Raw genomic sequence first — 55,000 nt, 5'->3', positions numbered from 1 at the left:
TGGAGCGCTGGGTTTCCGGATCGAAGGTGCGCAGCGTCTCGATTTCGTCATCGAACAGATCGATGCGGTAGGGCAGCTCGCTGCCCATCGGGAACAGGTCGATCAGCGCGCCGCGCACGGCGAATTCGCCGTGTTCGTAGACGGTGTCCACGCAGCGGTAGCCGGCGGCCTCGAAGCGGCTGCGCATCTGCTCGACATCGAGCTTCTGGCCGACATCCAGCACCAGGCTGCTGCCGAGCAGGAACTTCGCCGGCGCCAGGCGGTGCAGGGCGGTGGTGATGGGCACCACCAGCACGCCGCGGCGCAGTTCGGGCAACTGGTAAAGGGCGGCGACACGCTGGGAAATGATGTCCTGGTGCGGCGAGAACACGTCGTAGGGCAGGGTTTCCCAGTCGGGCAGCTGCAGCACCGGCAGGTCCGGCGCGAAGAAGCGCAGCTCCTGCTCCAGGCGCTCGGCGCTCTGGCTGTCTGCAGTGAGCAACAGGGTGAAACGTTTAGCCGGCCCTGCGGCCTCGGCGATGGCCAGGCTCAGGGCGGCGCCGGGGAGGTTGCCCCAGGATTGCTTGCCGGCCGCGGTCGGCAAGCTGGGAATAGGTAATACGGACACGGGCAGTCGTGGCTCCGGTCGAGGAATTTGACCCATCGGATTGTAACTATCCCGATTGACGGATGTCAGTCATACGACCGCTGCGGATTGCCGGCGATTGTTCGCGCCGTCATAATGTAGCCCCTTTTTTCTTCTCCTACATGTGGAAGGTATTGCCCGTGACCCAGAAGCCCGACCAGTGTCTCGGTGAGTGGATCGATCGTGAAGCCCTCGCGGAAGCCATGATTCCGCTGATCGGTCAGCTGTACCGTAACAACAACGTGGTGACCTCGATCTACGGCCGTGGCCTGATCAACCGTTCGGTGATCGCGATCCTCAAAGCGCACCGCTTCGCCCGTCACCGCCTGGCCGAAGAAGGCGGGCTGTCGGTTCACGACACTTTCCCGATCCTCAAGGCGATGAGCGAGCTCAAGCTGGGCGCCGCCTCGGTAGACCTGGGCAAGATGGTCGCCAAGTTCAAGACCGAAGGTAACGGCCGCAGCATCGAGCAGTTCACCAAGGACGAGCTGGCCGATGTGGTCGGCAAGCAGAACGGCGGCGCCCGCGAAGGCACCGACGTCGTCCTGTACGGCTTCGGTCGTATCGGCCGCCTGCTGGCGCGCATCCTCATCGAGAAGACCGGTGGCGGCGACGGCCTGCGCCTGCGCGCCATCGTCGTGCGCAAGGGCGCCGACAACGACCTGGTGAAGCGTGCCAGCCTGCTGCGCCGCGACTCCGTGCATGGCCCGTTCGATGGCACCATCACCATCGACGAAGAAAACAACACCATCACCGCCAACGGCAACCTGATCCAGGTGATCTACTCCAACGACCCGGCGTCGATCGACTACACCCAGTACGGCATCAAGAAAGCCCTGCTGGTCGACAACACCGGCAAGTGGCGTGACGCCGAAGGCCTGGGCCAGCACCTGAAGTGCCCGGGCATCGACCGCGTGATCCTGACCGCTCCGGGCAAGGGCGCGCTGAAGAACGTCGTCCATGGCATCAACCATGGCGACATCACCGCTGACGACAAGATCGTTTCCGCCGCTTCCTGCACCACCAACGCCATCGTGCCGGTGCTCAAGGCGGTGAACGACCAGTACGGCATCGTCAACGGCCACGTCGAAACCGTTCACTCGTTCACCAACGACCAGAACCTGATCGACAACTTCCACAAGGGCAGCCGTCGTGGCCGCGCCGCGCCGCTGAACATGGTGATCACCGAGACTGGCGCCGCGACCGCTGCCGCCAAGGCCCTGCCGGTTCTGAAAGGCAAGCTGACCGGCAACGCCATTCGCGTTCCGACGCCGAACGTCTCCATGGCCATCCTCAACCTGAACCTGGAAAAGGCCACCACCCGCGAAGAGATCAACGAGTACCTGCGCCAGATGGCCATGCACTCGGACCTGCAGAAGCAGATCGACTTCGTCTCCTCCCAGGAAGTGGTTTCCACCGACTTCGTCGGCTCCCGCCATGCCGGCGTCGTCGATGCCGAAGCGACCATCGCCAACGACAACCGCGTCGTCCTCTATGTGTGGTACGACAACGAGTTCGGCTATAGCTGCCAGGTCGTCCGCGTGATGGAAGACATGGCTGGCGTGAACCCGCCGGCTTTCCCGCGCTGATCCAGGCGGTCTAGATAAACGGGAGCTCTCGGGCTCCCGTTTTTCGTTAGTGGCACCCCCATAAAACATCAATAAAATCTGCCAATCCCCGAACCTGGAAAGACTTCAAATGGATGGACAACATCTGCATGAAGGCGAGCTGAAGCGCGGTCTGAAGAACCGCCACATCCAGCTGATCGCCCTCGGCGGCGCCATCGGTACCGGCCTGTTCCTGGGCTCTGCCGGCGTCCTGCAATCCGCCGGCCCGTCGATGATCCTCGGCTACGCCATCGGCGGCTTCATCGCCTTCCTGATCATGCGCCAGCTCGGCGAGATGATCGTCGAGGAGCCCGTCGCCGGCTCCTTCAGCCACTTCGCGCACAAGTACTGGGGCGGTTTCGCCGGCTTCATGTCGGGCTGGAACTACTGGGTGCTGTACATCCTGGTGGGCATGTCGGAGCTGACTGCGGTCGGCAAGTACATCCAGTTCTGGTGGCCGGACTTCCCGACCTGGGCGACGGCGGCGGTGTTCTTCGTGCTGATCAACGCCATCAACCTGTTCGACGTGAAGGCCTTCGGCGAGACCGAGTTCTGGTTCGCGATCATCAAGGTCGTCGCGATCATCGGCATGATCCTGCTCGGCATCTGGCTGCTGGTCAGCGGCACCGGCGGCCCGCAGGCGTCGGTGAGCAACCTGTGGGCGCATGGCGGCTTCTTCCCCAATGGCTGGAAGGGCCTGGTGATGGTCCTGGCGATCATCATGTTCTCCTTCGGTGGCCTGGAGCTGGTCGGCATCACCGCCGCCGAAGCCTCCGAGCCGAAGAAGGTGATCCCCAAGGCGATCAACCAGGTCATCTACCGGATCCTGATCTTCTACATCGGCGCCCTGGCCGTGCTGCTCTCGCTGTACCCCTGGGATGCCCTGCTGCAGAGCATCAGCAGCGCCGGCGACCCCTATAGCGGCAGCCCGTTCGTGAAGGTCTTCTCGCTGCTGGGCAGCGAGTACGCGGCGAACATCCTGAACTTCGTCGTACTCACCGCCGCCCTGTCGGTCTACAACAGTTGCGTGTACTGCAACAGCCGCATGCTCTTCGGCCTCGCCGAGCAGGGCGATGCGCCGCGCGCCTTCGCCAAGGTCGATGACCGTGGCGTGCCGCTGCTGGCCATCGGCGTCTCGGCCTTCATCACCCTGGCCTGCGTGGTGGTCAACTACGTGATCCCGCACCAGGCGCTGGAGCTGCTGATGTCGCTGGTGGTCGCCGCGCTGGTGATCAACTGGGCGATGATCAGCCTGGCCCACATGAAGTTCCGCAAGGCCATGGTGGCCAAGGGCGTGCAGCCGTTCTTCCGCGCGCTCTGGTACCCCTACGGCAACTGGCTGTGCCTGGCCTTCGTGGTGTTCATCCTCGGCATCATGCTGCAGATCCCGGGCATCGACGTGTCGGTGTACGCGATCCCGGTATGGATCGTGCTGATGGGGGTGTGCTACCTGTTCAAGCGCAAGTCCCCGGCCAAGGCCAACGCCTGAACCGGTTGAGAAACGGGAGCCTCGGCTCCCGTTTTCTTTTGGTAATGCACCTTTGCCGGAGCGGCAACAGTGGCGCCGGGTGCTTGCGGTAGAATGCCGGCGCCGCGCGCCTGGCGGCTGATGGAGATGACCTTGTCCCGTGCAAGCCTGTTGATCGTGCTGGTTCTGGCCGCCCTGAGCGGTTGCGGGCCCTCCGTCGAGCGCTTCGGGGGCCCGACCATGGGCAGCAGCTACACGGTGCAGTTCGTGCCCACTGACAAGTCACCGGATGCAGCGAAGCTCAAGGCCGAGGTCGATGCGATCCTGGCGAGCCTCGACGAGCAGTTCTCCACCTACCGCGACGACTCCGTGGTGTCCCGCTTCAACGCCTTGCCAGCCGGTGCCTGTATGGCCGTGCCCACGGACATGCTGACGCTCTGGCATTACGGCGAGCAGCTTTCCCAGCAGAGCGGCGGCGCCTTCGACCTCACCGTCGAGCCGCTGATGAACCTCTGGGGCTTCGGTCCGCAGTCACGCGGCGAGCAGGTGCCGGAAGCGGCCGCGCTGGAGCGGGAACGCGCCCGCGTCGGCCATCAGCATCTGCGTCTGAACGGTGATCAACTGTGCAAGGACGTCGACGCGCAGCTGGACTTCGACAGCATCGTCGCCGGCTACGCGGTGGACCGGGTCAGTGCGCGTCTGGCCGAGCTGGGCCTGACCGACTACCTGGTGGAAATCACCGGCGAGCTCAAGGCCGTGGGCCGCAAGCCCGACGGCACGCCCTGGCGAATCGCCCTGGAAGTGCCCAGCAGTGAGCGCGAGCGTCAGGTGGAGCGCTCGGTGGCGCTGGACGGCATCGGCCTGTCCACCTCCGGCGACTACCGCAACTATTTCGAGGAGGGTGGGCTGCGCTATTCGCACACCTTCGACCCGCGCACCGGCGCGCCGGTGCGGCATGCGCTGGCGGCGGTCACCGTGGCGGAGGCCCAGGCCCTGCGCGCCGATGGCCTGTCGACCCTGCTGATGGTGCTGGGGCCGGAGGAGGGCTATACCTTTGCCGAGCGCAATGGGCTGGCGGCCTTCTTCATCATGCGCCAGGGCGAGGGCTTCGTGACCCGCGCGACGACGCGCTTCGAAGCGCTGTTTCCGTCGCCTGAATGAAAGCTTCGGCGGGCATGATGGCGCCCGCGACGGCGGCAAAGGCATGTAGTGGCGGCAAAATTCGCCTACCTGCCGACCAACCGCTAATGTGCAGCCTTTTGCCGCAGGGCTAAGCTGCGCCAATGATTTCGATCCGCCTCGGCGCATGTGGTGCCGGGGTTTTGCCGGGAGCGCCAAGCGAGCGCCCCGGCCTGTTCTGAAGGAGTACGCATGGCTGTCTACAACTACGACGTGGTGATTCTCGGCACGGGCCCGGCAGGCGAGGGGGCAGCGATGAACGCCTCCAAGTACGGGCGCAAGCTGGCGGTGGTGGACAGCCGTCGCGTGGTCGGCGGCAACTGCACGCACCTGGGCACCATCCCGTCCAAGGCACTGCGTCACTCGGTGAAGCAGATCATCGAGTTCAACACCAACCCGATGTTCCGCCAGATCGGCGAGCCGCGCTGGTTCTCCTTCCCGGACGTGCTGAAAAGCGCCGAGCGGGTGATCTCCAAGCAGGTTTCCTCGCGCACCGGCTACTACGCACGCAACCGTATCGACATGTTCAACGGCACCGCCAGCTTCGTCGACGAGCGCACCGTTGAAGTCGTGACCCCCAGCGGCGCCGTGGAGCGCCTGGTGGCAGACCAGTTCGTCATCGCCACCGGCTCGCGCCCGTATCGTCCGGCGGACATCAACTTCAACCACCCGCGCGTCTACGACAGCGACACCATCCTGTCGCTGAGCCACACTCCGCGCCGCCTGATCATCTACGGAGCCGGCGTGATCGGCTGCGAGTACGCCTCGATCTTCAGCGGCCTGGGCGTGCTGGTCGACCTGATCGACACCCGCGACCAGTTGCTGAGCTTCCTCGATGACGAAATCTCCGATGCGCTGAGCTACCACCTGCGCAACAACAACGTGCTGATCCGTCACAACGAGGAATACGAGCGCGTGGAAGGCCTGGACAACGGGGTGATCCTGCACCTGAAGTCGGGCAAGAAGATCAAGGCGGACGCCCTGCTGTGGTGCAACGGCCGCACCGGCAACACCGATCGCCTGGGCCTGGAGAACATCGGCATCAAGGTCAACAGCCGCGGCCAGATCGAGACCGATGAGAACTACCGCACCTCGGTATCGAACATCTATGCCGCGGGTGACGTGATCGGCTGGCCGAGCCTTGCCAGCGCCGCCTACGACCAGGGCCGTTCGGCTGCCGGCAACATCGTCGAGCACGATGGCTGGCGCTTCGTGAACGACGTGCCGACCGGTATCTACACCATTCCGGAGATCAGCTCGATCGGCAAGAACGAGCAGGAACTGACCGTGGCGAAGATTCCCTATGAGGTGGGCAAGGCCTTCTTCAAGGGCATGGCCCGCGCGCAGATCTCCAACGAGCCGGTGGGCATGCTGAAGATCCTGTTCCACCGCGACACCCTGGAAATCCTCGGTGTGCACTGTTTCGGCGACCAGGCCTCGGAGATCGTCCACATCGGCCAGGCGATCATGAACCAGCCCGGCGAGCTGAACACCCTGAAGTATTTCGTCAACACCACCTTCAACTACCCGACCATGGCCGAAGCCTACCGCGTAGCGGCGTTCGACGGCCTGAACCGGATTTTTTGAAGTACCCCGACCGGCGGCCTGAGCCGGTCGGGGAGAACCTGCTCAGCGATTCCCGATCGTGGCAGTGGCCAAACCGGGAAAGTCTGTGATCAGGCTATCCACGCCAAAATCGGCGAGCCGGCGCATCAGCGCGGGCTCGTTGACCGTCCACACCGACACGTGCAGCCCCTGCTTCTGCGCTTTCAGCAGGCGCTCCGGGGTGCACAGCATCCAGTTCAGCGCCAGCAGATCACAGCCGTAGTGCGCGGCGACCTTCAGCGGGTCGAGCCAGGCGTACTCGGCCACCAGCCCGCGAGACAGGTCCGGCGCCAGCTCCTCCAGTGCGCGCAGCACGGTGCGCGAGCTCGAGGTCACCGTGATGCGGTCGCGCAGGCCGAACCGGCCCACCAGTTGGTGAATCGCCTGCACCGTGCGGCTGGCGCGATCCTTCGACGCGCTTTTCACTTCCAGCTGCCAGTGTTCGAACTCGCAGCGCTCGAACAGCTCCGCCAGACGCGGGATGGGGCAGGGGCGCACCCAGCCGGGACCGCCGTCGCGGGCGTCCATGGTCACCAGATCCTCCGCCAGTTGCTCGGAGACCTTGCCCCGGCGGCCGGTGGTGCGCTTGAGCGTCGGGTCGTGGATCACCATCAGCTCGCCGTCGCGGGACAGGTGCAGGTCCAGTTCGCAGCGCTTCACGCCATGTTCCAGGCAGCGCAGGAAGCTGTTCAGGGTGTTTTCCGGTGCTTCGCCTTTGGCGCCGCGATGGCCATAGATCAGAGTCACTGGGGCTCCTTGGGAGTCGGTGAGAGGTCCTTGAGGTATTGCGAGCGGTGCTGGCGGACGGCATCGACCACCACCCCGCTTTCGAAATAGACACTGAATTCGCGGTAGTCCCAGCGCGAGATGGGCGGCTTGCCCACTGCCGGGTGCTCCTCGTCCGGGGGGCCGAAGCGCTCCAGCACGGCCTTCTGGCTCTCGCCTCGGGCCGGCAGCACGATATGCGGATCGCCCTGGGCGCCCACGGGTATCTCGATGGTATCCGCCAGCAGTGGCAGCGGGGTGACAAGGCTCAACAGGAGCAGCAGATGGCGCATGGATTTCCCTTGGGTCATTCTTCGCGGGCCTTGGCCTGCCGGCGTTCCAGTGCCTGGCGCTGAAGGATGTGGCGAGCGAGCAACTGGCGCGGGGCGTCGCCGAGCATCTCGAATTCGGTGCCGATCTCGTAGTCGCCCTCGGGCTGCTGCTGGCAATGGGTGACCTTGGCGCGCAGCAGCAGGCCCAGGCCGTGGGGCAGCAGAATGATCTTCAGCGCCAGATCCTGGCCGACCGGCAGCGGCTGGGCATCGCGGAAATCGATGCCGCCTTCGGACAGCGTGACCTTGCGCGCCGGACCGATCTCGCTGAGCAGGCTCTGGGTCAGGGCCTGGGCGATCAGGTCTATGCGCTTGTTCATCACCTTCAGGTAGCTGGCCAGCGGACGGTCGCGCTCATTGATATGACGCAGCAGATGCTGCGACTCGAAGTCGGTCAGGTGCAGGTCGCTGAGCAGGTTGAACAGCGCGGAATCATCCTGAAGCACTTCCTGCGACTGGATTTCGTCCTCGCGCAGCGGGCGAAATTCCAATGCGAGCGTGTCTTCAATACGATAGTATTCGCGGCGGTCATCCGCGTCTGGAGTGGACATGGCGAACCCACGGCGGCAGTGATGGTCTGAGTGTAAAGCCGCCTGCCGAGCCTCGCCACACGGAAGTCGCACGCCAGATGGAACTGACGCCCGACGCACTCTTCACCTTCTCATTCGGCCCCACATGTTCAGACCCCTTTCCGTCTACATCGGAACGCGCTACACACGCGCCAAACGCCGCAGCCACTTCGTTTCCTTCATCTCGCTCACCTCCATGATCGGCCTCGCGCTGGGCGTGGTGGTGATGATCGTGGTGCTCTCGGTGATGAACGGCTTCGACCACGAGATGCGCACCCGCGTGCTGGGCATGGTGCCCCACGCCACGGTCGAGTCCTACCAGCCCATCTCCGACTGGCAGGGCATCGCCGGGCAGATCAAGACCCAGCACCCCAACGTGCTGGAAGTCGCGCCCTTCATCCAGATGCAGGGCCTGCTCAGCGCCGGCGGCACGGTGCAGAAGGTGCTGATCAACGCCGTGGACCCGAACGAGGAGAGCAAGGTCTCGATCATCGACCAGTTCTTCCAGGAAGGTTCGCTCTCGAGCCTCAAGCCCGGCGAGTTCGGCATCCTGATCGGCGACAAGGCGGCGAAGAACCTCGGCGTGAAGCTGGGCGACAAGGTCACCTTCATCGCCCCGGAAGTCTCGGTCACCCCGGCCGGCATGTTCCCGCGGATGAAGCGCTTCACCGTGGTCGGCAACTTCCATGTCGGCGCCGGTGAGCTGGACGGCTACGTCGCCATGGTCCACATCGATGATGCCGCGCGCATGCGCCGCCTCAAGGAAGGTCAGGTCGAAGGCCTGCGCCTGAAGCTCGACGACCTGTTCCAGGCGCCGCGTACCGCCTGGGAAATCGCCCGCTCGCTGAAGGGCAACGATTACTTCGCCCGCGACTGGACCCGCAGCCACGGCAACCTGTACCAGGCGATCCGCATGGAGAAATCCATGATCGGCCTGTTGCTGCTGCTGATCGTCGCGGTCGCCGCGTTCAACATCATTTCCACCCTGGTCATGGTCGTCACCGACAAGAAGGCCGACATCGCCATCCTGCGCACCCTGGGCGCCACGCCGGGGCAGATCATGGCGACCTTCATGGTCCAGGGCACGGTGATCGGCGTCATCGGCACCTTCATCGGCGGCGTGCTGGGCGTGCTCGCGGCGCTCAATGTCAGCTCCGCCATCGCCCTGCTGGAGCGCCTGCTGGGACACAAGTTCCTCAACGCGGACGTCTACTTCATCGATTACCTGCCCTCGCAACTGATGAGCGAGGACGTGATCCTGGTATGCAGCGCCGCGCTGATCCTGAGTTTCTTCGCCACCCTGTATCCGGCCTGGCGTGCGGCCCGCACCCAGCCCGCGGAGGCCCTGCGTTATGAGTAAGCCGACCCCCAACGACCAGGCCGTCCTGAGCTGCCGCGACCTCGGCAAGCGCTACGAGGAAGGTCCGCAGTCGGTCGAGGTGCTTTCTGGCGTGCAGCTGGAGCTGCTGCCCGGCGAGCGCGTCGCCATCGTCGGCAGCTCCGGCTCGGGCAAGAGCACCCTGCTGAACATGCTCGGCGGCCTCGACACGCCCAGTACCGGCAGCGTCTGGCTGGCCGGCGAGCAGCTGTCGGCGCTCAACGAGAAGCAGCGCGGCCTGCTGCGCAACCGCGCGCTGGGCTTCGTCTACCAGTTCCACCACCTGCTGCCCGAGTTCACCGCCCTGGAGAACGTCTGCATGCCGCTGCTGATCGGCAAGACGCCGATCCCCGAGGCGCGCCAGCGTGCCACTGCGCTGCTGGAGCGCGTGGGCCTGGGCCATCGCCTGAGCCACAAGCCGTCGGAGCTGTCCGGTGGCGAGCGCCAGCGCGTGGCCATCGCCCGCGCTTTGGTGAATAACCCGCAGTTGGTGCTGCTCGACGAGCCTACCGGCAACCTCGACCAGCACACCGCCCACGGCATCCAGGAGCTGATGCTGGAGCTGTCGCAGTCCCTGCGCACCGCTTTCCTGGTAGTGACCCACGACACCCACCTCGCCCAGCAGATGGACCGCGTGCTGCGCCTGGAGGAGGGCCGGCTGGTCGCCGCCTGAGGGATAACGGAATGTTCAGACCCCTGTCCGTCTTCATCGGCACCCGCTATACCCGGGCCAAGCGCCGCAACCACTACATCTCGTTCATCTCCCTGACCTCGATGATCGGCCTCGCCCTGGGCGTGCTGGCCATGATCGTGGTGCTCTCGGTGATGAACGGCTTCCAGAAGGAAATGCGCTCGCGCATCCTCGGCATGGTCCCGCACGCCGTGCTGCAGCAGGCCAGCGGCCCGCTGGACGACTGGCAGCGCGTCGCCCAGGTGGCGAAGCAGAACCCGAAGATCGTTGGCGCGGTGCCCTATACCGAGGTGGACGGCATGCTCTCCTACAAGGGCATGATGCAACCCATCGAGGTCGATGGCGTCGATCCGGCGCTGGAAACCCAGGTGTCGATCATCGGCCAGCACATGGTCCGCGGCAGCCTCGACGACCTCAAGGCCACCGAGTTCGGCGTGGTCATCGGCGAGATCACGGCGCGCCGTTTTCACGTCAACGTCGGCGACAGCCTGCTGCTGATCGTTCCGGAGCCGAGCACCGCGCCCGGCGGCATCACCCCGCGCATGCAGCGCCTGAACGTGGTCGGCATCTTCAAGGTCGGCGCCGAGCTGGACAGCACCCTGGCGCTGATCCATGTGGACGACGCTGCAAGCCTGATGCGCTGGCAGCCCGGCCAGGTGCAGAGCGTGCGCATCGCTCTGAAGGACCTGTTCCAGGCGCCTGAAGTCGGCGCAGCCATCGCCAAACAGCTTGGCGGCGGCTACCGCTCGGTGGACTGGACCCACACCCAGGGCAGCCTGTTCAGCGCGATGAAGATGGAAAAGACCATGATCGGCCTGCTGCTGTTGCTGATCGTCGCGGTCGCCGCCTTCAACATCATCGCCACGCTGATCATGGTCGTAGCCGACAAGCGCGCCGACATCGCCATCCTGCGTACCCTGGGCGCCACGCCGAAGCAGATCATGGCCATCTTCATGGTGCAGGGCACGGTGATCGGCCTGATCGGCACGGTCATCGGTTGCGTGCTGGGCGTGCTGGCGGCTTACAACGTCACAGCCATCGTCTCGACCCTGGAACGCGTCGCTGGCACCCACGTGTTCAACTCGGACATCTACTTCATCAACTACCTGCCGTCCGACCCGCAGATCAGCGACATCGTGCTGATCTGCGTCGCGGCGCTGTCGATGAGCTTCCTCGCCACGCTTTACCCGGCCTGGCGCGCGGCTTCGACCCAGCCGGCGGAATCGCTGCGTTACGAGTGATCCACCGGCCGATGACAAAGCCGCCCTTCGGGGCGGCTTTTTCGTTTCAGGCATAACCCTGTAGGACCGAGGGGGACGCCTAGTCCTTGCTCGCGAACAATCTCACTGGCAGCTCTGGAGTTGGGCGGTTCGCGAGCAAGCTCGCTCCTACGAAAAGCCGTGATTGCCGAGGCGGCGGTTGCGCCTATAGCCCTTGCTGCAGGTTGCGCAGCGCCCGGCGCCGCCGCCAGCTGCGGCCGATCCACCAGCGCCAGTAACCCTCGGTGAGCAGGTAACCGAGGATGCCCACCAAGATCCCGCAGATCACCGAGCCCAGCAGGAAGGGCTGCCAGAGCATCGCCAACTCGCCGCTGATCCATTCCCAGGTCAGGTGGTCGGGCAGCACGCGCGCCGGGATGCCCATGACCCAGGCGCCCATCTTGTAGGTGCAGTAGAACACCGGCGGCATGGTGATCGGGTTGGTCAGCCAGACCAGTCCCACCGAGATCGGCAGGTTCGCCCGCACCCACACCGCCAGCGAAGCGGCCAGCAGCATCTGCAGCGGGATCGGGATGAACGCGGCGAACAGCCCCATGCCCATGGCGCGGGACACGGAGCGGCGATTCAGGTGCCAGAGGTTGGGCGACTGGATCAGCGGTCCGAGAAAGCGCAGGCCCTTGTGGTTCCTGATGCTCTCCGGATCCGGCATGTAGCGCTTGAAGATTCGGCGCGGCATGAAGGAAATCTCTGGCAGACGGACGACGCCACATTATGCCTAGCTGGGTGACAGTCATTGGTTGCCAACTATGTCCGTGTGTAACCGCTGCAGGCCAATCGGACCGGCGGTTGCGCCAAGTCGCCGGGGGAGGTCGGGATGCCTCGTACAGGGATGTTCGCATTGGCCCTGGGATTGCTGGCGCTGCGCTGGATGCCGGCACTGCCGTCCGGCTGGGTGCTGCTGATTCTGGCGCTGGCCGCACTCCCGCTATTGTTCACCCGCGCTTACTTCATCGGCCTGTGCCTGCTCGGCTTCGCCTGGGCCTGCCAGTCGGCGCAGTGGGCGCTGGATGATCGCCTGGCGCCGGAGCTGGACGGCCGCACGCTGTGGCTGGAGGGCAGGGTAGAGGGCCTGCCGGATCGTTCCGGGCCATCGGTGCGCTTTCTTCTGGCCGATGTCTCCAGCCCGCGCGCGAAGGTCCCCGCCACGCTGCGCCTGTCCTGGTTCGGCGGACCGCCGGTGGAGGGCGGCGAGCGCTGGCGGCTGGCGGTGAAACTCAAGCGCCCCCATGGCATGGCCAATGGCGCAGGGTTCGATTACGAAGCCTGGCTCATGGCCCAGCGTATCGGTGCCACCGGCAGCGTGAAGGACGGACAGCGTTTGGAGGTCTCGAGCGGCCCCAGCGCCTGGCGTGAGGCCTGGCGGCAACGCTTGCTGGCGGTGGACGCCCACGGCCGCTCCGGCGCGCTGGCAGCGCTGGTGCTGGGTGATGCCTCCGGGCTGACCACGGCGGACTGGCAGGTGCTGCAGGACACCGGGACCCTACACCTGATGGTGATTTCCGGCTCGCACATCTCGCTGCTCGCGGGCGTGCTCTATGCACTGGTTGCCGGATTGGCGCGCTTCGGTTGCTGGCCGGTGCGCCTGCCCTGGCTGCCTTGCGCCTGCCTGCTGGCGGCATGTGGTGCCTGGGGTTACAGCCTGATGGCGGGATTCGACGTACCGCTGCAGCGCGCCTGCGTCATGGTCACCATTGTCCTGTTGTGGCGCCTGCGCTATCGCCATCGAGGGCTGTGGACGCCCTTGCTCGGTGCCTTGCTGGCGGTGCTGCTGGTCGAGCCGCTGGTGGTGCTGTTGCCGGGCTTCTGGCTGTCCTACGCGGCGGTGGCTTTGCTGATCTTCGGCTTCTCCGGGCGCCTGGGACGCTGGACCGCCTGGCGCACCTGGCTGCGCGCGCAATGGCTGATGGCGGTTGGTTTGCTGCCAGCGTCCATCGCCCTCGGTCTGCCGCTGAGCGTTTCCGGCGTGGTCGCCAACCTGATCGCCGTGCCCTGGGTGGAGCTGATCGTCGTGCCGTTGGCGCTGCTGGGGAGCCTGGCGCTTGGTGTTCCCTGGTTGGGCGAGGCCCTGCTCTGGGTCTCGGGCGGCCTGCTGGAATTGCTGTTCCGCCTGCTGGGCTGGATGGCCGGGCTGGCGCCCGCCTGGCAGCCAGTCGCCGCGCCGACCTGGGCGCTGGCGCTGGCGATGCTGGGGGCGCTGCTCCTGCTGGCACCGGCCGGTGTGCCTTTGCGGGCCCTGGGGCTGATGATGTTCCTGCCGGTGTTCTGGCCGTCAGTCCCGCTGCCCGCCACAGGCACGGCAGAGATCCGCGTTCTGGACGTCGGGCAGGGCCTGTCGGTGCTGATCCGAACGCGCAGCCAGGTGTGGCTTTACGACACGGGGGCGCGCAATGGCGATTTCGACATCGGCGAACGGGTCGTCGTGCCGACGTTGCGCAGCCTGGGCATCAGTCGCCTGGACATGCTGATGCTCAGCCATGCGGACAACGACCATGCCGGCGGCGCGGGAGCGGTGAAACGTTCGCTGCGGCCGGCACAAGTCATCAGCGGGGAGCCGGAAAGACTGGCACCCGAGTTACAGGCAAAGCCCTGTCGAATCCAGGAATGGGCCATCGACGGCGTGCGCCTTTCCAGTTGGGCATGGCCGGGCGCCAGGGAAAGCAACGACCGCTCCTGCGCGCTGGAAATCGAAGCCAATGGCGAGCGCATCCTGCTCACCGGCGATCTTCCGCAACCCGCCGAACTGGCCTGGCTGGCCGCACATCCGGACGAGCGCATCGACTGGCTGCTGGCCGGGCACCACGGCAGCCGCAGCTCCTCCGGGCCGGCCTTCCTGCGGGCGATCCGGCCTTCCGCGGCGATCTTCTCCCGCGGCGCCAACAACCCCTACGGTCATCCGCATCCGTCGGTCGTCGAGCGCTTCCGCGCGCTGGGTATCCGGATTCAGGATACGGCGGAGCAGGGCGCGCTGACCCTGACGCTCGGTGCCCATGGCGAGGTCCGGGGAGTGCGGGAAGGTGCACATTTCTGGCAGGAAAATTGACCCTCGGGCGGTCGGCTCGCCACGGCCCCTGTGCTAGAGTGGCGCCACTTTTTTTCAGGGGATTCACCACTGTGTGGGAACTGGTCAAAGCTGGCGGCTGGATGATGCTGCCGATCTTGCTGAGCTCCGTCGCTGCCATGGCGATCGTCGCCGAACGTCTCTGGACCCTGCGCTTGAGCCGCGTGGCGCCGCCGCAGCTGCTCGGTCAGGTGTGGAAGCAGATCAAGGACAAGAAGATGAACAGCCAGGCCCTGAAGGACCTGCGCGCGTCTTCCCCGCTGGGTGAAATCCTCGCCGCCGGCCTGGCCAACTCCAAGCATGGCCGCGAAATCATGAAGGAATGCATCGAGGAGGCCGCCTCCCGCGTCATCCACGAGCTGGAGCGCTACCTCAACGCCCTGGGCACCATCGCCGCCATGGCGCCGCTACTCGGCCTGCTGGGGACGGTGTTCGGCATGATCCAGATCTTCAGCGCCTTCATGGGCGACGGCATGGCCAACGCGCCGATGCTCGCCGGCGGTATCTCCAAGGCCCTGATCACCACCGCGGCCGGCCTGATCGTGGCGATCCCGGCGGTGTTCTTCCACCGCTACCTGCTGCGCCGCGTCGACGAGCTGGTCATCGCCATGGAGCAGGAAGCCATCAAGCTGGTGGAAGTGACCCAGGGCGATCGCGAAGTCGACTTCGTCGAGGAAGGCAAAGCGTGAAATTCCGCCGCAGAGCGGGCGGAGCGGCCCGCGAGGACGTCTTCATCAACCTGGCGTCGCTGATCGACGTGATCTTCGTGCTGCTGCTGTTCTTCGTGGTCGCCACCTCGTTCACCAAGCCCTCGCAGCTCAAGGTCGAACTGCCCGAGGCGGTCAGCGGCACGCCGCCGGAAGCCACCGAGATCAAGCAGCTGGAAATTTCCATCAGCCTCGAGGGCCACTACGCGCTCAACGGCCAGAGCCTGGCGCGCGATGACCTGGAAAACCTGATGAATGCCATGCAGCGTGAATCCGCCGGCGACAACAGCCTGCCGGTGGTGATCACCGCCGATGGCAAGGTGGACTACCAGTCCGTGGTCACCGCGATGGATGCCGCCGGCAAGCTGGGCTTCACCCACCTGCGCATCACCACCATCGAGTCCCGGGCGGACAAGAAGACCCCCTGATGGCGTTTTCCGACCGCCTGCTCGACGCCTGGTACAAGGGCCACCCGGCCCTTGTCCTGCTCAGGCCGCTCGAACTGCTCTACCGGCGCGTCGCCCAGGGCCGCCGGCAGGACTTCCTCTCCGGCGCCAAGCCGGCCTACCGCGCTCCCGTACCGATCATCGTGGTCGGCAACATCACGGTGGGCGGTACCGGCAAGACGCCGATGATCCTCTGGCTGATCGAACACTGCCGCGCCCGTGGGCTGAAGGTCGGTGTGGTCAGTCGCGGCTACGGCGCCAAGCCGCCGCAGACGCCCTGGCGCGTGCGCGCCGAGCAGTCGGCGGCGCAGGCGGGCGACGAGCCGCTGATGATCGTGCGCCGCAGCGGCGTGCCGCTGATGATCGATCCGGACCGTTCGAGCGCCGTGCGTGCGCTGCTTGCCGAGGAGCCGCTGGACCTGATCCTCTGCGACGATGGTCTGCAACACTACCGCCTGGCCCGCGACCTTGAACTGGTGCTGATCGACGCTGCCCGTGGCCTGGGTAACCGCCGCTGTCTGCCCGCCGGGCCGCTGCGCGAACCCGCCGAGCGGCTGGCCGAAGTCGACGCCGTGCTGCACAACGGCGCACCCAGCGATCCGCCGGATGCCTTCTCCTTCGTCCTGCGACCTTCTGCCCTGGTTAACCTGGCCAGCGGCGAACGCCGTGGCGTCGAGCATTTCCCCGCCGGTCAGTCGCTGCATGCACTGGCCGGGATCGGCAACCCGCAGCGTTTCTTCGCAACGCTCGAGGCGCTAAACTGGCGGCCGATTCCGCATCCCTTCCCCGACCACGCGGCCTATACCGCCGAGCAGCTGCGCTTCACGCCGGAACTGCCGCTGGTCATGACCGAGAAGGACGCGGTGAAATGCCGGTCCTTCGCCGCGCCCGACTGGTGGTACCTCGCCGTCGAAGCGCAGCCCTCTCCGGCCTTCGTCGCCTGGTTCGACGCCCAGCTCGAGCGCCTGCTCGCCCGCTGATTGGCCGTCGTCCCGTTCACTACTCCCAGCTCAAGGAACGCACCATGGACCCGAAACTCCTCGATATCCTCGCCTGTCCGCTGTGCAAGGGCCCGCTCAAGCTCACCGACGACAAATCCGAGCTGATCTGCAAGGCCGACGGCCTGGCCTACCCGGTGCGCGACGGCATCCCGGTGATGCTCGAAGGCGAGGCGCGTACCCTGAACGTCGACGAGCGTCTGGACAAGTAACGCCATGACCCAGGCCTATACCGTCGTCATTCCCGCCCGCTACGCCTCCACCCGCCTGCCCGGCAAGCCGCTGCAGGACATCGCTGGCAAGCCGATGATCCAGCACGTCTGGGCTCAGGCTGGCAAAAGCTCGGCAACCCAGGTGGTCGTCGCCACTGATGACCAACGCATCTTCGATGCCTGCCAGGGCTTCGGCGCCCAGGTGGTGCTGACCCGCGCCGACCACAACTCCGGCACCGACCGCCTGGCGGAAGTGGCAGATGCGCTGGGCCTGGCCGACGACGCCATCGTGGTCAACGTGCAGGGCGACGAGCCGCTGGTGCCGCCGTCGATCATTGATCAGGTCGCTGCCAACCTCGCGGCGCACCCGGAAGCGGGCATCGCCACCCTCTGCGAGGAAATCCACGACCCGGCCGCGCTGTTCAATCCGAACATCGTCAAGGTGGTCAGCGACAAGAATGGCCTGGCCCTGACCTTCAGCCGCGCCACGCTGCCCTGGGCGCGCGATGCCTTCGCGGTGGACCGCGAAAGCCTGCCGGCCAACGTGCCGTACCGCCGCCACATCGGCATCTACGCCTACCGTGCGCGCTTCCTGCGCGATTTCGTGGCCTGGGGGCCGTGCTGGCTGGAAGACACCGAGTGCTTGGAGCAGCTGCGCGCGCTCTGGCACGGCGTACGCATCCACGTGGCCGACGCGTTGGAAGCTCCGCAAGCCGGCGTCGATACCCCGGAAGACCTGGAGCGCGTGCGGCGCATCCTGGGGGCCTGATGAAGGTCCTGTTCGTCTGCCTGGGCAACATCTGCCGCTCGCCCACCGCCGAAGGCGTGTTCCGCGACAAGGTCCGCGTAGCGGGTCTTGAAGATCGCATCGAGATCGACTCGGCGGGCACCGGCGACTGGCATGTCGGCAAGGCGCCGGATGCGCGCACCCGCGCCGCCGCGCTGCGCCGCGGTTACGACCTGTCGAGCCTGCGTGCACGTCAGGTGAGCGCCACCGACTTCTCCCGCTATGACCTCGTCCTGGCCATGGACAACGCCAATCTCCGGGATCTCAAGCATCTGCGCGGCAGCAGCGGCAAGGCCGAGCTGGACCTGTTCCTGCGCCGCTACGGGCTGGAGATCGATGAAGTTCCCGACCCGTACTATGGCGGTGAGGACGGTTTCGAGCAGGTGCTGGACCTGGTGGAAAGAGCCTGTGATGGCTTGCTGACGGAAGTGAAGGGGCGCCTGTGACGCTGCAACTGCAAGAACGCATTTCCCTCAAGCCGTACAACACCTTCGGTGTCGAAGTTGCGGCGCGCTGGTTCGCCCAGGCCCATGACGATGCCGAAGTGCGCGCCGGTTTAGCCGCCGCTGCCGAAAAAGGCCTGTCGCTGATGGTGATCGGCGGCGGCAGCAACCTCCTGCTGACCCGTGACGTCGAGGCGCTGGTGCTGCGCATGGCTTCCCGTGGCGTCCGCGTCGTCAGTGACGATGGTGAACGCGTGGTGGTCGAGGCGGAGGCCGGCGAGGTGTGGGACGACTTCGTGCGCTGGTCCCTGGAACAGGGCTTCGGCGGCCTGGAAAACCTCAGCCTGATCCCCGGCACTGTGGGTGCTGCGCCCATGCAGAACATCGGTGCTTACGGAGTGGAGATCAAGGATGTGTTCGCCGGTCTGACCGCGCTGGATCGCCAGAGCGGCGAGTTGCGTGAGTTCGGCCTGGAAGAGTGTGCCTTTGCCTACCGCGACAGCCGCTTCAAGCGTGAACCGGGCCGTTGGCTGATCCTGCGGGTGCGCTTCGCCTTGAGTCGCACGGCGAAGCTGCACCTGGACTACGGTCCGGTGCGCCAGCGTCTGGCGGAGGAGGGCGTGACTGCGCCGACGCCGGCCGATGTCTCGCGGGTGATCTGCGCGATCCGCCGCGAGAAGCTCCCGGACCCGGCCGTGCTGGGCAATGCCGGCAGCTTCTTCAAGAACCCGGTCGTCGCGACGGATCAGGCCGAAGCGCTGCGTCAGCGCTACAGCGATCTGGTGGCGTATCCGCAGGGCAATGGCCAGATGAAGCTGGCTGCCGGCTGGCTTATCGACAAGGCCGGCTGGAAGGGCTTCCGCGACGGCGCGGCTGGCGTACATGCGCAGCAGGCGTTGGTGCTGGTCAATTACGGCGGCGCCACAGGGGCGCAACTGCATGCACTGGCTGAGCGCATCCGTGACGACATTCAGCAGCGCTTCGGCGTGGAGCTGGAGATGGAACCGAATCTCTACTGAGATGCTTCGGACATGAAGAAGGGGATGCCGATGGCATCCCCTTTTTTATGCCTGCCTCCCCGGCTGGGGGCTTTTGTAGGAGCGAGCTTGCTCGCGAACAGCCCCAAGCTGCGAAGCCAGCCAGGACGTAGGAGCGGACTCCGTCCGCGATAGCTCCGCCTCGCGCCGGTAGGTGATCGCGGACAAGGTCCACTCCTACGAAACCGGCCGCCGGCGAACGACGCGATAAAAAACCAGAGCCGGCTCTTTGTAGGAGCGAGCTTGCTCGCGAACAACCCAAGCTGCGAAGCCAGCCAGGACGTAGGAGCGGACTCCGTCCGCCATAGGTTCGCCTCGCGCCGGTAGGTGATCGCGGACCAGGTCCGCTCCTGCGAAACCGGCCACCGACGAACGACGCGATAAAAAACCAGAGCCGGCTCTTTGTAGGAGCGAGCTTGCTCGCGAACCGCCCCAAGCTGCAAAGCCCAGCCTTGGCGTAGAAGCTGCGAATCCCTGTAGAAAACGCGCAATAAAAAAGGGGATGCATCTGCATCCCCCCTTCAGCTCAGGAAGCTATCAGCTGTGGTGCTTTTCCACCACGGAGCCTTCTTCTTCCTCGGTCTTCTCGGCTTGCTCGCCTTCAGCCTGCTCGGCAGCCGGTTGCTCGGCTGCTTCGTTCACCACGTCGGCCACGACGGTCTCGGCAGTGTCATCGGCGGCCGGCTCGACCACGACTTCGGCTTCCACGGCAGCGGCTTCTTCAACCACGGCTTCGACCACCGGAGCCTGCTCGGCCTGCGGAGCAGCGGCTGCCGCAGCGGCGGCTTCGCGAGCGGCGCGCTCCTGGCGACGACGCTCGCGCGGATCGTTGGAGGCACGGCCGGTGGCATTGGCCGGAACGGCCGGGGCAGCTTCCTCGGCGGGAGCCGGAGCGGCAGCCGGAGCTTCCTCGGCGACCACCGGGGCTTCTGCCTTGGGCTCTTCGATCAGTTGGGCGACGGCCTCGATCACGGTTTCAGCAGCCGGGGTCGGCGCTTCTTCCGCAATCGCCGGTTCGGCGGCTACTTCAACGGTCTCGCTGGCGGCTTCTGCAGGCTCTGCAGGTCTGGCCAGGAACTCGATGGTCTGCTCCAGTGCGCTCTCGGTGCGTACGGCTTCAACCACGCCGGACTCCAGCGGCTGGACCTCGGTTTCGGCCTGAGCAGCGGGCTGCTCCTGCTCGGCGGCGGCTTCGGCAACGGCTACAGCGGTAGCGGCAGCAGCGACCAGGGCGGCGGGCGACGGAGTGTCGGAAGCAGCCTGTTCGGCAGTGCCTTCGGCAGTCACTTCGCCTTCGGCGCCTTCAACGCCATCCACACCGGCTTCACGCTGGCGCTCGCGGCGGTTGCTGCGGCGACGCTGGCCACGGGAGCGGCGGCGCGGACGCTCGTCGTCCGAACCTTCGTCGTCCTGCTGATCCAGCAGCTCTTCGTTCGGCAGCTCTTCGGCCTCCAGGGCAGCGGCATCGCGAGCCTGACGGTCTTCGCGCGGCTGGCGCTCTTCACGGGGCTGACGCTCGGCGCGTTCGCCACGCTCACCGCGGGGTTGACGCTCTTCGCGCGGCTGGCGTTCTTCACGCGGTTGACGCTCGGCGCGCTCACCACGCTCTTCGCGAGGCTGACGCTCCTCGCGCGGCTGGCGTTCGGCGCGATCTTCACGCGGCTGACGCTCTTCACGCGGTTGGCGTTCGGCGCGCTCTTCACGGGGCTGGCGTTCCTCGCGCGGTTGACGCTCGGCGCGCTCTTCACGCGGCTGACGTTCCTCGCGGGGCTGACGCTCGGCGCGCTCTTCGCGCGGTTGGCGTTCTTCACGCGGCTGGCGCTCTTCGCGGGCGGGGCGCTCGGCACGCTCGCCGCGCTCTTCACGGCGGCCACGCTCTTTGCGCTCGTCATCACGACGGCCGCCGTCGCGACCGTCGCGGCGACGGTTCTGCTGGCGACCGTTGCGACGCTCGCCCTGGCTTTCGCTACGCTCGGTGGCCGGCTTTTCGGCGGCAACCGGAGTCGGCTCCGGCTTGCTGCCGGCGAACAGGCTGACCAGCGACTTCACCAGGCCCTGGAACAGGCTCGGCTCGGGCATGGGCTTGGCGGCTTCGACGGCGACCGGTGCTTCAGCAGCAGTCTGCTGCGGGGCAGGGGTCTGCGGGGAAACGGTCTTCACCGCGGCTTCCTGGCGAACCAGGGTGCGGGTGGCGCTGACCGGCTGGACTTCCTCGTGCTCTTCCGGGGCCATCTCGTAGCTGGCATGGCCGGACAGCAGCTCGGGGTTGTCGTCGCGCAGGCGCTGAACTTCGAAGTGCGGAGTTTCCAGGTGGTCGTCCGGCAGGATGAAGATGCGCGCACGGGTGCGCAGCTCGATCTTGGTGATGGCGTTGCGCTTTTCATTGAGCAGGAAGGCAGCTACCTGGAACGGCACGCGCGCACGAACTTCGGCGGTGCGGTCCTTCAGGGCTTCTTCCTCGATCAGGCGCAGGATGGCCAGCGACAGGGATTCGACGTCACGGATGATGCCCTGGCCGTTGCAGCGCGGGCAGACGATGCCGCTGGTCTCGCCCAGGGACGGACGCAGGCGCTGACGGGACATTTCCAGCAGGCCGAAGCGCGAGATGCGGCCAACCTGTACGCGGGCGCGGTCGGCTTCCAGGGCTTCGCGGACGCGTTCTTCCACGGCGCGCTGGTTCTTCGCCGGGGTCATGTCGATGAAGTCGATGACGATTAGGCCGCCGATATCGCGCAGGCGCAGCTGGCGGGCGATTTCCTCGGCCGCTTCCAGGTTGGTCTGCAGCGCGGTTTCTTCGATGTCGCCGCCTTTGGTGGCGCGCGCCGAGTTGATGTCGATGGACACCAGGGCCTCGGTCGGGTCGATGACGATGGAGCCGCCGGACGGCAGTTTCACTTCGCGCTGGAAGGCGGTTTCGATCTGGCTCTCGATCTGGAAGCGGTTGAACAGCGGAACGCTGTCCTGGTACAGCTTCACCTTGCTCGCGTACTGCGGCATGACCTGCTGGATGAAGTTCAGGGCTTCTTCCTGGGCATCGATGCTGTCGATCAGCACTTCGCCGATGTCCTGGCGCAGATAGTCGCGGATGGCGCGGATGATGACGTTGCTTTCCTGGTAGATCAGGAACGGACCGCTGCGCTCGCCGGAGGCTTCCTTGATGGCGCCCCACAGCTGCAGCAGGTAGTCCAGGTCCCATTGCAGCTCTTCGGAGCTGCGGCCCAGGCCCGCGGTGCGGACGATCAGGCCCATGTCGCCGGGAACGGTCAGGCCGTTCAGGGCTTCACGCAGTTCGTTGCGCTCTTCGCCCTCGATGCGGCGGGAGATGCCGCCAGCGCGCGGGTTGTTGGGCATGAGCACCAGGTAGCGGCCGGCGAGGCTGATGAAGGTGGTCAGGGCGGCGCCCTTGTTGCCACGTTCTTCTTTTTCGACCTGGACGATGACTTCCTGGCCTTCGCTCAGGACGTCCTTGATGTTGATGCGGCCTTCAGGATTCTTCTTGAAGTACTCGCGGGAGATTTCCTTGAGGGGGAGGAAGCCGTGGCGCTCGGCGCCGAAGTCGACGAAGGCGGCTTCAAGGCTCGGCTCGATGCGGGTGATGCGGCCCTTGTAGATGTTGGCCTTCTTCTGTTCGCGCGCGCCGGACTCGATGTCCAGGTCGAACAGGCGTTGGCCGTCTACCAGCGCTACACGCAACTCTTCGGGTTGAGTTGCGTTGATCAGCATTCTTTTCATGTAGTACCAATGGTTTCCGGGGCCACCGGAAACGGCGATCGGCACACACGACTCTCATGGTCGGTGCTAAGGCACGTACTCAGGAACGGCGGACCATTCCAGTGTCCAGCGGCAGCAGGACAAATCTGCTGTGCCGCGACTACGTTTCCTGCTTGTCGAGTAAGAACAAGCACTCATCAGGAGGAGGAATTAGCTGTCAGATGCGGACGATAAGTGCGTCTACGTTCAAGGCATGCGTTCAAGGCATGAACGCAACGCAATCCGACAGTTGTGCATCTCCGCCCTGCACATTTCCCTTAAGAGCCGGGTGCCACTCGCTGAATCCGGGAGCGGGGTTGGCTTTTATCACGGCGACCTTGGCTGCCGTGGTCATGTCTGAAGGCCTGGGTTTCGAGGCGCTGTCGGCGCGAGAATCGCTCGGGCCGTTGCAACGCTTCCGGGGACTGCCTCGTGTCCGTTCAATGTGTTTGCAGGCGGTTGGGGATGGCGATTGCGCGAACATCCGCAGACCTGGCCACTTTTGGCGGCCTCCCGAATATAGCAGCAATGATTAAGTGCTTCAATTGAATGAAAAATTGTTATTATATCCGGATGACGAATCCCGCCCCTCCGACTTCCGGCGTTCAGCTGCTTGAAGTCGCGCCGGAGTATGCCGGCCAACGAATCGACAATTTCCTCCGCACCCAGCTCAAGGGCGTGCCCAAGACCCTGATCTACCGCATCCTGCGCAAGGGTGAGGTGCGGGTTAACAAAGGCCGCATCAAGCCCGAATACAAGCTGCAGGCGGGCGACGTGGTGCGCGTGCCGCCGCTGCGCCTGGCCGAGCGTGACGAGCCGGTGCCGCTGGCCCAGGGGCTGCTGGAGCGCCTGGAAGCTGCCATCGTCTTCGAAGACAAGGCGCTGATCGTGGTGAACAAGCCCACGGGGATCGCCGTGCATGGCGGTAGCGGGCTGAATTACGGCGTCATCGAGGCTTTCCGTCAGTTGCGCCCGGAGTGCAAGGACCTGGAGCTGGTGCATCGCCTGGATCGCGACACTTCCGGTCTGCTGATGATCGCCAAGAAGCGCAGCATGCTGCGCCATCTGCACGACGCCCTGCGTGGCGAGCGCATCGTCGACAAGCGCTACCACGCTCTGGTGCGCGGTAACTGGCCGGCGGCGAAGAAGCAGATCGCCGTGCCGCTGCTCAAGAACAACCTGCGCTCCGGCGAGCGCGTGGTGGAAGTGAACCCCGAGGGCAAGGAAGCGCTGACCGAGTTCAAGGTGCTGCGCCGCTTCTGCGACTTCGCCACCCTGGTGGAGGCGCGCCCGATCACCGGTCGTACTCATCAGATTCGTGTGCACGCCAAGCATGCTGGCCACTCCATTGCCGGCGACCCCAAGTACGGCGACGAAGATTTCTCCCGCGAGATTCGCGAGTTGGGCGGCAAGCGCCTGTTCCTGCACTCGGCATACCTGCGGGTGCCCTTGCCTGATGGTGCTGTGCTCGAGCTGGAAGCGCCGGTAGACGAGGTCTGGCAGCGTACCGTGGAGCGTCTGGATGCGTGAGTATTCCCTGCTGATCTTCGACTGGGATGGCACGTTGGTGGATTCCATCGGTCGTATCGTCGAGGCGATGCGGGTCGCTGCAATGGGTTCCGGTCTGCCGGAACGTAGCGAGGCGGCCATCAAGGGCATCATTGGCCTGGGGCTGCCTGAGGCTATCCAGACGCTGTACCCGGAAGTGGAAGAGGGCGAGCCGCTGGATCGCTTCCGCCGCGACTACGGCGACCACTATCTGAGCCTGGAAGTGCAGCCTTCGCCGCTTTTTCCGGGGGTCGCCGAGGCGATGGCTGAATTTCGCGAGGCGGGTTACCAGTTGGCGGTGGCCACCGGCAAGAATCGCCGAGGGTTGGATCGCGTGCTGGCGGGGCAGGGCTGGACGGATTTCTTCGACATTACCCGCGCCGCCGATGAGTCGGCGAGCAAGCCGGACCCGCGCATGCTGCGCGAGATTCTCCAGCATTGCCGGGTTGATGCTCGCGATGCGTTGATGGTGGGCGATTCGCCCTTCGATCTGGAAATGGCGCGCCGCGCCGGCATGGATTCGGTGGCGGTGGGTTATGGTGCGCAGTCGCTGGAGATCCTTCGGGAATATGCTCCGGCGCTGGAAGTGAATCATTTCAATGAATTGCGCGCCTGGCTCGCCGGGCGTTCGGTCAAACCGCTGCTTGAGGTAGGCAACTGATGTCGGATGAATGGAAGGCGGACGATAGCAAGGCTGCACAAGCCACGGCAGGCGACGACAAGAGCTGGAAGTTGCTGGAGAAGGCCGTGCTGGCCGGTGTCCAGGAGCAGCGCCGGTCGCGTCGCTGGGGTATTTTCTTCAAGTTGCTGACTTTCGTTTACCTGTTCGGTGCGTTGGCGCTGTTCAGTCCGTTCAGCGGCCTCTCCAAGTCCGCGTCGCGCAGTGCCAGCCATACGGCGCTGATCGAAGTGAAAGGCATGATCGCCGACAACGAGGCGGCCAGCGCCGACAATATCGTTGGTGCGCTGCGTTCCGCGTTCGAGGACGCCGGCACCAAGGGCATCGTCCTGCGTATCAACAGTCCCGGCGGCAGCCCTGTGCAGTCCGGCTATGTCTACGATGAAATCAAGCGGCTGCGCGGCGAGCATCCGGATATCAAGGTCTACGCGGTCATCAGTGATCTGGGTGCTTCCGGTGCCTATTACATCGCCAGTGCTGCCGACGAGATCTACGCCGACAAGGCCAGTCTGGTCGGTTCCATCGGTGTAACGGCGGCGACTTTCGGCTTCGTCGGCACCATGGAGAAGCTGGGTGTGGACCGTCGCATCTATACCTCGGGCGAGCACAAGGCCTTCCTTGACCCGTTCCAGCCGCAGAAGCCGGATGAAACGGCCTTCTGGCAGCAGGTTCTGGATACCACGCACAAGCAGTTCATCGATGTGGTGAAGAAGGGGCGCGGCGATCGCCTGAAGGACAAGGACCATCCGGAGTTGTTCTCCGGTCTGATCTGGTCTGGTGAGCAGGCGCTGCAACTGGGCCTGATCGATGGCCTGGGCAGTTCGAGCTACGTGGCGCGCGAGATCATCAAGGAGAAGGAAATCGTGGACTACACCGTCCAGGAAACCGCCTTCGACCGCTTCACCAAGAAGCTGGGTGCGAGCGTCGCCGAGCGCATGGCGATGTGGATGGGTTGGCAGGGTCCGATCCTGCGCTGAATGTGCTTCCTTATATGTGCTTCCTTATATAAGGAAGGAAAAAGGCCCGGCGATTGCCGGGCCTTTGCGTTCCGTGGGGCATCGATCAGGGAATCTGTACCTGCTCGGCCAGCAGCATGTCGACCAGACGGATCAGTGGCAGGCCGACCAGGCTGGTGGCGTCTTCACCCTCGGTGGAGCGGAACAGGCTGACGCCCAGGCCCTCGGCCTTGAAGCTGCCGGCGCAGTCGAAGGGTTGTTCGGCTTCGAGGTAGCGGCGGATGCGCGCTTCGTCGAGGTTGCGGAAGTGTACGGTAAAAGGCACGCAATCGATCTGGGCTTCTCCGCTCTGGCTGTTGAGCAGGCAGATTCCGGTGAGGAAGCTGACGCTCTTGCCGCTGGCGTCCATCAGTTGCTCGGTAGCGCGCCCGATGTCGTGAGGTTTGCCGAGAATCCGGCTGCCATTCACGGCGGCCTGGTCCGAGCCGATGATCAGGTGGGCGGGGTAACGCTGGGCCAGTGCGCGCGCCTTGTTTTCCGCCAGCCGGCGCACCAGTTGTTCGGCACCCTCGCCGGGCAGTGGGGATTCGTCGATGTCGGGACTGGCGCATTCGAACGGCAGGCGCAGGCGCTGCAGCAATTCGCGGCGGTAGGGCGAGCTGGAGGCAAGGATCAGGGGCAGCATGGAGAATTCCTTCGGAGCGTCGCTGCGATTCTAGCGAAAAGGGCTGTCCATACAGCGGTTTATGGCTAATTTCCTTTGACAGCTTCGGGTGCATCCCTATAATGGCGCGCTTATGTTGAATGGACCGATACCACCTCACGTTGATCCGCGCAAATTGGTAGAGCGCGCCGCCACCCTCGAGGGTGTGCTGCCGATCGCCAAGATGGCACGTCTCAGCGAGCAACTGACCAGCAGTGAAGGCGATGTTCACGCGAAGTTTTCCTTCTTCCGTGATCAGCAGAAACTGGCGGTCATGCACGTCGAGCTCAATGGCGAGGTGAGCATGGTATGCCAGCGCTGTCTCGAGCCGGCCAAATTCCATGTGGGTGGTGAGTATGATTACGTCATCATCCCGGAAGGCAAGTCGATCGATGATCTGCCCAGTGGCTACGATGCGTTGGAAGTGGGGGATGACCCCATCGACCTGACCTCGCTGGCTGAGGACGAGTTGCTGCTCGCCTTGCCCATCGTGCCGGTCCATGACCCTGAGGATTGCCAGCAGCCGGTGGGATACGCTACAGCGCCCGAACCGAGCGAGAACGTCGAAGAGCGGCCCAATCCGTTCAGCGTACTGGCGCAGTTGAAGCGTGACCCAAACGTTTAGGAGTTAATCAATCATGGCTGTTCAGCAGAACAAAAAATCCCGTTCCGCTCGTGACATGCGTCGTTCGCACGACGCCCTGGACGCGAACGCTCTGTCCGTGGAAAAGAGCACCGGTGAAGTTCACCTGCGCCACCACGTGTCCCCGGACGGTTTCTATCGCGGCCGCAAGGTCGTAGACAAAGGCTCTGACGAGTAATCTTTGTCCGCACCAATCATCGCGATTGATGCAATGGGTGGGGACTACGGTCCCCACTGCATTGTTCCGGCCTGCATTTCCTTCCTGGCCGAATATGCTTCCCTCCAGCTGGTCCTCGTCGGCCAGGCTCCTCTGATAGAAGAACACCTGCGCGGCCTTTCCCCGGTCGAGCGCCAGCGTCTTCATGTCCACCACGCCAGCGAAATCGTCACGATGGACGAGCGTCCGTCCCAGGCGTTGCGTGGCAAGCCCGATTCCTCCATGCGTGTTGCCCTCGAACTGGTTCGGGATGGCAAGGCTCATGCCTGCGTCAGTGCCGGTAATACCGGTGCGCTGATGGCGCTGTCCCGCTACCTGTTGAAAACCTTGCCCGGCATCGACCGTCCGGCGATGGTGACGGCCGTGCCGACGCAGAATGGTCACTGCCATCTGCTCGACCTGGGCGCCAATGTCGATTGCAGCGCCGAGCACCTCTATCAATTTGCGGTCATGGGCGCCGTGGCGGCGGAAGCGCTGGGCAAGAGCAACCCACGGGTTGCCCTGCTGAATGTCGGCACCGAAGACATCAAGGGCAACCAGCAGGTGAAGCTGGCGGCCAGTCTCCTGCAGCAGGCGCAGGGATTGAATTACATCGGCTACATCGAAGGCGACGGTCTTTATCGCGGGCTGGCCGATGTGGTGGTGTGCGACGGATTCGTCGGCAACATCCTGCTCAAGTCCAGCGAAGGGTTGGCGGCGATGGTCGCGGCGCGTCTGGAAGAGCTGTTCAACTCCAGCCTGCCGGCCAAGGCGGTCGGTCTGATGGCGATGCCCTTCCTGCGCCGACTGCGCGGCGACCTGACTCCGTCGCAGCACAATGGCGCGAGTTTCCTCGGTTTGCAGGGCATCGTGGTGAAGAGCCACGGCAGCGCGAAAGAGGAGGGCATCCAGAGCGCCCTGCGTCGCGCGCTGCTGGAAGTTCGCGAGAATCTGCCCCAGCGGCTGCATGGCCGTCTGGAGCATCTGCTCTGACAGGGGCTGTTGGCGTTTCGATGCGGCCGCGGCAACGCGGCTTGCGGCGAAACGTCAACAGACCCTAATGTGACCGCGGTCGTCAGACCGTCATCCAACTGTCAGTTCAATGCGCCAGGCTCTCGCCGGCGTTATCCATCTGACGACACAGACAAAAGGGACCTGTTGCAATGTCCGCATCCCTCGCCTTCGTATTTCCCGGTCAAGGCTCGCAGTCGCTCGGCATGCTCGCCGAGCTGGGTGCCCAGCACGCCATCGTTCGCGACACCTTCGCCGAAGCTTCCGCCGCCCTGGGTTATGACCTCTGGGCCCTGGTGCAGGAAGGTCCGGAAGAGCGCCTGAACCAGACCGACAAGACCCAGCCCGCCATCCTTGCTGTCTCCATCGCGCTGTGGCGCCTGTGGCAGTCCGAAGGTGGCGTGCAGCCGGCCTATGTCGCCGGCCATAGCCTCGGTGAGTACTCCGCACTGGTCGCCGCCGGCAGCCTGGCTTTCGCCGATGCGGTGAAGCTGGTGGAGCGCCGCGGCCAGCTGATGCAGGAAGCCGTTCCTGCCGGCACTGGCGGCATGGCTGCCATCCTCGGTCTCGAAGACGCTGATGTGCTCGCCGCCTGCGCCGAAGCGGCGCAGGGCGAAGTGGTCAGCGCCGTGAATTTCAACGCACCCGGTCAGGTGGTGATCGCCGGTGCGGCCAAGGCCGTCGAGCGCGCCATCGAGGCTTGCAAGGCGCGTGGCGCCAAGCGTGCCGTTGCGCTGCCGGTGAGCGTGCCGTCGCACTGCGAGCTGATGCGCCCAGCTGCCGAGCGTTTCGCCGAGGCTGTCGAAGCCGTTCAGTGGCAGATGCCGCAGATCGCCCTGGTGCAGAACGTCACCGCGCAGGTTCCGGCCGATCTGGCCGCGCTCAAGCGCGACCTGCTGGCGCAGCTGTACAGCCCGGTCCGCTGGGTCGAGAGCGTGCAGCTGCTGGCCGACAAAGGCGTCACCGACCTGGTCGAATGCGGCCCGGGCAAGGTGCTGGCTGGTTTGAACAAGCGTTGCGCCAAGGGCGTGACCACCCACAACCTGGACTCCGCGGACGCCTTCGGCGCAGCCCGCGCGGCTCTGGCTTGAACAGGAGATAAGGCATGAGTCTGCAAGGTAAGGTTGCCCTGGTTACCGGCGCGAGCCGTGGTATTGGCCAGGCCATCGCACTGGAACTGGGTCGCATGGGTGCCACCGTGGTCGGCACCGCTACCAGCGAGTCCGGCGCACAGAAGATTTCCGAGTACCTCAAGGAAAACGGTATCCAGGGTTCCGGCATGGTCCTGGACGTCTCCAACGACGAGTCCGTGACCGCCGTTGTCGAAGCTATCCAGAAGGAATCCGGCGCACCGGCCATCGTCGTCAATAACGCAGGTATCACCCGCGATAACCTGCTGATGCGCATGAAAGACGACGAGTGGTTCGATGTGGTCAACACCAACCTCAACAGCCTCTACCGTCTGTCGAAAGCCGTCCTGCGGGGCATGACCAAGGCGCGCTGGGGTCGCATCATCAATATCGGCTCCGTTGTCGGTGCCATGGGCAATGCCGGCCAGACCAACTATGCCGCGGCCAAGGCCGGCCTGGAAGGCTTCACCCGCGCCCTGGCGCGCGAAGTGGGTTCCCGTGCTATCACTGTCAACGCGGTAGCTCCGGGGTTCATCGACACCGACATGACCCGCGAACTGCCCGAGGCCCAGCGTGAAGCGCTGCTCGGCCAGATTCCCCTGGGTCGACTGGGACAAGCCGAAGAGATCGCCAAAGTGGTAGCATTCCTCGCTTCCGAGGGCGCAGCTTATGTTACGGGTGCCACGGTACCGGTGAATGGCGGAATGTACATGAGCTGATGTGACGAGTTCCTTCGTGGCGATGTCATAAGCGCTGTCTAAAATTCTCCAAGCGTTCGCGCTGGAATAGACAGAGCATCTGGGTCGCCGGGAAGGGGCGTCAGCGTTCAGCTTGAAATGCAGAAAACCCTTTCTATACACTTACCCGCAGCCCAGCTGTACGGATTGTCCATAGGAGTGAAAACAAGGTATGAGCACCATCGAAGAACGCGTCAAGAAGATCGTTGCTGAGCAACTCGGCGTTAAGGAAGAAGAAGTCACCAACAGCGCTTCCTTCGTCGAAGACCTGGGCGCCGACTCCCTTGACACCGTTGAGCTGGTGATGGCTCTGGAAGAGGAATTCGAGACCGAAATCCCCGACGAGCAAGCCGAGAAGATCACCACCGTTCAGGAAGCCATCGACTACATCGTTGCCCACCAGGCATAAGACGTAGTCGTCGGTTCCCCGACGAAAGAAGCCGCACGGCCTGCAAAGGCGTGCGGCTTTTCTTTAACGCCGGCATCTGCCGGCGTTATTGCCGTGAAATACATGAGAGGAAGTCACAGTGTCGCGTAGACGCGTAGTCATCACTGGCATGGGAATGTTGTCGCCCCTGGGTGTGGATGTGCCGAGCAGTTGGGAAGGCATTCTCGCCGGGCGCAGCGGTATCGCCCCGATCGAACACATGGATCTGTCCGCCTTTGCCACCCGTTTCGGCGGCTCGGTGAAAGGGTTCGACGTCGAGCAATACATGTCCGCCAAGGAAGCTCGCAAACTCGACCTGTTCATCCAGTACGGCCTCGCCGCCAGCTACCAGGCGGTGCGTGATTCCGGCCTGGAAGTCACCGACGCCAACCGCGAGCGCATCGGCGTTGCCATTGGTTCCGGCATCGGCGGCCTCACCAACATCGAGAACACCTGTCGTTCGCTGTTCGAGCAGGGCCCGCGGCGCATTTCGCCGTTCTTCGTGCCTGGCTCGGTCATCAACATGGTTTCCGGGTTCCTGTCGATCAACCTCGGTCTGCAGGGTCCCAACTACGCCATCACCACCGCCTGCACCACCGGCACCCACAACATCGGCATGGCCGCGCGCAATATCGCCTACGGCGATGCTGACGTGATGGTGGCCGGCGGGTCCGAAATGGCGGCCTGTGGTCTTGGCCTGGGCGGCTTCGGCGCCGCTCGCGCGCTGTCCACCCGCAACGACGAGCCGACCAGGGCCAGCCGCCCGTGGGACCAGGATCGCGACGGCTTCGTGCTCTCCGATGGCGCCGGCGCGCTGGTACTGGAAGAGCTGGAGCACGCCAAGGCGCGCGGCGCACGCATCTACGCTGAGGTCGTTGGCTTCGGCATGAGCGGTGATGCCTTCCACATGACTGCCCCGCCGGAAGACGGCGCTGGCGCCGCGCGCTGCATGAAAGCCGCGCTGCGCGACGCCGGGCTGAACCCCGAGCAGGTCGACTACATCAACGCCCACGGGACCTCGACGCCGGCTGGCGACATCGCGGAAATCTCGGCGGTGAAGTCGATCTTCGCCGACCACGCCTACCAGCTGTCGATGAGCTCCACCAAGTCCATGACCGGTCACCTGCTGGGTGCCGCCGGTGCGGTCGAGGCAATCTTCTGCGTGCTCGCGCTGCGTGACCAGGTAGCTCCGCCGACCATCAACCTGGACAACCCCAGCGAAGGCTGCGACCTCGACCTGGTCGCCCATCACGCCAAGGAGCGCCCGATCGAGGTCGCCCTGTCCAACTCCTTCGGCTTCGGTGGCACCAACGGCTCCCTGGTGTTCCGCCGGTTCCACGGCTGATGCTGAACTGGGTCGACGGCCAGAGCGCCGAGGTGCTGTCCGCGCGTGATCGCGGGCTGGCCTACGGCGACGGGCTGTTCGAGACCATCCGCGTGTCCGCAGGCCGTCCGCGCCTGCTGGCACGTCATCGGGCGAGGCTGGAGGAGGGCGTTCGGCGCCTGTCCCTGCCCGTCTCTCTCGATCTCGTCGAAGACGAACTCCTGCGTTTCTCCGCGCAGCTCGGCGACGGCGTCGCCAAGCTGATGCTGACCCGTGGCGAAGGCGCGCGTGGCTATGCGCCGCAGGCCGATGCCCGGGTGCGTCGCGTGCTGCTGGCTTCGCCCGCGCCGGCCTACCCGGCGAAGCATCGCGAGGAGGGCGTCACGCTCTTCCCCTGCGCCACTCGACTGGCTGAGCAGCCGCTGCTCGCGGGACTCAAGCACCTCAACCGCCTGGAGCAGGTCCTGGCCCGCGCCGAGTGGAGCGACCCGGCCTTCGCCGAAGGATTGATGCGCGATGTTTCCGGGCGCATCGTCGAAGGTGTGTTCAGCAACCTGTTCCTGGTGAAGCAGGGCGAGCTGCTCACGGCCGAGCTCAGCCGCTGTGGCGTCGCCGGCGTGATGCGCGCGGAAATCCTCGAGCGCGCCCGCGACCTGGGTTTGCCGGTCATCGTCCGCGACATCGAGCACGGCGAACTGGCGCAGGCCGACGAGGTCTTTCTCTGCAACAGCCTCTACGGTATCTGGCCGGTGCGCGGCGTGGCCGAGTTCGCTTGGCCGGTCGGGCCGCTGACCCGTAAACTGCAGGGCCAACTCCGCGAACTTCTGGATTCCTGATACGTGATGCGCAAATTGCTGGTGCTGCTGGAAGGCGGCCTGCTGCTGGCCGGGCTCGTGCTGGGCCTGGCGGCCTGGGAGCAGCACCGTGCTCTGCAGCAGCCCCTCCAGCTCACCGAAGAGCGTCTGCTGGATGCTCCCAGCGGCGCCACCCCTGGCCGGCTGCTGACCCGTCTGGAAGACGAGAACATCCTGCACGGCGGATTCTGGCTGCGCCTGTACTGGCGCTTCAACCTGGCCGGCGAGGCGTTGCACAGCGGCGAATACCGCCTGACGCCGGGCATGACCGCCGCCCAGTTGCTCGACCTGTGGCGCGAGGGAGACGTTGTGCAGTACGGCCTGACCCTGGTCGAGGGCTGGAACTTCCACCAGGTGCGCGAACTGCTCGCCCGCCAGCCCAAGCTGGAGCAGACCCTGACCGGGCTCAGCGATGCCGAGGTCATGGCGAAGCTGGGCAAGCCGGGCGTCTTCCCGGAAGGTCGCTTCTTCCCCGATACCTACCGCTTCGTCCGCGGCACCAAGGATGTCGACATCCTCAAGCACGCCTACCAGCGCATGGACAGCATCCTGGCGGAGGAGTGGGACAAGCGCAGCGACGACCTGCCCTACAAGGACTCCTACCAAGCGCTGATCATGGCCTCGCTGGTGGAAAAGGAAACCGGCGTGCCCCAGGAACGCGGCCAGATCGCCGGCGTCTTCGTGCGTCGCCTGCAGAAGAACATGCTGCTGCAGACCGACCCGACCGTCATCTACGGCATGGGCGAACGCTACGCCGGCAAGATCACCCGTGCCGACCTGCGTACGCCCACGCCCTACAACACCTACGTGGTCGCCGGCCTGCCGCCGACGCCCATCGCGCTGCCCGGCCGTGAAGCTATCCACGCCGCGCTCAACCCGGCGGCGGGGCAGAGCCTGTATTTCGTCGCCCGCGGCGATGGCAGCCACACCTTCTCCGACAACCTCGACGACCACAACAAGGCCGTCCAGGAGTTCCAGATCAAGCGCCGCGCCGATTACCGATCCAGCCCGGCGCCCGTTCCGCTGCCGGCGCCGATGCCGGACGCCGACGCTCCCGCCGCAGACACCCCTGCGGCGCAGTAGCCCGACAACACAAGGAGTGAGCCGAGTGACCGGCCTGTTCATCACCCTGGAAGGCCCCGAAGGCGCGGGCAAGAGCACCAACCGCGAGTACCTGGCCGAGCGTCTGCGCGAGCGCGGCATCGAGGTCCAGCTGACTCGCGAACCCGGCGGCACGCCGCTGGCCGAGCGCATCCGCGAACTGCTGCTGGACCCGAGCGATGAAAAGATGGCGGTGGATACCGAGCTGCTGCTGGTTTTCGCAGCCCGTGCCCAGCACATCGCCGGGGTGATCCGCCCGGCCCTGGCGCGTGGCGCCGTCGTGCTCTGTGATCGCTTCACGGACGCCACCTACGCCTACCAGGGAGGCGGCCGTGGCCTGCCGGTGGAGCGCATCGCGCAACTGGAAAGTTTCGTCCAGGGCGGCCTGCGTCCGGACCTGACCCTGGTCTTCGACCTGCCGGTGGAAATCGGCCTGTCCCGCGCCGCCGCCCGCGGCCGGCTGGACCGCTTCGAGCAGGAGGGCCGCACCTTCTTCGACGCGGTACGCAATACCTATCTGGATCGCGCCCGCGCGGAGCCTGCGCGCTATCACATCCTCAATGCCGCGCAATCGCTGGCCGAAGTGCAGCATGATCTGGACCAGTTGCTGCCGACCCTGCTGGAGCGCCTGAATGGCTGACATCTATCCCTGGCAGCAGGGCCTCTGGCAGCAGCTCAGCAGCCGTCCGCGCCACGCCCACGCCTACCTGCTGCACGGTCCGGCCGGCATTGGCAAGCGCGTGCTGGCTGAGAACCTCGTGCATTTCCTGCTTTGCCAGCGCCCTGAGGGCGGCAAGGCGTGTGGGCAGTGCAAGGCCTGCCTGTTGCTCGCTGCCGGCACCCATCCGGATTTCTTCCTGCTGGAGCCGGAAGAGGCGGAAAAACCCATCCGCGTCGATCAGGTCCGCGAGCTGGTGGGCTTCGTGGTGCAGACCGCGCAGCTGGGCGGGCGCAAGGTGGTGTTGCTGGAGCCGGCCGAGGCCATGAACCTGAATGCCGCCAACGCGCTGCTGAAGAGCCTGGAAGAACCTTCCGGCGATACCGTGCTGTTGCTGATCAGCCACCAGCCCAGCCGCCTGCTGCCGACCATCAAGAGCCGCTGCGTGCAGCAGGCGTGCCCGCAGCCAACCGCCGAGCAGGCCCGCGCCTGGCTGGCGGCGTCGCTGCCCGATGAGTCGGTGGAGGCGCTGGACGAGTTGCTGGTACTGGCCAGCGGCTCGCCGCTGACCGCGTTGCGCCTGCAGGGGCAGGGCGTGCGCGAGCAGCGAGCTCAGGTGGTAGATGGCGTGAAGAAGCTGCTCAAGCAACAGGTTGCCCCAGGTCAGCTGGCGGAAAGCTGGAATGCCGTACCCTTGACCCTGCTGTTCGACTGGTTCTGCGACTGGTCGCTGCTGATCCTGCGCTACCAGCTGGCCCGCGACGAAGAAGGGCTGGGCCTGACCGACATGCGCAAGGTGGTGCAGTACCTCGCCGAGAAGTCGACACAGCCCAAGGTGCTGGCGATGCAGGACTGGCTGCTGCTGCAACGGCAGAAAGTCCTCAATAAAGCCAACCTCAACCGTGCCTTGCTTCTCGAAGCCTTGCTCGTACAGTGGGCAAGTCTCCCCGGGCCGGGCTAGAATCCGGCCATCGGAAAAATCTGCCAGGACAGCTGAATGAGCTTGCCACCAAATCTGGGTCCGCGTAACGGAATCCTGTCTTTGACCATCAAGGACAAATCCGTGCTGTATGCCGCCTACATGCCGTTCATCCGCAACGGTGGGCTGTTCATTCCGACCAACAAGACCTACAAGCTGGGCGATGAGGTCTTCATGCTGCTCAACCTGATGGATGAGCCGGAGAAGATCCCGGTCGCCGGCAAGGTGGTCTGGATCACTCCGAAGGGCGCCCAGGGCAACCGCGCCGCCGGTATCGGCGTGCAATTCAACGATGGCGACAACACCGCGCGCAACAAGATCGAGACCTACCTCGCCGGCGCGCTGAAGTCGGACCGTCCGACCCATACCATGTAGAATTCATAGCCTGTACATGCTGCACGCACGAAGCGCCCGATGGGGCGCTTCGTCATTTTTCGGAGAGTGTCTTCATGCTGGTCGATTCCCACTGCCACCTCGATCGTCTCGATCTCGCCGCCCACGACGGCTCGCTGGATGCAGCGCTGGACGCCGCACGAGCACGTGGCGTCAGCCAGTTCCTGTGCATCGGCGTGAGTGCTGACAACGCCAGTGCCGTGAAGGACCTGGCCGATCGCTATGCCGATGTGCATTGCTCGGTGGGGGTCCATCCGCTGGACCTGGAACCCGGTGCGGCGCCGGCGCTGGACTGGCTGCTGGGCGAGCTGAGCCACCCGCGCGTAGTGGCCATCGGTGAAACCGGCCTGGACTATCACTACGAGCCCGAAGCCGCGGAACTCCAACAGGAAGCCTTCCGCCTGCACCTGGAGGCCGCCAGGGTCACCGGCAAGCCGGTCATCGTGCATACCCGCGAAGCCCGCGCCGACACCCTGGCGCTGCTGCGGGAGGCGGCGCTGCCGCAGGCCGGTGTGCTGCACTGCTTCACCGAGGACTGGGAGATGGCCAAGGCGGCGCTGGATATCGGCTTCTACATCTCGCTGTCGGGCATCGTCACCTTCCGCAATGCCGAGCAACTGCGCGAAGTGGCGCGCCAGGTGCCGGTGGATCGCCTGCTGGTGGAGACCGATTCACCCTATCTCGCGCCGGTTCCCCACCGTGGCAAGCCGAACCTGCCCGAGTACGTGCGCGACGTGGCCGAGTATCTGGCCGTGCTGCGCGGGGTGGGCTTCGAGACCCTGGCCGAGCAGACCACTGCCAACTTCCGTCGCCTGTTCCCGCTCGCCAGCTGATTGCGTCAGCGCGGATACATTTCCTGCGCGCAAAAAAAACCCGGGTTCTGGGGGATGAATCCGGGTCAAGACCATTAGGAGTGTAACAATAAGGCACGCGATCCTCGGTGCCTTCACCGGCGGGGCACTTGGGGGGAGATGCCGCGCACCGGTATCTACAAGTATTGGCCAAGATGCGGCGGCTGCCACAGGGTGCCCGGTGTTTTTTAAACGGATTTGGAATACATCACACCGGGCTGAGCAGCTTTCTCGGTCGCGCCTGCGTTATTGGCCCGCCAGAGCCTTGATCAGCCCCAGGGTTTCCTCGATCACCACCTCGCTGGTGTAGAAGTGCGGCGAGAAGCGGATGCCGGCGCCACGCTGGATGCATACCACCTGCTCGGCGCGCAGGCGCTCCAGCAGACGGGTGTTGTCCCAGCCGGCCAGGCTGAAGGTCAGGATGCCGGCACGACGGGCCGGATCCTGCGGGCTGTGCAGCGAAGCACCGTCGATACGCCCCAGACCCTCCTGCAACTGCTGGACGCGTGCCTGCACCAGTTCGCCTACCGTCCCCATGCCGACTTCTTCCAGCAGGCTCAGGCTGGCTTCCAGCGCCACGGCGCCCAGCATGTTCGGACTGCCGCACTCGAAGCGCCGCGCGCTGCGCGCCGGCTGCCAGTCGGCCAGGTCGTAGTTGCCGGCGTTTTCCAGCATGTGCCAGCCGTATTCCTGCAGCGCCAGTTGCTCGCGCTCGGCGGCGCGGCAATAGAACACGCCCAGGCCCTCCGGACCGAGCATCCATTTGTGCCCGTCGGCCATGGCGAAGGCGCAGTCATAGGCCTGGACGTCGAAGGGCAGGGCGCCCAATTGCTGAATGGCATCGATGCAATACAGCACGCCGCGCTGGCGGCAGCCGGCGCCAAGGCGCTCCAGGTCCATGCGCAGGCCGCTGGCGTACTGCACCGCGCTGATCGACAGCAATCGCGTGCGCGGGGTGCAGGCGGCCAGCAGGTCGCCTTCCGGGTCTTCGCCGTCCAGGCTCACCTGGATGACTTCCACGCCGCGCGGCTTCAGCGCTTCCCAGACGACGCGGTTGGAAGGGAATTCCTGGTCGCTGATCACCACCTGGTCGCCGGCGCGCCAGTCGAGTCCGAAGGCGACGAACGACAGAGCCTCTGAAGTGTTCTTCACCAGCGCGATGTCGCCGGTGGTCTGGGCATTCACCAGGCGCATCAGTCGCTCGCGCAGGCGCTTCTCGATGATCAGCCACTGCGGGTAATCGCGGGCGCCTTGCAGGATGTTCTCCTGGGCAAACGCGGCGACCGCGTCTGCGGCGCGTTTTGGCCAGGGGGCGACGGCGGCGTGGTTCAGATAGCGCAGGCCGGTTTGTTGGGGAAACTCGGAGGAAAAGCTAATCATGTCGGATGATCCGTGCAATTTGGCGCTGAATAGGCATAATACGCGGCTTCGAATTTTGACTATTTTTGACCGAACAGTCTTTTTATGCAGAAAGAGCCGCGCAAGGTTCGCGAATTCCGTCGTCGCGAACAGGAAATCCTCGACACCGCCCTCAAGCTGTTCCTCGAACAGGGCGAAGACAGTGTCACGGTCGAAATGATCGCCGATGCCGTGGGTATCGGCAAAGGCACCATTTACAAGCACTTCAAGTCCAAGGCGGAAATCTATCTGCGCCTGATGCTGGACTACGAGCGCGATCTGGCCGACCTGTTCCACTCCGAAGACGTCGCCCGCGACAAGGAACGCCTGTCGCGCGCCTACTTCGAGTTCCGCATGCGAGATCCGCAGCGCTACCGCCTGTTCGACCGCCTGGAGGAAAAGGTGGTGAAAACCAGCCAGGTTCCGGAGATGGTCGAGGAGCTGCACAAGATCCGCGAATCCAACTTCGAGCGCTTGAGCCAGCTGATCAAGGAACGCATCGCGGCGGGCAAGCTGGAAGATGTGCCGGCCTACTTCCACTACTGCGCAGCCTGGGCGCTGGTGCATGGCGCCGTGGCGCTGTACCACTCGCCGTTCTGGCGCGACGTGCTGGAGGATCAGGAGGGGTTCTTCCAGTTCCTCATGGACATCGGCGTGCGCATGGGCAACAAGCGCAAGCGCGACGGCGATACGCCGGCCGCCTGAGTCGATATTCGCGCTGTCCATCGTCGCTCGTGCGACAGGGCGGCAGGTGACGGCGGGGATATACTGAACGGGTGATCCCCGCCGGAGCCGAGCATGATCGTCGACCGCCAGGGCAGGCGCTTCCGCAACTTGCGGATCAGCCTGACCGCCGCGTGCAACTACGCCTGCACTTACTGCGTGCCGGACGGCAAACGTCTGGTCGCTGCGCAGGACGAGTTGTCCGCCGAATCGCTGGTGCGCGGGGTGGCCTACCTGATCGAGGCCGCCGGCATCGAGCGGTTACGCGTCACCGGCGGCGAACCGCTGGTCAGCCCGAAGCTGGACGCCTTCCTGCACGGCGTCAGCCGCCTGGGCCTGCAGGACATCGCCATCACCACCAACGGCCAGTTGCTGTCGAAGAAGCTGCCGCTGCTGCTGGACTGTGGCATCCGCCGCCTGAATGTTTCCCTCGATACCCTGGACGCAGAGACCTTTCGGCGCATCGCCCGTGGCGGCGGCCTGGCCACCGTGCTGAAGGGGCTCGACGAGGCTCGTGCTGCGGGCCTGAAGATCAAGCTGAACATGGTGCCGCTGCGCGGGCAGAACCTCGACCAGGTGGTGCCGCTGCTGGACTACTGCCTGGAGCACGGCTTCGAGCTGCGCTTCATCGAACTGATGCGCATGGGCCACCTGGCCCGCGACCCGAACGGCTTCAACCAGCAATTCATCGGCATGACCGAGCTGCTGCAGTTGATCGGCGAGCGGCACCCCTATATCCAGGCTGACGCGCCGGTGGATGCCACCGCGCTGCGTTATGAAGTGCCAGGGCGGGGCTTCTTTGGCGTGATCGCCAACGAAAGCGTGCCGTTCTGCCGTACCTGTTCGCGCCTGCGCCTGTCGTCCACCGGCTGGCTGCATGGCTGCCTGTCGTCGAGCAACCGCCACTACGTCGGCGACCTGCTGGACAAGCCGCGTCACCAGGCCCTCCCGGCCTTGCAACGGTTGTTGGTGCGCGCCCTGGCGGACAAGCAGGAAGTCGCCTTCTCCGGCGGCGTCACCATCATGAAGATCATCGGCGGCTGATACCGCCCTTAACCTGATTAGCCCATGCCCAACGAATTCCCGATTTCCTACATCGAGCCGGTGTTCCGGCCGCCGAGCGAGGCGCACTCGCTGATTCTTCCGGTCACCAACGGCTGTTCCTGGAACCAGTGCGGCTTCTGCGAGATGTACACCCAGCCGCAGAAGAAATTCCGCGCCCGTGACGAGGCCGAGGTGCTGGAGGAAATCCGCCGCTGCGGCGAACGCCTGATCGTCCAGCGGGTGTTCCTCGCCGACGGCGATGCGCTGGTGCTGCCGACGCGGCGCCTGCTCAACATACTGCGCGCGATCCGCGAACACATGCCGGAGGTGGATCGTGTTTCCAGCTACTGCCTGCCACGCAACCTGCGCAAGAAGTCGGTGGAGGAGTTGAAGGAACTGGCCGACGCCGGCCTGCGCATGGCTTATGTGGGCGCGGAGTCCGGCGACGACGATGTGCTGGCGCGGGTGAACAAGGGCGAGACCTACGCCTCGACGCTGGATGCCTTGCAGAAGCTGGGCGAGGCGGGGATCAGGCGCTCGGTAATGATCCTCAATGGCCTGGGCGGCAGCACGCTGAGCGCCCAGCATGCCGACAACTCGGCGCGCCTGATGAACGAGGCGCAGCCGGAATTTCTTTCCACCCTGGTGGTAAGTTTCCCGACCGGCGAGGAGCGCTACCGCACGGGTTTTCCGGACTTCCAGCCGTTGTCCCAGGCCGAGCTGTTCGTCGAGGTCGAGCGCCTGCTGAGTGGGCTGGAACTGCGCGACACGGTGTTCCGCAGCGACCATGCGTCCAACTACCTGGTGCTCAAGGGCACGTTGGGTGCGGACAAGGCGAAACTGGTCGCTCAGGTTCGCCAGGCCATCGAGCAGCCCCAGCGTGCGCGCCTGCGCCAGGAATGGCAGCGCGGCCTGTGATGGCGCGGAAGCTGCATTGCCTGTCCGAATGCCGGTTTTTCGTCGCCGGCTCCGGAGATTTTCCATGCGCTACCTGATGTTGATCCTTGCCTTCGCCGCCCTGGGCGGCTGCATGAATCCCAGTGACCTGGCCGACGGCACCGATTACTACCTGCGCGACGCGGGCTTCCTCGATCACAGCCAGACCCGCCGCACCTCCAACTGGCGGCTGCAGCAGGACTCTTTCATCTACATCGCCCAGGGGCCTTTCGTGCCGCCGGGCCACCCTTACGCGCGGCCCAATGTGGTGGCGGAGGAAGCGTTCGACGGCTTCGTCCAGTACTTCCCGCGGGTGCGCCGGGCCAAGAGCCCGCTGGGGCTCGAGGGCGCCATGCAGGAGGCGCGCGCGGCAGGCGCCAATTATCTGCTGTATACGCGCTTCGCCCGCGGGGAGGACAATGTCGGCACCTACGAACAGTATGAAGACACCGATAACGCCGTGGGCCGTGACCGCAGCGTGATCCAGGTGATGCTGATCGAGACCGACAACCGCTACCTGGTGGACAGTGCGACCATCCGCAGCCGCGGCGGTTTTCTGACATTCTATGATGCCAGCCCCGAAGACCTGATCGGGCGTCCGCTGGAAGACTATGCCCGCAGCCTGCTGGGGGTGAAGACGCGAGAGGAGTACCAATGACTGATCCACAGACCCAATCGGACCGGGCCGGCAACCTGCTGGCGCAGATTCCCGCCAGCAAGGAAAAGGGGCTGCCGCCGGTGCATCTGTGGAATCCCGATTGCTGCGGCGATATCGACATGCGCATCGCCCGCGACGGCACCTGGTATTACCTGGGCACGCCGATTGGCCGCAAACCCATGGTGAAGCTGTTCTCCACCATCATCCGCCGCGACGGCGACGACTATTTCCTGGTCACTCCGGTGGAGAAGTGCGGGATCACCGTCGATGACGCGCCTTTCGTCGCGGTCACCCTGGCGGTCGAAGGGGAGGGGGAGCAGCAGGTGCTGCGCTTCACCACCAACGTCGAGGACGAGGTGGTGGCCGATGACGCGCACCCGATCCGTGTCGAGCTGGACCCGCAGACCCAGGAGCCGTCGCCCTACGTGCTGGTGCGGGTGAACCTGGAGGCGCTGATCCACCGCAATGTGTTCTACCAGCTGGTGGAACTGGCGGTTCCCCGCGAAATCGACGGCGTTGACTGGCTGGGTGTCTGGAGTTCGGGGCAGTTCTTCCCCATCGCACCGCAGCCGTGACCTGGCGGTCCGAATGCGGCCGGTAGTTCGATCCCGGCTTCGCTACAACTTTTTCGAACTTGCAAAAAAGGCTCCCGAGGGAGCCTTTTTCGTTACCGCCAACGCCATTACATGTTGGGGTAGTTCGGACCGCCGGTGCCTTCCGGGGCAACCCAGGTGATGTTCTGGGCCGGATCCTTGATGTCGCAGGTCTTGCAGTGCACGCAGTTCTGGGCGTTGATCTGGAAGCGCTTGCTGCCGTCGTCGTTGCTCACCACTTCGTACACGCCGGCCGGGCAATAACGCTGCGCGGGCTCGTCATAGAGCGGCAGGTTCTTCTCGATCGGGGTGTTCGGGTCGGTCAGCTTCAGGTGGATCGGCTGGTCTTCCTCATGGTTGGTGTTGGACAGGAACACCGAGGAGAGCTTGTCGAAGCTGAGTTTGCCGTCCGGCTTCGGATAGTCGATCTTCGGGGCTTCGCTGGCCTTCTTCAGGGTCGCGTAGTCCGGCGTCGTATCGTGCAGGGTGAACGGAAGCTTGCCGCCGAAGATGTTCTGGTCGATGAAGTTGAACGCACCGCCGCCGATGGCGCCGAACTTGTGCATCGCCGCGCCGAAGTTACGGCTGCGGAACAGTTCGTCGTACAGCCAGCTGCCCTTGAAGGCATCGACGTAGTCGTTCAGCACGTCGCCGCCTTCGCGGCCGGCGAACAGCGCTTCGGCCACCGAGTCGGCGGCCAGCATGCCGGACTTCATGGCGGTGTGGCTGCCCTTGATCTTGGCGAAGTTCAGGGTGCCCAGGTCGCAACCGATCAGTGCGCCGCCGGGGAAGACCATCTTCGGCAGCGAGTTCAGGCCGCCCTTGCAGATGGCGCGAGCGCCGTAGGCCACGCGCTTGCCACCTTCCAGGTACTGCTTGATCACCGGGTGGTGCTTGTAGCGCTGGAATTCGTCGAACGGGGACAGGTGCGGGTTGGTGTAGGACAGGTCGATGATCAGGCCGACCACCACCTGGTTGTTCTCCAGGTGATAAAGGAAGGAGCCGCCCGGGTTGTCGTCGTTCAGCGGCCAGCCGGCGGTGTGCACCACCAGGCCCTGCTCGTGCTTGGCCGGATCGATGTCCCAGATTTCCTTGATGCCGATGCCGTAGTGCTGGGCGTCGGCTTCGCTGTCGAGCTTGTACTTCTTGATCAGCTGCTTGCCGATGTGGCCACGGCAGCCTTCGGCGAACAGGGTGTACTTGGCCCGCAGTTCCATGCCCGGGGTGTAGTAACCCTCTTTCGGATTGCCTTCGCGGTCGACGCCCAGGTCGCCGGTGACAATGCCGCGCACCACGCCATTCTCGTCGATCAGCGCTTCCTGGGCGGCGAAGCCCGGGTAGATCTCGACGCCCAGGCCCTCGGCCTGCTGGGCCAGCCAGCGGCACAGGTTGCCCAGGGAGATGATGTAGTTGCCTTCGTTGTGCATGGTCTTGGGCACGAAGAAGTTCGGCACCTTGGTTGCTGCTTCTGCGCCCTTGAGCACATAGATGTCGTCGCGCTTGACGGGGGTGTTGAGCGGCGCTTCGAGTTCCTTCCAGTTGGGGAACAGCTCGTTCAGCGCGCGGGGCTCGAACACGGCGCCCGAGAGAATGTGGGCGCCCACTTCGGAACCCTTCTCGACCACACAGACGCTGATTTCCTGACCCGCGTCGGCGGCCTTCTGCTTCAGTCGGCATGCGGCGGACAGACCGGCAGGGCCGGCGCCGACGATGACGACGTCGAATTCCATAAATTCGCGTTCCACTATCGATCTCTCCTGAATCAAGGCTCTGGGTATTTTGTAGGTATTGGGATGGGCGTGCCCCCACCCAGTAAGAGCGGGGCGCATTATAGCTAGACCTGTTGCTATATCTAAACCCTTTATCCAACACAATACAAACGTTTGTTTGAATCGCGCGTAACCCTGATAGAATCGGGGTCCGCGGCTTATGAAGGGGTATTTTCGTGTATTGACCCGCCCGGTCGATGCGGTCAAGATACCTGCGGTTTTGCGGTCGCGTTGCGCTGGATGTAGTCGCAGATGGCGTGCACTACCTGCCAGGCCTGTCTGGCGACATTCCTATTCACCGGAGAATAACGAGGAATCCATGAAGGTTCTTGTAGCTGTCAAACGAGTGGTTGACTATAACGTCAAGGTCCGCGTCAAGGCGGACAACTCCGGCGTCGATCTCGCCAACGTCAAGATGTCCATGAACCCCTTCTGCGAAATCGCCGTGGAAGAGGCCGTCCGCCTGAAAGAGAAAGGCGTCGTCACCGAGATCGTTGCGGTCTCCGTCGGCCCGACCGCTGCCCAGGAGCAACTGCGTACCGCGCTGGCTCTGGGTGCTGACCGCGCCATCCTGGTTGAAACCAACGAAGAGCTGAGCTCGCTGGCCATCGCCAAGTCGCTCAAGGCCCTGGTCGACAAGGAGCAGCCGCAGCTGGTCATCCTCGGCAAGCAGGCCATCGACAGCGACAACAACCAGACCGGCCAGATGCTGGCTGCGCTGACCGGCTACGCCCAGGGCACCTTCGCCTCCAAGGTCGAAGTGGCTGGCGACAAGGTCAACGTCACCCGTGAAATCGACGGCGGCCTGCAGACCGTTGCCCTGAACCTGCCGGCGATCGTCACGACCGACCTGCGCCTGAACGAGCCGCGCTACGCGTCGCTGCCCAACATCATGAAGGCGAAGAAGAAACCGCTGGACGTGGTGACCCCGGACGCCCTGGGCGTTTCCACCGCTTCCACCGTGAAGACCGTGAAAGTCGAAGCTCCGGCTGCCCGTAGCGCCGGCATCAAGGTCAAGTCCGTTGCCGAACTGGTCGAGAAACTGAAGAACGAGGCGAAAGTAATCTGATGGCTATCCTGGTAATCGCTGAGCACAACAACGGCGCACTGGGCGCTGCCACCCTGAACACCGTCGCTGCTGCGCAGAAGATCGGTGGCGACATTGCCGTGCTGGTCGCTGGCCAGAACGTTGGTGGCGTGGCCGAAGCTGCTGCCAAGATCGCAGGCGTTTCCAAGGTGCTGGTCGCCGACAACGCCGCCTATGCTCACCAGCTGCCGGAGAACGTTGCTCCGCTGATCGCTGAGCTTGGCAAGGGCTACAGCCACGTGCTGGCCGCCGCCACCACCAACGGCAAGAACTTCCTGCCGCGCGTTGCTGCCCTGCTGGACGTGGACCAGATCTCCGAGATCATCGAAGTGGTCAGCGCCGACACCTTCAAGCGCCCGATCTATGCCGGCAACGCCATCGCTACCGTGCAGTCCTCGGCTGCCGTCAAGGTCATCACCGTGCGTGGCACCGGCTTCGACGCCGCTGCTGCCGAAGGTGGTTCGGCTGCTGTCGAAGCCGTTTCCGGCCCGGCTGATGCCGGCAAGTCCGCCTTCGTCGGCGAAGAACTGGCCAAGTCCGACCGTCCGGAACTGACCGCTGCCAAGATCGTCGTTTCCGGCGGCCGCGGCATGGGTAACGGCGACAACTTCAAGATCCTCTACTCGCTGGCTGACAAGCTGGGCGCTGCCGTTGGCGCTTCCCGCGCAGCGGTAGACGCCGGCTTCGTGCCGAACGACATGCAGGTCGGCCAGACCGGCAAGATCGTCGCTCCGCAGCTGTACGTGGCCGTCGGCATCTCCGGCGCGATCCAGCACCTGGCGGGCATGAAGGACTCGAAAGTGATCGTTGCGATCAACAAGGACGAAGAGGCGCCGATCTTCCAGGTGGCCGACTACGGCCTGGTCGCCGACCTGTTCGAAGCCGTACCGGAGCTGGAAAAGGCCGTCTGAGCCTGATCCGCTTGCATCAAGGAACCCGCCCCTGTGGCGGGTTCTTTCATTTCAGGCCGCTGATTTTCATCAGGAATGGTCGTTTCGTGGTGCTGCTGACCCATTGGTCACGAATCTTTGCCGAGAAGTCCACCGGCGAAGGTGTCTCATCTACAATGCGCGACGTCTCCAGTTCCTGAATGTGTTCAATCGACACCTGGCTACCGAGGTTTTCATGATCATCAAACCGCGCGTGCGTGGCTTCATCTGCGTCACTACCCACCCGACCGGCTGTGAAGCCAACGTCAAGGAACAGATCGAGTACGTCGAGGCGCACGGCCCCATCGCCAACGGTCCGAAGAAGGTCCTGGTCATCGGTTCCTCCACCGGCTACGGCCTGGCCGCGCGCATCAGCGCCGCCTTTGGCGCCGGCGCCGACACCCTGGGCGTGTTCTTCGAGCGCCCCGGCAGCGAGACCAAGGCGGGCACCGCCGGCTGGTACAACTCGGCTGCCTTCGAGAAGTTCGCCAAGGCCAAGGGCCTGTACGCGCGCAGCATCAACGGCGACGCCTTCTCCGATGAAGTGAAGAAAGTCACCATCGACACCATCAAGCAGGACCTGGGCAAGGTCGACCTGGTCGTCTACAGCCTGGCCGCTCCGCGCCGTACCCATCCGAAGACCGGCGAGGTCTTCAATTCCGTGCTCAAGCCGGTCGGCAAGGCCGTCAACTTCCGTGGTCTGGACACCGACAAGGAAGTGATCAAGGAAAGCGTGATGGAGCCGGCGACGCCTGAGGAAATCGCCAACACCGTAGCGGTGATGGGCGGCGAAGACTGGCAGATGTGGATCGACGCGCTGCAGGAAGCCGGTGTGCTGGCCGATGGCGCCAAGACTACCGCCTTCACCTACCTGGGCGAGGAAATCACCCACGACCTGTACTGGAACGGCTCCATCGGCGCCGCCAAGAAGGACCTGGACCAGAAGGTCCTGGGCATTCGCGAGAAACTGGCCGCCACCGGCGGCGACGCTCGCGTTTCCGTGCTCAAGGCCGTGGTTACCCAGGCCAGCTCGGCCATCCCGATGATGCCGCTGTACCTGTCGCTGCTGTTCAAGGTGATGAAGGAGAAGGGCACCCACGAAGGTTGCATCGAGCAGGTTGACGGCCTGTTCCGTGAAAGCCTGTACGGCGCCGAACCGCATCTGGACGCCGACGGCCGCCTGCGCGCCGATTACAAGGAGCTGCAGCCGGACGTTCAGGACACCGTGAAGGACCTGTGGAACAAGGTGACCAACGAGAACCTGTACCAGCTGACCGACTTCGCCGGCTACAAGTCCGAGTTCCTGCGTCTCTTCGGTTTCGAGATCGCTGGCGTGGACTACGAGCAGGACGTCAATCCGGACGTGCAGATTCCGAATCTGATCCAGCTCTGAGTTTGCTCCAACAAACAACGGTGCCTTCGGGCGCCGTTTTTGTTTTCTCGCCTCGTTCAGTTCGACGCGGCCACGGGCGCGTGGTTCTGTTGGAGGAAGTCCAGGTAGAGGCGGGCGGTTTCCTCCGGGCGTTCGATCATCGGCACATGACCGCAATCGCGCAGGATGGCCACGCTGGGTTTCTTCAGCAGCGGCTTCATCACATCGATACTGGAAACGTCCAGCACGCGGTCGCGGTCGCCCCACAGCAGCAGGGTCGGCGCGGTGATTTTCGGCAGCTCCGGCTCCAGAGGGATGTAGCGTTCACGCAGTTGCTGGAAGACCATGCCGTTGAACTCGCTGCGCGCCAGCGAGCGTTCGGCCAGATAATCCCTCAGCCGCGACGGCAGCGGCGGCTTCTGCACGAAGACGAAGTCGAGCAGGGCCGGGAAGTCGTCTACCGAGCGCAGCACCAGCGGGTTGTCGCCGCCCTTGAGCAGGCGCTCGAACAGCTCGCTCTGGTGCGGGGCCGTGATGCCCGCATTGTCGAACAGGCCGACCGACAGCACTTGCTGCGGATGTCTTGCCGCCAGCAGCGCGGCAATGTGCCCGCCCATGGAGTTGCCGACCACGTGGAAGCGGCCGATACCCAGCTCGCGCATGAAGTCAGCCAGGCGTTCGGCCTGGGTGCCGACGTCGTAGCTGATGTTCGCAGGCTTGCTGCTATCGCCGAAGCCCGGCAGATCGACGGCGACGACGTGGTAGTCCCTGGTCAGGAAGCGGGCGAAGCGCGGCCAGTTGCTCTTGTCGGCACCGAAACCGTGGATCAGCAGGATGGTCTGGGCCTTTTCCGGCCCGCCCTCGTAGTAGGTGATGTCCAGGTTGTCGACCTGCAGGCTGTTGGTGGACAGCCGGGCGCGGGAGCTTTCGACGTACTGGGCGGTCGCCAGCAGGGTGGAGGGGAAGGCATACAGCACGCCAGCGGCGACGGCTATCGCCAGGAGAAGGGCCAGAAGGGCTTTCTTCATGAGAAGTCCTTATTACCAAATCGGGTCGGTGTGCTTTACGCTAGCATTTTACGGCTCTAAGCATGGCCGTTCTTTCTTCTGGTGAGCGAGACTACCGATGCCCGATTGCTCCACGCTGATCCGTGCGGCGCTGTTGCTGGTGACTTTCTCCATCCCCTTGGCTGGCGCCGCTGCCGGCAAGTGCGAGCGCCTGGTGGCCACCGGCAACCCGGAGTACCCGCCCTACCTTTGGCGCGACCCGGCCCAGCCGGAGCGCCTGATCGGCGCCAATGCCGACCTGCTGGAGCAGATCGGCAAGGCGGTCGGGGTGAATATCCGGGTGATCTATACCGGCTCCTGGGCGCGTGCGCAGGAAGAAGCACGTCTGGGCCGCGTCGACCTGATCGCCGGCGCCTTCCTCACGCCGCCGCGCCTGGAAACCATGGACTATATCCACCCGGCCTTCCTCACCACCGACAACGTGGTGTGGATGCGCAAGGACGCTGCCACACCCTACGCCGGTCGTGACGATCTGCGCCGCCTGAAGGGCGGTACCCTGGTGAACAACAGCTTCGGCCCGGACTTCGACTCCTTCGCCAAGCAGGAACTGACACTGGAAGAGGTGCCCAGCCTGACCCAGGCTTTCCAGAAGTTGCTGCTCAAGCGCTCGGATTATGTGATCTACGAGCACTATCCGGGCCTCGCGGTCGCCGATACCCTCGGCATGGCCGACGACCTGCAACCGCTGGAACCGCCGATCTCCAGCGAAGGTCTGTACCTGACCGTGGCGCACAACTCGGCCTGCAACGACCCGTGGCTGCGCGGACAACTGGCGAAAAAAATGACAGAATTGACGGCCGCCGGAGTCCCGCAGCGCCTGCTGCAGGACAACCTGGCCCGCTGGAAGGCGCAGCAGCTTCAGCCCGCCAGCACTCCCACCCAGTAGGACAATAGATTTCGTGATCAATCGACGGATGATGGTCGCCGGCCTGGCTTTGCTCGCAGTGGCCGGCTGTGCGACGAACGACCCGGCACCCAACGAACAGATGCGTCTCACCGAGCAGGCGCTGGAGCAGGCCAAGGCCGTGGGGGCGACCGACGACATCGCCGAGCTCAAGCTCGCCGAGGACAAGTACCAGGCCGCCAAGGGCGCCCTGGCGGTCGGTTCGAACAAGAAGGCGCGGCAACTGGCCGAACAGGCCGAGCTCGACGCTCGCCTGGCCGAAGCCAGGGAGCTGACTCGCAAGAGCACGGAGCAGCTCGCCGAGCAGACCAAGAGCATCAACCGCCTGCGCAAACAGTTGGGAGAAGTGCAATGACTTCCCTGCAACTGTTGCGTCGCGGCGCCTCGCAGATTGGCGCCCTGGCCTTCGTCGCGCTGCTGGCCGGTTGCGCCAACAGCCAGCTCAGCGAGAAGTCCCTGGAACAGGCCCGCGCGCAGTTCCAGGCCGTGAAGGAAGACTCCTCCGTCCTGCGCAGCGCACCCAAGGACGTGATCCGCGCGGGCGAGTCCCTGGCCCGCGCCGAGCGCCTGTCCAACTACTGGGGCAGCAGCGATGACGTGCTGCAGTACTCCTACCTCAGCCAGCGCTACAGCGAGATCGCCCGCGAGCACAGCAACCTCGCGCTGAACCAGGAGCGCCTGCTCAAGCAGCAGCTGGAGCGCGAACGCCTGCAACTGGCGATGCGCGAGGCGCGTCTGCTCAACGTGCAGGAACAGAGCAAGTGGCTGGAACAGCAGATGGTCAGCCTGGCCACCAACGAGACCGAGCGCGGCCTGGTGCTGACTCTCGGCGACGTGCTGTTCGACAGCGGCGAAGCCGACCTCAAGCCCGCTGCCAATCGCACCGTGCTCAAGGTGGTGCAGTTCCTTCAGCTCAACCCGCGCCGGGTCATCCGCATCGAGGGCTACACCGACGCCGAAGGCGACCGCGAGCAGAACCTGCAGCTCTCCAGGGACCGTGCGCAGGCGGTGGCGGATGCGCTGACCGACCTTGGCGTGGACGAGAAGCGCGTTCAGGTCCAGGGCTACGGCGAGGCTTACCCGGTCTCGGACAACGCCTCATCGCTGGGGCGCGCGCAGAACCGCCGGGTGGAGATCGTCTTCTCCGACGAGAAGGGCCAGCTCGGCGCCGAACGCTGACACTCTCGCAATATCCCGTCACAGGAAAACCCCGGAAGCCCAGGCTCCGGGGTTTTTTGTCGGGGGTATCTCGAAATCTTTCGAGCGGCAGCTTGGCGAAAATAGCCGGGTGCGACTAATCCCCTCAGGGGAGCTGTAAACGAGAGAACGTGATGTCATCGGAAAAGAAGCTTTTCAATGTAATCGTGGCGGACCCGCAACCCATGATCGGTTGGGGCCTGGAGCGCTATCTGCTGGAGCGCGAACTGGCCCGGGTGAAAGCCTTCGTCAGCGATACCGACAGCCTGCTGGATGTCCTCAACGCCCATCCCGAGGTCGACCTAGCCATTGTCGAACTGGCGCTGCCCGGAGCCCGCGGGCGTGACGGCGTACACCTGATCGAATGGCTGCAGCGCCACCATCCGGAGGTGCCTGTACTGGTGTACTCGGTCATGGGCGCGCCGCTGTTGGCGACTGCGGCGGTGAAGTGCGGCGCCGTGGGTTATGTCTGCAAGCGCAACCCGCTGAGCCTGCTCGACGAAGCCTTTGCCCGCATCGGCAAGGGTGAAACCTATATCGACCCGATGCTGCGACCGCCGCGCCACACCGGCAAGCCGCTGAGCCCCACCGAGATCGATATCATCCGCCGCCTGGCCCATGGCGCCACGGTGGGGGAAATCGCCGAGCGGACCAACCGCAGCGTCTCCACCATCAGCACCCACAAGCGCAACGCCATGCAGAAGCTCGGCCTGACGACGGACGCACAACTGGTGGTCGCAGGGCTGCTGGACTGGCTCGGAGAGATCTGAGCGGGCAGGGCGGCGCAACTGTATCGGACGGAATACCTCTGACTGTTCTGGAACAGTTTGCCCTTTTTGGCTACTGTTTCGGTTCAATGCCCGAGGGATGGCCGTCATGTCCAATCTGCTGCTGTATCAGCGCATCGCCCAGCAACTGGCGGAAGACATCCGTCGTGGTGTCTACCAGCCAGGCGAACGCGTGCCGTCCGTGCGCAAGCTGAGCACTCAGCTCAACGTCAGCCATGCCACGGTGCTGCAGGCCTATGCCACGCTCGAAGACCAGGGCCTGATCCGCGCGCGCCCGCAGTCCGGCTTCTACGTGCACCGTACGCCGGCGCTGACCGCCTCGACTCCGGATATTGCCCGCGTCGAGCGGCCCGGCCTGGTTACGCGCAGCAGCATCATCAACCAGGTGCTCGCCGAAGCGCGCCGCGAAGGCGTGTTTCCGCTGGGGGCTGCGGTGCCGCACGTGGATTACCTGCCGGTGCGCGCGTTGCACCAGCAATTGGCCAAGGTCACGCGCTTTTCCAGCCCGCGTGCCTTCAGCTACATGTTCAGCCCCGGCTACGAGCCGCTGCGCCGCCAGGTGGCGATCCGCATGCGCGATGCCGGCGTGGTGGTCGACCCGACCCAGGTGACCATCACCCATGGCTGCGTGGACGCGATCCACATGGCCCTGCGGGTGATGACTCGCCCGGGTGACCTGATCGCCACCGAGTCGCCGAGCTACTACGGCCTGCTTCAATTGGCCGACATCCTTGGCCTGAAGGTCATCGAGATTCCCAGCGACCCGCTCACCGGCATCAGCCTGGAAGCCCTGCAACTGGCCGCCAACCAGTGGCCGATCAAGGCGCTGGTGCTGACCGCGCGCCTGAGCAATCCGCTGGGCGGCACCATTCCGGAAGAGCGCCAGAAGGCGCTGCTCAAGCTCACCGCCGAGCACAACATCGGAGTGATCGAGGACGACATCTACGGCGAGCTGATGTTCGACCAGGGCCAGACCAAGGCGCTCAAGGCGCACGACCGCGACGGCCGCGTGGTGTACTGCTCGAGCTTCTCCAAGACCATTTCCCCCGGCGTGCGCATCGGCTGGATCATCACCGAGCGCTACCAGGAGGAAATCCGCCGCTTGCAGACCTTCACCACCCATTCGGCGTGCACCGTCACCCAGATGGGCGTGGCGGCGTACCTGGAAAACGGCGGCTACGACCGGCACCTGCGCTACATCCGCCAGGAATACCGCAAGAACATGACCGCCTACCAGCTGGCGGTGCAGCAGTACTTCCCGGAAGGCACGCAGATGACCCGGCCCAAGGGCGGCTTCATCCTCTGGGTCAGCCTGCCGGCCAAGGTGAACACCAAGGAGCTGCACGTTCGGGCGTTGGAGCAGGGCATCAGCATCGCGCCGGGGCTGATCTTCAGTAACACCGAGCAGTTCAACAACTGCCTGCGTCTGACCTGCGGTATCCCCTGGGACCGCGAGGCGGAGCGGGCAATCATGACCCTTGGCATGCTGGCCTGCCAGCTCTGCCAGGAAGAGCTGATCGCCGCATAGCCATGCTCATTACGTAGGAGCGGACCTTGTCCGCGAAGTCCCGAAGGTGGTGCCAGGTTTGAGGATTTCGCGGATAGGATCCGCTCCTACGGGGCGAAACCGGCGCGACCTTGCGTTGGCGTTAACCCGTTTCCTCGCATCGTTTCGTCCAAGCTGGTTGACTCCCTCGACGAGACTGCCGCCGTGCCGCTTGCCACCCCCGAGTTCCTGCCTGTCGGCGTCGGCGCTACGCCAGTGCCGGCGACATCGAAGATAATCGGGCGGCGGCGAGATACCTACCGACAACCGCTTCGCTACGGATCGAGAGAGTTGAAGACACCCCTCACGGATGAAAACGACGTTGCGCTGCTGCGGCGTTATCGACAAGGCGACGCCGAGGCTTTCGGCGAGCTCTATGCCCGCCATCGCCTAGGCCTGTTCCGCTTCCTCTGCGGTCTGTGCGGCGACAACGGGCAGGCCGAGGAAGTATTCCAGGAAACCTGGCTGAGCCTGATCCGCAGCGACAGCCAGCCACTGGGTTCGGCGAGCTTCAAGACCTGGCTGTACCAGATCGGCCGCAACCGCCTGATCGACCACTGGCGCAAGCTGGGCCGTCACCAGGGCCGTCAGGAAAGCTTCGACGAGCAGCTGCACGGCGAGGCGCTGGCCGGCGAAAGCACTGACCCTGAGCGCGAGCTGAGCCTGAGCCGCGACCAGCAGCGCCTGCAGGGCGCACTGGAGTCATTGCCCCAGGAGCAGCGCGAAGTCTTCCTGCTGCGCACCCATGGTGACCTGGAGCTGAACGAAATTGCCGAGCTGACGAAAACGCCCGCTGAAACGGTGAAGAGCCGGCTGCGCTATGCCATGCAGAAACTGCGTCGGTTGTTGTCCGACCCGTCGGTGACCGAGGAGGTAAGCCCATGAATCGCGATCCGCACGAGCAGGAGCTGCTCGAGCACTTCCGCCGGCACAGCGATGAGCAGCCGTCGGCGCAACTGGACGCGCGCATCCTGGCTGCCGCCCGGGCCGCCGTGCAGGAGCAGAAACCAGGTTTCGCCCAGCGCCTGCATCGCTGGCTGCTGGGGGCAGGAAGCCGGCAGCGCTGGGGCGTTGCGGTGGCGGGGCTGGCGACCCTGGGGATCGGCCTGAGCCTGACCCTGCGCACCTACGAAGAAGCGCCGAACCGCTTCGACGCTCCGGTCGCCCCGGCGATGATGCGCGCGCCGGCTCCTGCGCCGGCCATGGCGCCGCCTGCAGCCCCGGCCGCCGCGCCCTATGCGGCGGAGCCGAGTATGGCGGCGCCGCGGATGGATAACGCTGGCGCCACCGCGCCGATGGAGGATCTCGCCAAGCCGGCCCCGACAAGCAAGAAGGTGACGGTGGAAGAGGCCAAGGCCAAGGCCCAGGTCAGGGCCCAAGCTTTGGCCGATGCTCAGGCGCAGCAAGGCACGCAGGCCGAGGGGAAACTGCAGGCCCTGGCTGAAGAGGTCGACGAGCCACGTGCGGGGCTGTTGCGCCTGCGCGACTTGCAGGAAAAGGGGCGCAAGGAAGAGGCTGAACGTTTGCGCGAGAGCTTGCGGCAGCGTTTCCCGGAACTGGATATCGACAAGGCCCTGAAGGAATTGCCTGACAACCCTTGATCAATGACAGGCCCGGTTCAGTACGCGCCTGTCAGACTGATCGCAGTAAAGCTTTGTCATGGCAAGACTCTTGCTCTGCCACGCATCTCGCGCCAGCATTGCGCGGTTTTTCTGACGGTCCGCTCCATGAAGAAGTCCCGAATCCTCGTTTTCGCCAGTTTGTCCCTGCTGCTTGCCGCCTGCGGCGACGAGCACAAGGACCCGGCCAAGGCCGCCGCTCCGGCGTCGGCACCGGCTGCAGCGCAAGCCCCGGAGGTACCC

General features: G+C 64.7%; 55 protein-coding genes and 1 pseudogene (1 of these 56 cut by a window edge). 46 read left to right on the top strand and 10 right to left on the bottom strand.

Features of this window, described 5'->3' with window-relative positions; translation table 11 throughout:
* Positions 1–607: the 5' end (the start) of a transcription-repair coupling factor gene (mfd, locus tag ACCC94_RS04340; protein WP_413348178.1), read on the bottom strand. The gene continues 2,858 nt to the left of window position 1, outside the view; the window shows 607 of its 3,465 coding nt (coding positions 1–607); its start codon is at positions 605–607; its stop codon lies beyond the left edge, outside the window.
* A 140-nt stretch (positions 608–747) separates the two neighbouring features.
* Between mfd and ACCC94_RS04335 the strand changes: the two genes are divergently transcribed.
* From ACCC94_RS04335 to sthA, 4 genes and pseudogenes are all read left to right on the top strand, one after another.
* Positions 748–2,214 (top strand): glyceraldehyde-3-phosphate dehydrogenase, encoded by a 1,467-nt coding sequence (locus ACCC94_RS04335; protein WP_413348183.1) that lies wholly within the window; start codon positions 748–750, stop codon positions 2,212–2,214.
* 109 nt (positions 2,215–2,323) lie between these two features.
* Positions 2,324–3,691 (top strand): annotated as a pseudogene (locus tag ACCC94_RS04330) (amino acid permease); the annotation flags it as partial.
* 156 nt (positions 3,692–3,847) lie between these two features.
* Positions 3,848–4,861 carry an FAD:protein FMN transferase gene (locus ACCC94_RS04325; protein ID WP_413348177.1) on the top strand — a complete coding sequence of 338 codons (1,014 nt, stop codon included), beginning with the start codon at positions 3,848–3,850 and terminating at the stop codon, positions 4,859–4,861.
* A gap of 210 nt (positions 4,862–5,071) precedes the next feature.
* Positions 5,072–6,466: a Si-specific NAD(P)(+) transhydrogenase gene (gene sthA / locus ACCC94_RS04320; protein ID WP_413348176.1), complete on the top strand. Its 1,395-nt coding sequence runs from the start codon at positions 5,072–5,074 to the stop codon at positions 6,464–6,466.
* A gap of 42 nt (positions 6,467–6,508) precedes the next feature.
* Here the strand turns inward: sthA and ACCC94_RS04315 are convergent, their stop codons facing one another.
* Genes ACCC94_RS04315 through ACCC94_RS04305 form a run of 3 tightly spaced genes read right to left on the bottom strand, consistent with a single transcriptional unit; the run spans position 6,509 to position 8,132 of the window.
* Positions 6,509–7,231 (bottom strand): glycerophosphodiester phosphodiesterase, encoded by a 723-nt coding sequence (locus ACCC94_RS04315; protein WP_413348175.1) that lies wholly within the window; start codon positions 7,229–7,231, stop codon positions 6,509–6,511.
* Positions 7,228–7,542, bottom strand: coding sequence for a phosphodiesterase (locus ACCC94_RS04310; RefSeq protein WP_413348174.1), 315 nt, complete (start codon positions 7,540–7,542; stop codon positions 7,228–7,230). The genes ACCC94_RS04315 and ACCC94_RS04310 overlap by 4 nt, the downstream gene beginning before the upstream one ends.
* 14 nt (positions 7,543–7,556) lie before the next feature.
* A complete protein-coding gene (locus ACCC94_RS04305) occupies positions 7,557–8,132 on the bottom strand; it encodes a PilZ domain-containing protein (protein WP_413348173.1) in 576 nt (191 codons plus the stop codon).
* 124 nt (positions 8,133–8,256) lie between these two features.
* Here ACCC94_RS04305 and ACCC94_RS04300 point away from each other — a divergent pair, with 124 nt between their 5' ends.
* Genes ACCC94_RS04300 through ACCC94_RS04290 form a run of 3 tightly spaced genes read left to right on the top strand, consistent with a single transcriptional unit; the run spans position 8,257 to position 11,460 of the window.
* Positions 8,257–9,510, top strand: coding sequence for a lipoprotein-releasing ABC transporter permease subunit (locus tag ACCC94_RS04300; protein WP_413348172.1), 1,254 nt, complete (start codon positions 8,257–8,259; stop codon positions 9,508–9,510).
* Positions 9,503–10,201 (top strand): lipoprotein-releasing ABC transporter ATP-binding protein LolD, encoded by a 699-nt coding sequence (gene lolD / locus ACCC94_RS04295; RefSeq protein ID WP_413348171.1) that lies wholly within the window; start codon positions 9,503–9,505, stop codon positions 10,199–10,201. Before ACCC94_RS04300 ends, lolD begins: the two co-directional genes overlap by 8 nt.
* A gap of 11 nt (positions 10,202–10,212) precedes the next feature.
* Entirely contained in the window at positions 10,213–11,460 is a 1,248-nt protein-coding gene (locus ACCC94_RS04290; protein WP_413348170.1) for a lipoprotein-releasing ABC transporter permease subunit, read from the top strand.
* A gap of 184 nt (positions 11,461–11,644) precedes the next feature.
* Here the strand turns inward: ACCC94_RS04290 and ACCC94_RS04285 are convergent, their stop codons facing one another.
* Positions 11,645–12,175 carry a DUF2062 domain-containing protein gene (locus ACCC94_RS04285; protein ID WP_413348169.1) on the bottom strand — a complete coding sequence of 177 codons (531 nt, stop codon included), beginning with the start codon at positions 12,173–12,175 and terminating at the stop codon, positions 11,645–11,647.
* A 153-nt stretch (positions 12,176–12,328) separates the two neighbouring features.
* On the opposite strand from ACCC94_RS04285, the gene ACCC94_RS04280 reads away from it, so the two are divergent.
* The 8 genes from ACCC94_RS04280 (at position 12,329) to murB (ending at position 19,169) form a co-directional block, all read left to right on the top strand.
* Positions 12,329–14,539: a DNA internalization-related competence protein ComEC/Rec2 gene (locus tag ACCC94_RS04280; protein ID WP_413348182.1), complete on the top strand. Its 2,211-nt coding sequence runs from the start codon at positions 12,329–12,331 to the stop codon at positions 14,537–14,539.
* A 71-nt stretch (positions 14,540–14,610) separates the two neighbouring features.
* Positions 14,611–15,246, top strand: coding sequence for a MotA/TolQ/ExbB proton channel family protein (locus tag ACCC94_RS04275; protein ID WP_017519262.1), 636 nt, complete (start codon positions 14,611–14,613; stop codon positions 15,244–15,246).
* Positions 15,243–15,692, top strand: coding sequence for an ExbD/TolR family protein (locus tag ACCC94_RS04270; RefSeq protein WP_045211644.1), 450 nt, complete (start codon positions 15,243–15,245; stop codon positions 15,690–15,692). Before ACCC94_RS04275 ends, ACCC94_RS04270 begins: the two co-directional genes overlap by 4 nt.
* Entirely contained in the window at positions 15,692–16,690 is a 999-nt protein-coding gene (gene lpxK / locus ACCC94_RS04265; RefSeq protein ID WP_413348168.1) for a tetraacyldisaccharide 4'-kinase, read from the top strand. Before ACCC94_RS04270 ends, lpxK begins: the two co-directional genes overlap by 1 nt.
* Before the next feature lie 44 nt (positions 16,691–16,734).
* Positions 16,735–16,920, top strand: a complete 186-nt coding sequence (locus ACCC94_RS04260) for a Trm112 family protein (RefSeq protein WP_009621404.1) — start codon at positions 16,735–16,737, stop codon at positions 16,918–16,920.
* Between the two features lie 4 nt (positions 16,921–16,924).
* Entirely contained in the window at positions 16,925–17,689 is a 765-nt protein-coding gene (gene kdsB / locus ACCC94_RS04255) for a 3-deoxy-manno-octulosonate cytidylyltransferase (RefSeq protein WP_413348167.1), read from the top strand.
* Positions 17,689–18,153 carry a low molecular weight protein-tyrosine-phosphatase gene (locus ACCC94_RS04250; RefSeq protein ID WP_413348166.1) on the top strand — a complete coding sequence of 155 codons (465 nt, stop codon included), beginning with the start codon at positions 17,689–17,691 and terminating at the stop codon, positions 18,151–18,153. The genes kdsB and ACCC94_RS04250 overlap by 1 nt, the downstream gene beginning before the upstream one ends.
* Positions 18,150–19,169 carry a UDP-N-acetylmuramate dehydrogenase gene (murB, locus tag ACCC94_RS04245; RefSeq protein WP_413348165.1) on the top strand — a complete coding sequence of 340 codons (1,020 nt, stop codon included), beginning with the start codon at positions 18,150–18,152 and terminating at the stop codon, positions 19,167–19,169. Before ACCC94_RS04250 ends, murB begins: the two co-directional genes overlap by 4 nt.
* A 555-nt stretch (positions 19,170–19,724) precedes the next feature.
* Here murB and rne read toward each other — a convergent pair.
* Positions 19,725–22,919, bottom strand: coding sequence for a ribonuclease E (rne, locus tag ACCC94_RS04240; RefSeq protein WP_413348164.1), 3,195 nt, complete (start codon positions 22,917–22,919; stop codon positions 19,725–19,727).
* Positions 22,920–23,510: 591 nt separating this feature from the next.
* Here rne and rluC point away from each other — a divergent pair.
* From rluC to sppA, 3 genes are read left to right on the top strand one after another with little or no spacing between them, the layout of a single operon-like run.
* Positions 23,511–24,467 (top strand): 23S rRNA pseudouridine(955/2504/2580) synthase RluC, encoded by a 957-nt coding sequence (gene rluC / locus ACCC94_RS04235; RefSeq protein ID WP_413348163.1) that lies wholly within the window; start codon positions 23,511–23,513, stop codon positions 24,465–24,467.
* Positions 24,460–25,146 (top strand): HAD-IIIA family hydrolase, encoded by a 687-nt coding sequence (locus ACCC94_RS04230; RefSeq protein WP_413348162.1) that lies wholly within the window; start codon positions 24,460–24,462, stop codon positions 25,144–25,146. The genes rluC and ACCC94_RS04230 overlap by 8 nt, the downstream gene beginning before the upstream one ends.
* On the top strand, positions 25,146–26,141 hold the full coding sequence (gene sppA, locus ACCC94_RS04225) for a signal peptide peptidase SppA (RefSeq protein WP_413348161.1): 996 nt from the start codon (positions 25,146–25,148) through the stop codon (positions 26,139–26,141). Before ACCC94_RS04230 ends, sppA begins: the two co-directional genes overlap by 1 nt.
* 85 nt (positions 26,142–26,226) lie before the next feature.
* Here sppA and ACCC94_RS04220 read toward each other — a convergent pair whose 3' ends face one another.
* Positions 26,227–26,805 (bottom strand): Maf family protein, encoded by a 579-nt coding sequence (locus ACCC94_RS04220; protein ID WP_413348160.1) that lies wholly within the window; start codon positions 26,803–26,805, stop codon positions 26,227–26,229.
* Positions 26,806–26,917: 112 nt separating this feature from the next.
* Here ACCC94_RS04220 and ACCC94_RS04215 point away from each other — a divergent pair, with 112 nt between their 5' ends.
* The 13 genes from ACCC94_RS04215 to ACCC94_RS04155 all read left to right on the top strand — a co-directional run bounded on the left by ACCC94_RS04215 (position 26,918) and on the right by ACCC94_RS04155 (position 37,109).
* Positions 26,918–27,448 (top strand): YceD family protein, encoded by a 531-nt coding sequence (locus ACCC94_RS04215; RefSeq protein ID WP_088416930.1) that lies wholly within the window; start codon positions 26,918–26,920, stop codon positions 27,446–27,448.
* Positions 27,449–27,461: 13 nt separating this feature from the next.
* Complete coding sequence (gene rpmF / locus ACCC94_RS04210) at positions 27,462–27,644, top strand: 50S ribosomal protein L32 (protein WP_009621425.1); 183 nt, start codon at positions 27,462–27,464, stop codon at positions 27,642–27,644.
* Positions 27,645–27,647: 3 nt separating this feature from the next.
* Positions 27,648–28,655, top strand: coding sequence for a phosphate acyltransferase PlsX (gene plsX / locus ACCC94_RS04205; RefSeq protein ID WP_413348159.1), 1,008 nt, complete (start codon positions 27,648–27,650; stop codon positions 28,653–28,655).
* 170 nt (positions 28,656–28,825) lie between these two features.
* The gene (gene fabD / locus ACCC94_RS04200; protein ID WP_413348158.1) at positions 28,826–29,764 is read left to right on the top strand and encodes an ACP S-malonyltransferase; all 939 of its coding nucleotides are present in this window, start codon (positions 28,826–28,828) and stop codon (positions 29,762–29,764) included.
* Positions 29,765–29,778: 14 nt separating this feature from the next.
* Positions 29,779–30,522, top strand: coding sequence for a 3-oxoacyl-ACP reductase FabG (fabG, locus tag ACCC94_RS04195; protein WP_037014455.1), 744 nt, complete (start codon positions 29,779–29,781; stop codon positions 30,520–30,522).
* Positions 30,523–30,712: 190 nt separating this feature from the next.
* Positions 30,713–30,949 carry an acyl carrier protein gene (gene acpP, locus ACCC94_RS04190; RefSeq protein WP_015477931.1) on the top strand — a complete coding sequence of 79 codons (237 nt, stop codon included), beginning with the start codon at positions 30,713–30,715 and terminating at the stop codon, positions 30,947–30,949.
* 118 nt (positions 30,950–31,067) lie between these two features.
* Positions 31,068–32,312 (top strand): beta-ketoacyl-ACP synthase II, encoded by a 1,245-nt coding sequence (gene fabF / locus ACCC94_RS04185; RefSeq protein ID WP_413348157.1) that lies wholly within the window; start codon positions 31,068–31,070, stop codon positions 32,310–32,312.
* Entirely contained in the window at positions 32,312–33,127 is an 816-nt protein-coding gene (pabC, locus tag ACCC94_RS04180) for an aminodeoxychorismate lyase (protein WP_413348156.1), read from the top strand. Before fabF ends, pabC begins: the two co-directional genes overlap by 1 nt.
* Positions 33,128–33,133: 6 nt before the next feature.
* Complete coding sequence (gene mltG / locus ACCC94_RS04175) at positions 33,134–34,228, top strand: endolytic transglycosylase MltG (RefSeq protein WP_413348181.1); 1,095 nt, start codon at positions 33,134–33,136, stop codon at positions 34,226–34,228.
* 25 nt (positions 34,229–34,253) lie between these two features.
* On the top strand, positions 34,254–34,886 hold the full coding sequence (tmk, locus tag ACCC94_RS04170; RefSeq protein WP_413348155.1) for a dTMP kinase: 633 nt from the start codon (positions 34,254–34,256) through the stop codon (positions 34,884–34,886).
* Positions 34,879–35,865 carry a DNA polymerase III subunit delta' gene (locus tag ACCC94_RS04165; RefSeq protein ID WP_413348154.1) on the top strand — a complete coding sequence of 329 codons (987 nt, stop codon included), beginning with the start codon at positions 34,879–34,881 and terminating at the stop codon, positions 35,863–35,865. Before tmk ends, ACCC94_RS04165 begins: the two co-directional genes overlap by 8 nt.
* 36 nt (positions 35,866–35,901) lie before the next feature.
* On the top strand, positions 35,902–36,258 hold the full coding sequence (locus tag ACCC94_RS04160; protein ID WP_009621447.1) for a PilZ domain-containing protein: 357 nt from the start codon (positions 35,902–35,904) through the stop codon (positions 36,256–36,258).
* Positions 36,259–36,332: 74 nt separating this feature from the next.
* Positions 36,333–37,109, top strand: a complete 777-nt coding sequence (locus tag ACCC94_RS04155; RefSeq protein WP_413348153.1) for a TatD family hydrolase — start codon at positions 36,333–36,335, stop codon at positions 37,107–37,109.
* 264 nt (positions 37,110–37,373) lie between these two features.
* Here ACCC94_RS04155 and ACCC94_RS04150 read toward each other — a convergent pair whose 3' ends face one another.
* Positions 37,374–38,507, bottom strand: a complete 1,134-nt coding sequence (locus ACCC94_RS04150; protein WP_413348152.1) for an aminotransferase class V-fold PLP-dependent enzyme — start codon at positions 38,505–38,507, stop codon at positions 37,374–37,376.
* Positions 38,508–38,591: 84 nt separating this feature from the next.
* Here ACCC94_RS04150 and ACCC94_RS04145 point away from each other — a divergent pair, with 84 nt between their 5' ends.
* The 5 genes from ACCC94_RS04145 to ACCC94_RS04125 all read left to right on the top strand — a co-directional run bounded on the left by ACCC94_RS04145 (position 38,592) and on the right by ACCC94_RS04125 (position 42,461).
* Positions 38,592–39,230 (top strand): TetR/AcrR family transcriptional regulator, encoded by a 639-nt coding sequence (locus ACCC94_RS04145; protein ID WP_017517621.1) that lies wholly within the window; start codon positions 38,592–38,594, stop codon positions 39,228–39,230.
* A 93-nt stretch (positions 39,231–39,323) separates the two neighbouring features.
* Positions 39,324–40,292, top strand: coding sequence for a GTP 3',8-cyclase MoaA (locus ACCC94_RS04140; RefSeq protein ID WP_413348151.1), 969 nt, complete (start codon positions 39,324–39,326; stop codon positions 40,290–40,292).
* Between the two features lie 24 nt (positions 40,293–40,316).
* Positions 40,317–41,210 (top strand): radical SAM protein, encoded by an 894-nt coding sequence (locus ACCC94_RS04135; protein ID WP_413348150.1) that lies wholly within the window; start codon positions 40,317–40,319, stop codon positions 41,208–41,210.
* Positions 41,211–41,274: 64 nt separating this feature from the next.
* Positions 41,275–41,886 (top strand): DUF4823 domain-containing protein, encoded by a 612-nt coding sequence (locus ACCC94_RS04130; protein ID WP_413348149.1) that lies wholly within the window; start codon positions 41,275–41,277, stop codon positions 41,884–41,886.
* Positions 41,883–42,461, top strand: coding sequence for a DUF1285 domain-containing protein (locus ACCC94_RS04125; RefSeq protein ID WP_413348148.1), 579 nt, complete (start codon positions 41,883–41,885; stop codon positions 42,459–42,461). Before ACCC94_RS04130 ends, ACCC94_RS04125 begins: the two co-directional genes overlap by 4 nt.
* Positions 42,462–42,568: 107 nt before the next feature.
* Here ACCC94_RS04125 and ACCC94_RS04120 read toward each other — a convergent pair whose 3' ends face one another.
* A complete protein-coding gene (locus ACCC94_RS04120) occupies positions 42,569–44,308 on the bottom strand; it encodes an electron transfer flavoprotein-ubiquinone oxidoreductase (RefSeq protein WP_413348147.1) in 1,740 nt (579 codons plus the stop codon).
* A gap of 259 nt (positions 44,309–44,567) precedes the next feature.
* Here ACCC94_RS04120 and ACCC94_RS04115 point away from each other — a divergent pair, with 259 nt between their 5' ends.
* From ACCC94_RS04115 to fabV, 3 genes are all read left to right on the top strand, one after another.
* A complete protein-coding gene (locus ACCC94_RS04115) occupies positions 44,568–45,317 on the top strand; it encodes an electron transfer flavoprotein subunit beta/FixA family protein (protein WP_026078867.1) in 750 nt (249 codons plus the stop codon).
* Positions 45,317–46,246, top strand: coding sequence for an electron transfer flavoprotein subunit alpha/FixB family protein (locus ACCC94_RS04110; protein ID WP_017517614.1), 930 nt, complete (start codon positions 45,317–45,319; stop codon positions 46,244–46,246). The genes ACCC94_RS04115 and ACCC94_RS04110 overlap by 1 nt, the downstream gene beginning before the upstream one ends.
* A gap of 214 nt (positions 46,247–46,460) precedes the next feature.
* Positions 46,461–47,657: an enoyl-ACP reductase FabV gene (fabV, locus tag ACCC94_RS04105; protein WP_413348146.1), complete on the top strand. Its 1,197-nt coding sequence runs from the start codon at positions 46,461–46,463 to the stop codon at positions 47,655–47,657.
* Positions 47,658–47,713: 56 nt separating this feature from the next.
* Here fabV and ACCC94_RS04100 read toward each other — a convergent pair whose 3' ends face one another.
* On the bottom strand, positions 47,714–48,664 hold the full coding sequence (locus ACCC94_RS04100; protein WP_413348145.1) for an alpha/beta fold hydrolase: 951 nt from the start codon (positions 48,662–48,664) through the stop codon (positions 47,714–47,716).
* Between the two features lie 97 nt (positions 48,665–48,761).
* Here ACCC94_RS04100 and ACCC94_RS04095 point away from each other — a divergent pair, with 97 nt between their 5' ends.
* The 7 genes from ACCC94_RS04095 to ACCC94_RS04065 all read left to right on the top strand — a co-directional run bounded on the left by ACCC94_RS04095 (position 48,762) and on the right by ACCC94_RS04065 (position 54,739).
* Positions 48,762–49,589 carry a substrate-binding periplasmic protein gene (locus ACCC94_RS04095; RefSeq protein WP_413348144.1) on the top strand — a complete coding sequence of 276 codons (828 nt, stop codon included), beginning with the start codon at positions 48,762–48,764 and terminating at the stop codon, positions 49,587–49,589.
* A gap of 28 nt (positions 49,590–49,617) precedes the next feature.
* Positions 49,618–49,962: a DUF4398 domain-containing protein gene (locus ACCC94_RS04090; protein WP_413348180.1), complete on the top strand. Its 345-nt coding sequence runs from the start codon at positions 49,618–49,620 to the stop codon at positions 49,960–49,962.
* Positions 49,959–50,786: an OmpA family protein gene (locus ACCC94_RS04085; protein ID WP_413348143.1), complete on the top strand. Its 828-nt coding sequence runs from the start codon at positions 49,959–49,961 to the stop codon at positions 50,784–50,786. The genes ACCC94_RS04090 and ACCC94_RS04085 overlap by 4 nt, the downstream gene beginning before the upstream one ends.
* 152 nt (positions 50,787–50,938) lie before the next feature.
* The gene (locus ACCC94_RS04080; RefSeq protein ID WP_413348142.1) at positions 50,939–51,574 is read left to right on the top strand and encodes a response regulator; all 636 of its coding nucleotides are present in this window, start codon (positions 50,939–50,941) and stop codon (positions 51,572–51,574) included.
* Between the two features lie 106 nt (positions 51,575–51,680).
* Positions 51,681–53,120: a PLP-dependent aminotransferase family protein gene (locus ACCC94_RS04075; RefSeq protein ID WP_413348141.1), complete on the top strand. Its 1,440-nt coding sequence runs from the start codon at positions 51,681–51,683 to the stop codon at positions 53,118–53,120.
* A 309-nt stretch (positions 53,121–53,429) separates the two neighbouring features.
* Positions 53,430–54,023, top strand: coding sequence for an RNA polymerase sigma factor (locus ACCC94_RS04070; RefSeq protein WP_413348140.1), 594 nt, complete (start codon positions 53,430–53,432; stop codon positions 54,021–54,023).
* The gene (locus ACCC94_RS04065) at positions 54,020–54,739 is read left to right on the top strand and encodes a hypothetical protein (RefSeq protein WP_413348139.1); all 720 of its coding nucleotides are present in this window, start codon (positions 54,020–54,022) and stop codon (positions 54,737–54,739) included. Before ACCC94_RS04070 ends, ACCC94_RS04065 begins: the two co-directional genes overlap by 4 nt.
* Positions 54,740–55,000 lie beyond the last annotated feature (261 nt).

Origin of the sequence: Pseudomonas sp. Pseusp97 (assembly GCF_047304025.1) — a bacterium.
Lineage (GTDB): Bacteria > Pseudomonadota > Gammaproteobacteria > Pseudomonadales > Pseudomonadaceae > Pseudomonas.
This window is presented reverse-complemented; position numbering and strand designations above follow the sequence as displayed.

What these genes read in the sequence shown, in the direction of transcription:
- ACCC94_RS04335 (WP_413348183.1), top strand. Translation starts at nt 748, where the DNA reads ATGTGGAAGGTATTGCCCGTGACCCAGAAGCCCGACCAGTGTCTCGGT.
- ACCC94_RS04325 (WP_413348177.1), top strand. Translation starts at nt 3,848, where the DNA reads ATGACCTTGTCCCGTGCAAGCCTGTTGATCGTGCTGGTTCTGGCCGCC.
- sthA (WP_413348176.1), top strand. Translation starts at nt 5,072, where the DNA reads ATGGCTGTCTACAACTACGACGTGGTGATTCTCGGCACGGGCCCGGCA.
- ACCC94_RS04310 (WP_413348174.1), bottom strand. Translation starts at nt 7,542, where the DNA reads ATGCGCCATCTGCTGCTCCTGTTGAGCCTTGTCACCCCGCTGCCACTG.
- ACCC94_RS04305 (WP_413348173.1), bottom strand. Translation starts at nt 8,132, where the DNA reads ATGTCCACTCCAGACGCGGATGACCGCCGCGAATACTATCGTATTGAA.
- ACCC94_RS04300 (WP_413348172.1), top strand. Translation starts at nt 8,257, where the DNA reads ATGTTCAGACCCCTTTCCGTCTACATCGGAACGCGCTACACACGCGCC.
- lolD (WP_413348171.1), top strand. Translation starts at nt 9,503, where the DNA reads ATGAGTAAGCCGACCCCCAACGACCAGGCCGTCCTGAGCTGCCGCGAC.
- ACCC94_RS04290 (WP_413348170.1), top strand. Translation starts at nt 10,213, where the DNA reads ATGTTCAGACCCCTGTCCGTCTTCATCGGCACCCGCTATACCCGGGCC.
- ACCC94_RS04285 (WP_413348169.1), bottom strand. Translation starts at nt 12,175, where the DNA reads ATGCCGCGCCGAATCTTCAAGCGCTACATGCCGGATCCGGAGAGCATC.
- ACCC94_RS04280 (WP_413348182.1), top strand. Translation starts at nt 12,329, where the DNA reads ATGTTCGCATTGGCCCTGGGATTGCTGGCGCTGCGCTGGATGCCGGCA.
- lpxK (WP_413348168.1), top strand. Translation starts at nt 15,692, where the DNA reads ATGGCGTTTTCCGACCGCCTGCTCGACGCCTGGTACAAGGGCCACCCG.
- ACCC94_RS04260 (WP_009621404.1), top strand. Translation starts at nt 16,735, where the DNA reads ATGGACCCGAAACTCCTCGATATCCTCGCCTGTCCGCTGTGCAAGGGC.
- kdsB (WP_413348167.1), top strand. Translation starts at nt 16,925, where the DNA reads ATGACCCAGGCCTATACCGTCGTCATTCCCGCCCGCTACGCCTCCACC.
- ACCC94_RS04250 (WP_413348166.1), top strand. Translation starts at nt 17,689, where the DNA reads ATGAAGGTCCTGTTCGTCTGCCTGGGCAACATCTGCCGCTCGCCCACC.
- rne (WP_413348164.1), bottom strand. Translation starts at nt 22,919, where the DNA reads ATGAAAAGAATGCTGATCAACGCAACTCAACCCGAAGAGTTGCGTGTA.
- rluC (WP_413348163.1), top strand. Translation starts at nt 23,511, where the DNA reads ATGACGAATCCCGCCCCTCCGACTTCCGGCGTTCAGCTGCTTGAAGTC.
- ACCC94_RS04230 (WP_413348162.1), top strand. Translation starts at nt 24,460, where the DNA reads ATGCGTGAGTATTCCCTGCTGATCTTCGACTGGGATGGCACGTTGGTG.
- sppA (WP_413348161.1), top strand. Translation starts at nt 25,146, where the DNA reads ATGTCGGATGAATGGAAGGCGGACGATAGCAAGGCTGCACAAGCCACG.
- ACCC94_RS04220 (WP_413348160.1), bottom strand. Translation starts at nt 26,805, where the DNA reads ATGCTGCCCCTGATCCTTGCCTCCAGCTCGCCCTACCGCCGCGAATTG.
- ACCC94_RS04215 (WP_088416930.1), top strand. Translation starts at nt 26,918, where the DNA reads ATGTTGAATGGACCGATACCACCTCACGTTGATCCGCGCAAATTGGTA.
- rpmF (WP_009621425.1), top strand. Translation starts at nt 27,462, where the DNA reads ATGGCTGTTCAGCAGAACAAAAAATCCCGTTCCGCTCGTGACATGCGT.
- fabD (WP_413348158.1), top strand. Translation starts at nt 28,826, where the DNA reads ATGTCCGCATCCCTCGCCTTCGTATTTCCCGGTCAAGGCTCGCAGTCG.
- fabG (WP_037014455.1), top strand. Translation starts at nt 29,779, where the DNA reads ATGAGTCTGCAAGGTAAGGTTGCCCTGGTTACCGGCGCGAGCCGTGGT.
- acpP (WP_015477931.1), top strand. Translation starts at nt 30,713, where the DNA reads ATGAGCACCATCGAAGAACGCGTCAAGAAGATCGTTGCTGAGCAACTC.
- pabC (WP_413348156.1), top strand. Translation starts at nt 32,312, where the DNA reads ATGCTGAACTGGGTCGACGGCCAGAGCGCCGAGGTGCTGTCCGCGCGT.
- mltG (WP_413348181.1), top strand. Translation starts at nt 33,134, where the DNA reads ATGCGCAAATTGCTGGTGCTGCTGGAAGGCGGCCTGCTGCTGGCCGGG.
- ACCC94_RS04165 (WP_413348154.1), top strand. Translation starts at nt 34,879, where the DNA reads ATGGCTGACATCTATCCCTGGCAGCAGGGCCTCTGGCAGCAGCTCAGC.
- ACCC94_RS04160 (WP_009621447.1), top strand. Translation starts at nt 35,902, where the DNA reads ATGAGCTTGCCACCAAATCTGGGTCCGCGTAACGGAATCCTGTCTTTG.
- ACCC94_RS04155 (WP_413348153.1), top strand. Translation starts at nt 36,333, where the DNA reads ATGCTGGTCGATTCCCACTGCCACCTCGATCGTCTCGATCTCGCCGCC.
- ACCC94_RS04150 (WP_413348152.1), bottom strand. Translation starts at nt 38,507, where the DNA reads ATGATTAGCTTTTCCTCCGAGTTTCCCCAACAAACCGGCCTGCGCTAT.
- ACCC94_RS04145 (WP_017517621.1), top strand. Translation starts at nt 38,592, where the DNA reads ATGCAGAAAGAGCCGCGCAAGGTTCGCGAATTCCGTCGTCGCGAACAG.
- ACCC94_RS04140 (WP_413348151.1), top strand. Translation starts at nt 39,324, where the DNA reads ATGATCGTCGACCGCCAGGGCAGGCGCTTCCGCAACTTGCGGATCAGC.
- ACCC94_RS04135 (WP_413348150.1), top strand. Translation starts at nt 40,317, where the DNA reads ATGCCCAACGAATTCCCGATTTCCTACATCGAGCCGGTGTTCCGGCCG.
- ACCC94_RS04130 (WP_413348149.1), top strand. Translation starts at nt 41,275, where the DNA reads ATGCGCTACCTGATGTTGATCCTTGCCTTCGCCGCCCTGGGCGGCTGC.
- ACCC94_RS04125 (WP_413348148.1), top strand. Translation starts at nt 41,883, where the DNA reads ATGACTGATCCACAGACCCAATCGGACCGGGCCGGCAACCTGCTGGCG.
- ACCC94_RS04120 (WP_413348147.1), bottom strand. Translation starts at nt 44,308, where the DNA reads ATGCGCCCCGCTCTTACTGGGTGGGGGCACGCCCATCCCAATACCTAC.
- ACCC94_RS04115 (WP_026078867.1), top strand. Translation starts at nt 44,568, where the DNA reads ATGAAGGTTCTTGTAGCTGTCAAACGAGTGGTTGACTATAACGTCAAG.
- ACCC94_RS04110 (WP_017517614.1), top strand. Translation starts at nt 45,317, where the DNA reads ATGGCTATCCTGGTAATCGCTGAGCACAACAACGGCGCACTGGGCGCT.
- fabV (WP_413348146.1), top strand. Translation starts at nt 46,461, where the DNA reads ATGATCATCAAACCGCGCGTGCGTGGCTTCATCTGCGTCACTACCCAC.
- ACCC94_RS04100 (WP_413348145.1), bottom strand. Translation starts at nt 48,664, where the DNA reads ATGAAGAAAGCCCTTCTGGCCCTTCTCCTGGCGATAGCCGTCGCCGCT.
- ACCC94_RS04095 (WP_413348144.1), top strand. Translation starts at nt 48,762, where the DNA reads ATGCCCGATTGCTCCACGCTGATCCGTGCGGCGCTGTTGCTGGTGACT.
- ACCC94_RS04090 (WP_413348180.1), top strand. Translation starts at nt 49,618, where the DNA reads ATGATGGTCGCCGGCCTGGCTTTGCTCGCAGTGGCCGGCTGTGCGACG.
- ACCC94_RS04085 (WP_413348143.1), top strand. Translation starts at nt 49,959, where the DNA reads ATGACTTCCCTGCAACTGTTGCGTCGCGGCGCCTCGCAGATTGGCGCC.
- ACCC94_RS04080 (WP_413348142.1), top strand. Translation starts at nt 50,939, where the DNA reads ATGTCATCGGAAAAGAAGCTTTTCAATGTAATCGTGGCGGACCCGCAA.
- ACCC94_RS04075 (WP_413348141.1), top strand. Translation starts at nt 51,681, where the DNA reads ATGTCCAATCTGCTGCTGTATCAGCGCATCGCCCAGCAACTGGCGGAA.
- ACCC94_RS04065 (WP_413348139.1), top strand. Translation starts at nt 54,020, where the DNA reads ATGAATCGCGATCCGCACGAGCAGGAGCTGCTCGAGCACTTCCGCCGG.